Here is a 54,501-nt window from a genome sequence, read left to right on the forward strand (position 1 = left end):
GTCTGACGATCAACGGGCACGAAGCGACTCATCTATGGGCTCTCTCAGTGAACTGGCTGATTCATTAACGCCCAACGTGCCCGCCCGGATGACCAACCTCGGCGCAAACTCCGACAACCTCCTAGTCGACCGCGGTCTTATCGAGCCCGATGGGCATTACGCTCGTCCGCTCGTCAACGCATTTTCCCTCGACGCGCACCGTCGCGGCGGCCGGCAATTCAAGTTTTGGCGGCGCTTTGCCGTTAAAGCAAACGTTACCGTCCGGTCGCCCGGCGGCGCCGGACTGGTTGCGCACGCAACCGTGTCTGCAACACCGTAAGTAAGGTTTGTATCAGAGTGTGTGAGGCGGGACGTTTTTTTCAAAACGCACTTTACAATTCCGCGTGAATTTTAATCGGCAATCTGGCCCTTTTCGCGGAAGATCGGCTGTTATCGGGCATCTGGGCATTCGGGCGTCCCGGCTTCCGGCAAGGCAAAAAGGGTTGGGTTGGACGGCAGGGCACGGGTGGGCGCCGCACGAGGCGGCCTCGCTGTGTCGCGAAAGAAAGCAGCGCTTCGTCAGAACGCGCGCGTCGCACGCGACAGGGCAGCACTCGGTTCGCCAATAAAAAAGCAGGAGTCGAATATGTTGGGAAAGCGTTTCGACAGAACAATGATGGCCAGTCTGGCTGGCGTGTGGCTCGCGCTGGCGGTCAGCGGATGTGCGAATGTGGGACAGCAGGACGCGCAGACCGGCGCGGCGTCGGGTACATCGGCTGCGTCCGGCATGCCGGCAGCGGCCGCAGCGCCGGCTTCCGATGCGGTCGTAGGCACGTCGGTCAACATAGCCGCCGACGACGGCACACCGCTAATAAAGGCGCCGCCTCTGGTGTATCGCGTCAAGCGTGGCGACACGTTGGCGCGCATCGCGCAGCATCATCATTGCACTGTCAGGCAGTTGCAGGCGTGGAATGGCCTCAAGCCTTCCTCGCGGTTGAAGCACGGACAGGTGCTGCACGTCGCCTCGCCGGAGACGGTGCGAGCGGCAAACGCGGCGGCGGCCTCTGCGAAAGCTGCTGCGGCGTCCGCGCCCGCTGTTCCGCTCGCCGCGCAGCAGTTGTCGGCGGCAACCACCGCGCAGGCAACGGCGCAGTCCGCCACGCCATCACCCGCGCCCAGCGCCGCTGAGGCGCGCGAAGTCGCGCAGCAGACTTCCCGGCATGCGAACGGCGTGTCGCTGGCATGGCCTGCGGGTGGCCGCGTCGTCGAGGCTTTCCAGCCAGGCGAAACGCGCGGCATCGAAATCGGCGGCAAGGCGGGCGATCCGGTGCGGGCCGCGGCCGACGGCAAGGTGATGTACGCCGGCACGGGTCTGAATGGCTACGGCAGTCTGATCATCGTCCAGCACAACAAGGACTTTCTGACCGCGTACTCGCATAACCGCAAGCTGCTGGTGAAAATCGGCGACATCGTGCGGCAGGGGCAGCAGATTGCCGAGATGGGCGACGAAAACAACTCGCGCGTCTCCGTAGGCTTCGAGTTGCGCCGCGACGGCAAGCCGATCGATCCGATGCCGTATTTGCCGCAAGGCCGCGGCTAGGCATCAGCGGGCGATTTTTCGCCACCCGATTTTTCGTCACCTCTAAACAAGCAGCGATCCCGGTCAATCATTTGCCGCGAATTTTCCGGGATCGCTGCTTTGTCACATCCATGCGTCCGGGTCCAGTATTGGGCAGATCGGCTAACGGCTGCGCGCCTTCAATCGAACCACCGCAGCGCCGCCGCGACGATCGCTTCGGGCGCATCTTCCTGCAGCAGATGACCGGCCTTAGGTACTGCCTGAAAGCGCGCCTCGGGTATGACCGCCGCCAGTTGCCGGCCGCGTTCGAGCGGAATCCACTGGTCGTCTTCGCCCCACAGGATTTGCGTCGGGCAACGCATCTGCGAATAACGTGTTTCGACCGCGTCGGTGTAGCGCTGATCCATTTGGGCGATCTGGCGGTAGAACGCGGCTTGTCCCGTTGCGCCGAGCCACGGCGTCACATAAGGCGCGAGTTCCTCGTCCGGAATGTCGCGGGCGATGGCGCCGCGCACGTATGCCTTCACCACCGCTTCGTGGATATACGGCGGCAGCCCGGCGAAGGCCGCGCCGTGTTCGCGTACGTGCTGCACGAACGGCGAACCCCATGGTGCGACGGCGACCGGATCGATCAGCGTGAGGCTGCGATAGTCGCACCCGTCAATGAGATGCGCGCGCAAGGAAGTCGCGCCGCCGAAATCGTGCGCGATGACGTCCGGATTCGTCAGTTGCCAATGCGCGAGCAATTCCGCCAGCAGCACGTTTTGCACGCCGAGCGAGACGTCCTGAGCGTCGCGTTGCTCGGATTGGCCGTAGCCAAGCAGATCGTAGTAATACACGGTGCGAACTTGCGCGAGATGCGGGGCGATGCGATGCCACACATACGAAGAAAACGGTGTGCCATGAACCAGCACCAGCGGCGGGCCGTTGCCGGTCACGCGAAAGCGCACGGTTTGATCACGGAAGGTATAGCTTTCGGGAAGCGGCCAGTTTTGCATAGCGGTGAGCGTCGCGAGTAAGTCTGCTTACCTTAGCAGGGTGCGCCAAAGCGCGTTAACCGGCCTTTCGTAGCATCCTCAGAACGCCTCCCGCAAAAGCTCACCTTTGTTTTATTCAGCAAAGCCAGGCAAATTCAAAAGATTGTGACTCACGGCGTTGCCGGTTTGATCCGTGAGCGGCACAGACACAGCGAACTGTTACGAAACGAGCATAAATCACCTTGAAATAAGGTGTCGTTGTGTTGGCTGAATTCGGAAAGCCTGGTAATCGTCGAGGACGCGCCGATTCTGTATTCAACGAGATGACGCGTGATCGACCGAAATGCGCGCGCGGCAACGGTGAGCGAATTCGGGAGCCGAAAGCACAACCATCACTGGACGCCGTGCTGCCGCGTTCAACCACAGCGACGACGTCCGGCTAACGCCAACCAAGCCCAGGCGAAGTAACGCGCCGCCGGCTACTTCGTTTCAGTGCCGCGCAGCAGTTGCGAAACCTGGCCGTGGTGATGCAGGATCGCCGGGTCGGCTTGCAGGAGCGGCAAGTAGCGCGGCAGGAACGCGTTGTCGGGCTGGTCGGGAGAAAAGAGGCCAGAGACGGCTTCGGCTGCGGCGAGCCGATCGGCGGCGTCCGCTTCCTTGTCGTCGAGAATCTCGTCGACGTTGGCGATCACCGTGGAGAGCGGCGTGAGCCAGCGGAACCCCGAGCCGTTGATGAGCACCTGCAGGAAGGCCGCCGGGGTCACGGGACCGAATTCCTTTTCGTACGACGCGCGCTCGTGATCGAGAATCGACTTATGCAGCGCCAGTAGCGGTTTGCGAATTTCCGAGAGGAATTGAATGCGTTGCTGGTCGTTCATCTTGCCGCTCCTTCGGATAGTCATGCCGGATCAAGCCGGGCGATCGGGTCAAACCAGATCCATGCTAACAAAATCGCTCGAGGATGCACCAATAAGAATGATGTGCGTACGCAAAGCGCGTCAGATCAAGCCAATCCGGCAATGGTAACGCATTGATTTGAACCTCGGTTCACTTCCGGCAGGGGCGGCGGCCGCGTCCTTTTCGTCGCGCGGATACGCTGCGGACATGTGTGCCCTGACTGCGAACTTTTTTATCCGCGGCTACAATTTCCAGGTCTCTTCCAGCGCGCTCGCGCTGCGTATCATCGACCGCACGCATTGAACTGTAGCCGCATGGCGTATTAGCACGGCTTGTCGAATAAACACGGCAGGTCTTTGCGTTTTGGTTCGACGTCTCTGTCTAAACAGCCTGACAAACAATAAACCCCACCCGGAACAGCCCATGACAACGTTCAACATCAACGGCCAGACTCATACTGTCGACGCGCCGCCCGACATGCCCCTGTTGTGGGTGTTGCGCGACCTCGTCGGCCTGACCGGCACCAAGTTCGGTTGCGGCATCGCTCAATGCGGCGCGTGCACAGTGCATCTCGATGGCGTCGCGGTGCGCTCGTGCGTGCTGCCGGCGGCGGCTGTCGGCGATAAGAAAATCACCACCATCGAAGCGGTCGGCAGCACGCCGGCCGGGCAGAAGGTGCAGCAGGCATGGCGTCAGCTGGACGTCGTGCAATGCGGCTACTGTCAGTCGGGGCAGGTGATGTCGGCGGCCTCGCTGATCGCGAGCAACCCCAATCCGACCGATGCGGATATCGACGCCGCCATGGCCGGCAACATCTGCCGCTGTGGGACGTACAACCGCATCCGCGCGGCGATCAAGCAAGCCGCGAAGGGAGCCTGACATGTCCCAGGGATTGCTCGATGCACAGAACGGCGCGCAGCCGTCGAAGGGCGGCAGGGGCGGCGAGGGCGGTATCACACGCCGCACGTTCCTGAAGTTCAGCGTCACGGTAGGCGCGGCAACCGGCGGCGGCTTGCTGCTCGGCTTCAGCATGCCGGCCGCCAGTCAGGACCAGAAGGCGGGAAAATCGGTCATCGGCGGCGATGCTGACGAGGCGCCGCAGAACGGCGTGTTCGCGCCGAACGCCTTCATCCAGATCGACACGGCGGGCAAGGTCACGCTGGTAATTCCGAAGGTCGAAATGGGGCAAGGCGTCTACACGTCGATCCCGATGCTGATCGCCGAAGAGCTCGAAGTGCCGCTCGACTCGGTCACGCTCGACCACGCGCCCCCAAACGAAAAGCTCTTCATGGACCCGCTGATAGGCGGCCAGCTCACCGGCGGCTCGACGTCGATCCGCTATGCGTGGGAGCCGATGCGCCGTGCCGGTGCGGCCGCGCGCACCGTACTGATCAGCGCCGCCGCGCAGCAATGGCAAGTCGATCCGGCAAGCTGTCATGCGCAAGCCGGGCAGGTGATTCATGCAGCGAGCAATCGGAGCATCGGTTACGGACAGTTAGTGAACGCGGCGGCGAAGCTGCCCGCGCCGCAGAACGTGCCGTTGAAAAATCCGAAAGACTTCAAGCTGATCGGCACCGCGGTCAAGCGCCTCGATTCGCCGGAGAAAGTGGACGGCACCGCCATGTTCGGACTGGACGTGCGCGTGCCCGACATGGTCTACGCGGCCATCGCGAACTGCCCGGTGTTCGGCGGCACGCTCGCTAGCGTCGACGATACCAACGCGAAGAAGATTCCCGGCGTGCGCCAGGTCGTCAAAGTCGATAACGCGGTCGCCGTGATCGGCGATCACACGTGGGCCGCCAAACGCGGTTTGCAGGCGCTGGATATCAAATGGAACGAAGGCGCGGGCGCGCAGATCGGGATGAAGCAGATCGTCGACGATCTCGCCAATGCCGCGCAGCGAAACGGTGCGGTGGCGCGTAAAGACGGCGACGTGAACAACGCGTTTTCAAACGCGAAAACGCGCGTCGACGCCGTATATCAGCAGCCGTTCCTCGCGCACGCCACGATGGAGCCGATCAACTGCACGGTGCACGTGCGGCCCGACGGCTGCGATGTCTGGCTCGGCTCGCAGGTGCCGACGCGGGTAGTGGACGCCGCGGTTGCCGTCACCGGCTTGCCTGCTGACAAGATCGTCGTGCACAACCATCTGATCGGCGGCGGCTTCGGCCGGCGGCTCGAGTTCGACATGGTCACGCAGGCGGTCAAGATCGGCAAACAGGTGTCGACGCCAGTGAAGGTGCTGTGGACGCGCGAAGAAGACATCCAGCACGACATGTACCGGCCGTACTACTACGACAAGATCTCCGCCGGGCTCGACGCGAACGGCAAGCCGATCGCGTGGCAGCATCGGATTGTCGGCTCGTCGATCCTGGCGCGTTTCGCGCCGCCCGCGTTCAAGAATGGTATCGATCCCGATGCGGTGGAAGTCGCCTCGGACCTGCCGTACGACTTGCCGAATCAACTGGTCGACTATGTGCGCCAGGAGCCGCATGCCGTTCCCACCGCATTCTGGCGCGGCGTTGGACCGACGCGCAGCACCTTCGTGGTCGAGAGTTTCATCGACGAACTCGCTGCGCAGGCGAAAATCGATCCGGTCAAATACCGCCAGGATCTGCTGGGCAAAACGCCGCGCGCGCTGAACGTGCTCAATACCGCCACGCAGGCGGCGAACTGGGGCAGTGCGGTGCCGAAGGGCCTGGGGCGCGGTGTGTCGGTGATGCATGCGTTCGGCAGCTTCTTCTCGATCGTCGTCGACGTGGCGGTCGATCAGGGCGAGGTGGCCGTCAAGCGCGTCGTGTGCGCAGTCGATTGCGGGATGGTCGTGAATCCGAACACGATCGAAGCGCAGGTGCAAGGCGGCATCATCTTCGGCATCACGGCCGCGCTCTATAGCGAGATCACGATCAAGGACGGTCGCGTCGAGCAGAACAACTTCACCGACTACCGGATGCTGCGGATCGATCAAACGCCGCCTATCGAGGTGCATATCGTGAAGAGCAGCGAGGCGCCAGGCGGCATCGGCGAGCCGGGCACGGCGGCGCTCGCGCCCGCTCTGACAAACGCGATTTACGCGGCCACTGGCAAGCGGCTGCGGCAATTGCCGGTCGGCAGTCAACTACAACCCGCCTGACAGCTTTGCATGGGATCGGAGTAAGTGCTTTGCATGGGACTAGAGTAAGCGCTAAAGCGCCGACTCTAGTCGACAGCTAAAGCGCTAACTCCGATCGACAGGAGCGCAACATGAAAAACACACTCAAGGGTTTCGGCGCGGCGCTGTGCGTGGCATTGCCGTTCCTGACTCAAACCCCGGCGCAAGCGGCGGATCAGGCGCTGGTGCAGCGCGGCGCCTATCTGGCGAAGGTCGGCGATTGCGTCGCTTGCCATACGGCGCCGAAGGGCAAACCGTTCGCGGGCGGCCTGCCGATGACCACGCCGATGGGCCAGATCTACACCACCAACATCACGCCGGATCAGCAAACCGGCATCGGCAACTACACGGAAGAGGACTTTGCGAAAGCGATGCGCGAAGGCGTCGCGAAAGACGGCCACAACCTGTATCCGGCGATGCCGTATCCATCGTATGCGAAGGTCAACGACGACGACATGAAAGCGCTGTACGCATATTTCATGAGCGGCGTGGCACCGGTGCAGCAGGCGAACCGCGAGCCGGATATCAAATGGCCGTTGAATATGCGCTGGCCGTTGAAGTTCTGGAACATGGTGTTCCTGGAGAAGGGCGTTTATCAGGACAAGCCGGGCAAAGATGTTGCGTGGAATCGCGGCGCGTATCTGATTCAGGGTCTGGGACACTGCGGCTCGTGCCATACGCCGCGCGGTATCGCGTTCCAGGAGAAGGCGCTGGATGAAAGCGGCAACGCGTTCCTGACCGGCGGCGTGCTCGACGGCTGGTTCGCGGCGAACCTGACGGGCGAGCACAACGTCGGCCTGGGTCGCTGGAACGATCAGGATCTGCAGGCGTTCCTGAAGACCGGCGCCAATCGCCACGCATCGGCATTCGGTTCGATGACCAGCGTGATCAACAACAGCACGCAGGGCATGAACGACACCGACATCGCCGCGATGTCCACGTACCTGAAGTCGCTACCGCCGGCGGGCGGCAGTGGCGCGCCGCCTTATACGTATGACCCGCAAGCGACGAAGGTGTCGTTGAATCGTCCCGCGAACGATGCCGGCGCGCGCGTTTATACGGCGTATTGCATGCACTGCCATGGCGTCGATGGACGTGGCTTTGCGCCGATGCTCGCGCCGTTAGCCGGGAATCCGAACGTGCTGGAGAAGGATCCGTCCTCGCTGATCAACGTGACTCTGAACGGCACGGAGGATCTGGTGATCGGCGGCATTCCCGCGCCGTATCCGATGCCGAAGTACGCGCCGGTGCTCAACGATCAGCAGATCGCCGACGTTTTGACCTTCGTGCGCGCCGGTTGGAATAACGGTGGATCGGCGGTCACGGCGGGCGACGTGGCGAAGTTGCGGAAGTCGACGCAGGCGGCTCGATAGACACATCAGCCGTACAACGAAAAAAGCGGCAACCATGCAAGACGGTTGTCGCTTTTTTATGGACCCGCAGAAAGCATTAGCGGTGCTGCCCCACCTTCGCCCGCTTCTCCAGTACGCGCGCATACCACGTCAACGGGAAACACATCGCGAAGTAAATCATCGCGACCATGCCGTAGATCGGGAACGGGCGGAATGCAGCGTTCGTGATCATCGTGCCAGTCTTGGTCAATTCCGTGAAGCCGATGATCGACGCAAGCGCCGTGCTCTTCACCACCTGCACGAGGAAACCGACCGTCGGCGCGACGGCGATCTTCAGTGCCTGCGGCCAGATGATGTAGCGCAGTTGCTGGCTGAACGTCATGCCCAGACTCGCCCCTGCGGCCCACTGACCACGCGGCACAGCTTCCACGCAGCCGCGCCAGATATCGGCCAGATAGGCACTGGTATAAAGCGTCAGCGTGACGGCCGCCGCAACCCAGGGCGACACGTCGACACCGAGCAACGGCAGGCCGAAGAACGCCAGAAACAGCTGCATCAGCAACGGTGTGCCTTGAAACACTTCCACATACACCACAACGATCCGCCGCAGCCACGGCAACGGCGACACGCGCATCGCGAGCAAAATCAGCCCGACAATGCCGCCGCCGACAAAAGCGATCAGCGACAACAACACCGTCCAGCGAGCGGCGAGCAACAGATTGCGGGCGATGTCCCACAGCGTGAATTCGACCATGATCAACGCTCCGTCGGCAGAGTGCGGGCGGCGCGCCACATCAGGCGGGTGCGCCAGTTACGCGGCGCGCTGTCGCTGCTGCTGCCGCGAGCCGCACGGCCCGCGAAGAGGTTGCGGCCGAGCCGGTTCATGAGTTGCCGCAACACGATCGACAACACCAGATACGTCGCGGTGATGATCAGGTAGCTCTCGAACGAGCGGAAGTTGCGCGACTGGATGAAGTTAGCCGCATAGGTCAGATCGGGCACCGAGATCTGCGAGACCACGGCCGAGCCGAGCATCACGATCAGCACCTGGCTTAACAGCGCGGGAAACACGTTGGCGATCGCCTGCGGCAGCACGACGTAGCGGAACACTTGCCGCCCATGTAGGCCGAGCGCTTGCGCCGCCTGCACCTGGCCGCGCGGAATCGAATCGATACCGGCGCGCACGATCTCGATCGCGTACGCGCCGAGATTGACGGTCATCGCCAGAATCGCGGCCTGCACCTCGTCGATATGAATGCCGAGGCTCGGCAAGCCGAAGAAGATGAAAAACAACTGCACGATGAAGGGCGTATTACGGATCAACTCGACGTAAGTCGCGACCACCCAGCGCGCCCACTTCGGCCCGGCCACCGCGATGCTCGCGCCGCCAATGCCGACGAGGCCGCCAAGCACGGTGGACACGGCGGTCAGCCCCAGCGTGACGGCGACGCCGCGCGCGAGCAGCCCCGCATAGAGGCCGAAGCCGCTGAAATCGAACGCATAGGTCATGGCGTGGCGCTCATCGTGAGGTCAAACTCCGGCGCGGGCTGGCCTGCCAGTCCGCGCAAAAAAGGTTCAGAGGTCGGCCGGCAGCGGCGCACGCAGCCATTTCTGCGAAATCGCATTCATGGTGCCGTCCTTGCGGGCCTTGGCAATCGTTTCGTCGACTTTCTGCTTCAGACGCGGCTCGTTCTTGTTCAAACCGACGTGGTCCGGCGAGCTGAACAGCGAGAACTTCTGCTCGGGATCGTTCGCCGGATGACGCGCGAGAATGGTTGCGCCGACGTCGTTGCCGACGACCATCAACTGTACCTGACCAGAAAGAAACGCCGAAATTGCGCCGTTAGGATCGTCGAACCGTTTGATGGTCGCGCTGGGGGGCGCGATCTTGCTGACGCTCAAGTCTTCCAGCGTGCCGCGCGCGACCGAAATCGACTTGCCGGCGAGGTCGGCGGCGTTTTTCACGGGGAGCGTCTTCGGACCGAACACGGCGAGGTAGTACGGCGCGTAAGGCTGCGAGAAGTCGATCACCTTTTCGCGCTCCGGCGTCTGGCCCACTGAAAGCAGCATGTCAGCTTTGTGGTCGGCGAGGTAGGCCATTCGATTGTCGCCCGTTACCTGCACGAGTTCGACTTTCGCGTTGAGCGCCTTGCCGATCAGGTTGGCGACGTCGATGTCGTAGCCCATCGGCTTCATGTCCGGGCCGATCGAGCCGAACGGCGGGTAGTCCTCGAATACGCCGATGCGTACCGTGCCGGACTTGGCAATGCTGTCGAGCGCGTCGGCATGCGCGGCCGACGGAAAGGCGCACAGCGCACCGAGGCCGGTGAAGGCGAGCGTTGCAGCGAGGGTGGCGAAGACGCGGCGTGCGTTCGATTGGGCAACTTGGGGCTGATTCATGGTCTGTCCTCTGTCGAAAACTCGGTATTGGAATGGGTTGCTGCAAGCATCCTGGTGGCGTACTGCAGTGGCGTACCACAATGGCGCATCTCAGTGACAAGCTTCATCGACGCGTTTCAACGAGCCGCGCGCGCAGCGATCAGTTTGCATGCGTGCGGTGGCAATTCCGCGAACACCGGCATGCCGAGCGTCAGCCCTGGCGTTTCGCGCAGCGTGGTCGCGGCAGTCAGGGTGAAACCTGCGCAATCGATCGTGGCTTCGAGCGACGCTCCCACGTCGCGGATAAAAGTCACCGTGCCCGCGAGGCGGTTCTGCCCCGCGTCGCCGGACGCCGATTTGACGCACACGTCTTCCGGCCGGATCAGCAGACGGATATCGCTGTTGGACTCCGGCACGCGCGCCGGTTGCGCAACCGCAATGCGCCTTCCGCCCGGCAGACTGACTCCGCCCGCGCCATCGTACGTAACCGGCAGGATGTTGCCGAGCCCGATGAAGTCAGCGACGAATTCGCTGACCGGGTCGCGATAAATATCGAGCGGTCTGCCGACTTGCGCAATCCGGCCTTTTTCCATCACCACGATCTCATCGGCCATCGTCATCGCTTCGCGCTGGTCGTGCGTGACCATGATCGTCGTGATGCCGAGACGCTGTTGCAACAGGCGGATTTCGACCTGCATCGCTTCGCGCAGTTTGGCGTCGAGCGCGGAGAGCGGTTCGTCGAGCAGCAGCAGTTTCGGTTGCGATGCGATCGCGCGGGCAATCGCCACGCGTTGCCGCTGGCCGCCGGAGAGTTGCGTGACCGGCCGGTTCGCCATATGCGGCAACTGGATCAGTTCCAGCAATTCAGCGACACGGCGCGCTTGCGCGTCTTTCGCGGTCTTGCGCAGCTTGAGCGGATATGCGACGTTTTGCGCGACCGTCATATGCGGAAACAGTGCGAGCGACTGGAACACCATGCCGAAGTCGCGCCGGTTGGCGGGCCGATGCGTGATGTCGCTGCCGGCAAAGTTGATGCTGCCCGAACTCGGCGTTTCCAACCCGGCGATCATCCGCAAGAGCGTGGTCTTGCCGCAGCCGGACGGCCCGAGAAAGCACACCAGCTTGCCGTCGGGCACGCTCAGGTCGACGCTGTCGACGGCATAGGCCGCGTTGAAGCGCTTGGTCACGGCCTGCAAGGTCAGATGGGTCATCGAATGCTCCAGCAAAAAGGCATCAGCACAGCGCGAATCGAACGGATGGTCAAAGCGCCACCCCTTCATCGCCGATCAGCTTTTCGAGCAGCCAGATCAGCGCGAAGTCGATCGCGACGATGAATACCGCGAAACAGAACACGGTCGGATCGAGCGACGACACCGTGCGGCTGTAGAGCCACACCGGCAGCGTCATTGTGTCGATGCCGTACAGGAAGAAGGTCACCGTGAATTCGTTGAACGAGACGATGAACGCGAACAGCATGCCGGCGAGAATGCCGGGGCGCATGAGCGGCAGGATCACGTCGATCAGCGCGCGGCTCGGGCTTGCGCCCATCACGCAGGCTGCTTCCTCGAACTCCGGGCCGATCGAGGCCACCGATGCCGCGCAATTTTTCACGGTGAACGGCAGCGCCAGAATCACATGCGCGATGATCAGGCGGAATACGCCAAGTTCGACCGGCAGCACGTTGAACACCAGCAACAGCGACAAACCGAGCATCACCAGCGGATAGACGAGCGGCAACGCCACCAGTTGTTCGACCGCGGGTTTGCCGCGAAAACGGTAGCGGCTCAGTGCGTAGGCGGCGGGCACCGAGACGAGCGTGGCGATGACCATCGTCGAGAGCGCGACGATCAGGCTCGTGCTGAGCGCGGCGCCCATCGAGAGGGAGTCGCTCGCGTCCGGCGAGACGAAGCTGTGCCACGCCGCGCGGTACCAATGCAGGCCGTAGGCGTGCGGCGGGAATTCGAGCGTGTCGGCGGCGCTGAACGACATCGTGATCATCGTCAGGATCGGCAGCGCGGCGAGAAACAGCACGACGGCGGCGAGCAGCGCGGTGGCCTTGCCGAGCTGACCGGGCATGGTGGTCGGCAAACGCGGCAGGCGCGGCAGGCGCGGTGAACGCGGTGTACCTGTCAGGCGCGGAGTCTGGATCGGCGTGCTCATGCGTGAGGCTCCTCGGCGAGACGTTGTGTACGGCGCACGAGGCGCTGCGACAGCGCCATCACGGTGAGCGTCGCGATCATCAATACGACGCCCGATGCCGAAGCGGCGGGCCAGTTCAGCAGGGGCGCGACCTGGTCGTGGACCAGCACGGCGAGCATCGGCACACGGCGTCCGCCGAGCAGCAGGGGCACGGCGAATGCGCTGGCGTTGTAGGCGAACACGAGCAGGGCGCCGGACACGAGACCCGGCATGGCGAGCGGCAGCAACACGTGACGCAGCGTTTGCCAACGCGTCGCGCCGAGCGTGGCCGCGGCTTCTTCATAGGAGCTCGAGACCGCGCGCATCGCGCTCGACAACGGCAGCACGGCCAGCGGAAACGCAGTCTGAATCAAACCGAGCAACACGCCGTGTTCGCGATACAGCCACATCACCGGGCGTTCGACGAGACCGCTGCCGAGCAACGCATGATTGAGCAGGCCGGCCGGCCCGAGAATGATCAGCCAGCCATAACCTTGCAGCAGCAGATTGACGAGCAAGGGCAGCAGCACGCCCGCCAGCAACAGCCGCCGCGCGAGCCGCGACTTGGTGCGCGCCATCGCCAACGCGACCGGAATGGCCAGGAGCACGGCGCAGATCATGCTTTGGAACGCGAGCTTCAACGTGAGCCACAACGACTTCAGGAAATAGCCGTCGAGGAGATCGGCGTAGTTCTGCAGCGTGAAGCCGTGCCATTCGTTGCCCTGGGTGCCGAAGCTCATACGCAACACGACGAGCGCTGCTGCACCGAGTATGGCGAGAAACAGCAGGATCGGCGTGAGCAGAAGCCAGGGGCGCGCTTTCGCGAGCGCCGTGGACGCCTGCTCGTGCGGTGCGCCGGATGCGGCGCCGGGCGAACCGGAAGCCGCGCCCGACGCATCACCCGACACCGCGTCCGACGCCGCGTCAGACACCGCTGAGGCACGCCGCGAAAAGCGCGCGAGCATCGCGCTCATGCCGAGAAAATCTCGGTGTAGCGCTTGATCCACGCCGGCTGCACGACGGCGAGCGCCTTGTCGTCATGCAGGATCGCTTTCTCGGCGATCTGCTGCGGGCTCGGCACGAACGCACGGCTCTCAGCGGGAATCACGGCTTTCGAATTGACCGGGCCGTTCAGCACGTCGGCCGCCATGCGGCCTTGCACGCCGGCGTCGAGCGAATGGTTGATGAACGCGTGGATCAGATCGCTGTCGGCGGGATGCGATTTCGGGATCACCGTGAACATCAGTTGCGTGGCGAAGCCTTCCTTCATGCCGTAGGTCACGCCCATTTTGTACTCGGGCTTGCGGATCTGGTCGGGGAAAAAGGCCGGCGAATAGATGCCGCCGATATCGAGCGAACCGGTGCGGAACAGATCGGCCACCTGATTCGGGTTCTCGCCGAGCGTCATCACGTGGTCTTTCAACTGCATCAGCTTCCTGAAGCCCGGCTCGATGTTCTGCTGCGAGCCGCCGTTCATTTTCGCGGCGATGATCGCGAGGTCCACCGCTTCGGCCCATTCGGGCGGCGGCAGGAACATGCGTCCGGCGTACTTCGGATCCCACAATGCTTCGTACGAAGACGGCGCTGTCTTGACCGTCGACGTGTTGTAGATCAACCCATCCGACCACAGCAGATAACCCACGCCGAAGCCGTTCGCGCCCGTGCGGTATTGCGACGCGACGTCCTTCAGATTCGGCAGCTTGTCGAGATCGGGCTTTATCAGCAGGCCCGCGTCGCCGAGACCCGCCGCGCCGACGCCGGCCAGCGTGATGACGTCGTACGTGGGACGATCGCCCGCGGCCTTGACCTTGGCGACCATGCCGGAGGTGCCGTCGGCGCGGTCGGCGATGACCTTTGCGCCGGTCTTCGCCGTGAACGTGGCGGCGATGTTGCGCAAGGCGGCGGCGCCGGTGTCGTCCGACCAGGTCAGCAAGCGCAGTGTCTTGCCGGAGAAGTTGTGCTCCTGTGCTCGCAGATTGATGAACGGCATCGGCAAGGTGGACGCCGCGAGTGCCGCGCCGATCGTCTTGATGGCCTGCCTTCTACCCCGTTTGATCTCTTGCATGGCGGTCTCCTGTGTTGAACGCCTGTTGCCTGGTGATATTCGCTCTGACCGCTGCCGCTGCATCGTCCTGCTGCATCGCCCATTTGCGCTGCCTGTCTTACCCAACCGCACGCGATACCGGATGCGTTGCGTGTGGATGCACTCTAGGTTTGCCAAAATCCCCCAACAAACGAAATATGCGCATGGAGCGCATGACGGAATCTCATGGGCCGGCGTTCGTGCGACGCTAGCGGCGGCTTTGCTGCGATCCGTGGGAACGCCAATCCAGTGGCGTATCGGGGTTAACGTCCATGATTTTTTGCGCGGGCGAGCTGGGGGGAGGTATGAGGAAAGCTCGGTTCTGGTGCGGTGCCCGCCAGGGTGTGCCCTGAGTCGGTGCAAGCGGTGGCGTTTAAGCTGGAATTGACGGCCGGGTCATGAGCGAAATGCATGCACGTTCGCTCACGCGCACCTCGTGCTGGCAATTCTGATCGCGTATCCTGTGGGCTCAAAGGGCGTAACGGCACGCAACGCCGCACACCCGCGCAATGATTTTTGCTGATCCCCGACTGGACTCATTCCGATGCGACGTCTCCCGCCGCTCAACGCGCTGCAGATTTTCGAAACCGTCGCACGGCATCGCAGCTTCACGCGCGCCGCTGATCACCTATGCCTGACGCAAGGCGCGGTCAGCCGGCAAATCATCGCGCTCGAGGACTATTACAAGTTCCCGCTCTTCAAACGCCATGCAAAAGGTCTGACGCTGACCGCCGAAGGCGAATTGCTGCTGCCGGCCGTGAAGGAGAGCTTCGCGCGTATCGAGGAGATATCGCTGCGCCTCACGCGCCAACGCACTGACCTCGCGCTGAAAGTGCCGACCTGCGTGATGCGCTGGATGTTGCCGAAGATCATGCGCTTTCAAGCCGAGTATCCCGAGCTGCACGTTCAGATCACCACGACCTGGCAGCACGACGTCGACTTCCAGCTCGAGCCGTTCGATGCGGCGATCATTTATGGCTCGTCACCGGGCGTGGACGTGCAGGCGGTGCCCTTGTTCGAGGAGCGTCTGACGCCGGTGTGCGCGCCGGATCTGCTGAAAGACAAACCACTGGACGAGGTGGCGGATCTGGCGCGCCACACGCTGCTGCATCCGACGCGCGACCATCGCGACTGGAAGATGTGGCTCGCCAAGGTAACCGAGGTGGATGCCGCGAATACACAAGGTATCGACCCCGGGCACGGCCCGAGTTTCGACACGCTCGACATGGCGACCAACGCCGCCTTGCAGGGCTTCGGTGTCGCCATCAGCGATCTTGCTTTGATCGACGAAGACGTCGCGGCCAAGCGCCTCGTGCGGCCGTTCGATACGGTGCTCAAGACCGGCTGGCGCTATTACTTCGTGTATCCGGATTCAGTCGCGCATCAGCAGAAGCTGAATCTGTTTCGCGACTGGATCGCTGAGCATTGGGAAGAGTAGGAGGAGCCCGTTGTTTGAGGAGCGCGCGGGCCCGAAGCCTATCGTCAGGGCGCGAAGGACAGAAACAGATACGCCGCGAACAACGACAGATGCACGGCGCCTTGCAGGATAGTCGTGCGCCCGGAACTCAGCGTCAGGGTGCCGACGACCAACGTGAGCATCAGCAGCACGGTTTCCTTGCCGTCGATACCGAGTATGAGCGGCTGAGCGGTCCACAAAAACACCGCGGCGACCGTTGGAATGGTCAGCCCGATACTGGCCAGCGCCGAACCGAGCGCGAGGTTCATGCTGTTTTGCAAGCGATCGGCCCGCGCCGCGCGCACGGCGGCGAGCCCTTCCGGCAGCAGCACCAGCGCGGCAATGATAATGCCGACCACCGCCGGCGGCGCACCCGCGTTCTTCACCGCGGTTTCGACCACTGGCGAGAGCACTTTCGCGAGCAACACGACGGCGACCAGGCACACTACCAGCAAGCCGCCGGCTGCCAGCGCGACACCGGTACTTGGCGGGGCGGCATGGACGTCCTCGTCTGGGACGTCGGCAAGAAAGTAGTCGCGATGCCGCACGGTCTGGACGAACACGAACACCCCATACAGCACCAGCGACGACACCCCGGCGAACGCCAGTTGCGACGACGACAAAACCGGGCCGACGCTGGTCGTCGTGTAGTTCGGCATGACCATGGTCAACACGGACAACGAGGCGAGTACCGCCAGCGCGGCCGCAGCGCCACGACTCTGAAAGTCCTGCTCGCGATGCCGGATGCCGCCCACCAGAAGGCAAATGCCCACGATCCCATTGCAGACGATCATCACCGCGGCGAATACGGTGTCGCGCGCGAGGCCGGCTTTTTCCGGCCCGGACGTCAACATGACCGAAACGATCAGCGCGACTTCGATCACCGTCACGGCCACCGCCAGCACCAGGGTGCCGAACGGCTCGCCGACGCGATGTGCGACCACTTCCGCATGGTGCACCGCCGTGAACACGGCTGCGCACAGCGCTACTCCGATGAGCGCGAGCAGCAGCCCATTGCCCGGCAGGGCATACGAGACGCCCAGCACGATCCAGGCGACGAAGGGCGCGGCAATGGTCCAGCGGGGCAAAACTGTCGCGGGCGTGGTCATTGAGGGCTTCCTTTCGTGGCGTGTTCTTGTTGCTTGTGTTGGACTGGCGCTTGGACTGGTGCGACGCGTGCGGACGGGCGCCGGCGAGACTAGGGGGAGCGAGCGCGAATGCTAAACCATCCTGTCAACAACGCGCCCTAACGCATTAAATTATAAAGGATAGTTCACAGCGGATGAGACTTTGTCAGTCCGCGCTACGGATTGTGCCGACGCAATGATGAAGGCGGCAAGGCAACCGGCTGCTGTTGTGCATCTGAAAGATTGAGCCACGCAGGATTGCCCGGAAAATGCGGCGCGGTTTCGATGCATGAAACACCATCGGTCCACAACTGCCGGGTTAGCGGCTTCAGGGAAAGAAACCGGCTGTTTTGGTCCGGACGCGCCGCCTTGTGACGAAGCGTTGCGCCCGGATATAGCCCCACGGCTGGCTGACGCGATTTATTTACTGTCCGACCGGACGGATCGACAGTGCGTTCTTGACCGACGTCACGCCCGGCACGGCTTGCGCGGCCTGGGTTGCCATGTCGGATTGCGGCTGCTCGGGCACCGTGCCGGCCAGCGTCACTGCGCCGCCACGTGCACGCACGGTGATGTTGGCCACGTTCAGGCCCTTGGTCTTCGACAGTGCGTTGCGCACTTTGCGTCCCAACGCACGGTCGGCTTTCTTGACCGATTTCGCGCTAGGCGCCGAGGAAGCCGCCATCGGCGCCGTGGTAGCCGCGGCATCGCTGCTTTGCGCATACGCGCTGACGGATGCCAGAACGATCAGCGCGCCGCCGACCATCTTGATTGCCTGGAATGCTTTCATTCAACTCTCTCCTATTGTCATGAATACGACGGCCCCTGGATGAGGCCGGTGTACTGCTCCAGCGGGTACTTCGGGATCAAATCTGAATGGAACGTTGCTGCGGGCCGTGCGATTTCTTGCAATCTGTAAGCTGATCAGGCGCGCCTAAACGCACGCATGCCGGCAAAGGCTGTGTTGCAGACCGGAAACACACGATACTCCAATTAGTGCCATGGTGAATGCGCCGCCGCCCGGAAATGAGGTTTTGATACAACGAATGGGCCGATGAATGCAGGCCGATGGCGCTTTACCGCTTGATGCGACACGGGTAGCACGCCCGTTGGCGTGTCTGCTGCGCGCGTAGGTCGCGCGTTAATCGAAACCACACGCGAACCCTGCGTGGACCCTGAGCTTTGCGCTTAACGACCATTCGAACCGCATGCCGAATCAGCCGCTGCCCATCCTCCCATTACTTCGTGACGATTTGCCGCTCGATGCGGTCGCGCTGGCGCGTTTCATGGTCGGCAAATACCTCGTGCACGATCTCCCCGAAGGCCGTCTCAGCGGCCGGATTGTCGAAACTGAGGCGTATCCGGTCGGCGATTCGACCAGTCACGCGTTTCTAGGCCGCCGTGCGTATAACGGCTCGATGTTTCTCGCCCCCGGCCACGCATACGTCCGGCTCACGTACGGGCTCTCGTACATGCTGAATATGTCCGCGGAAGCGGAAGAGGTCGGCGCCGGCATTCTGCTTCGCGCCATCGAGCCCCTGGAAGGCTTGCCGCTGATGGAAGCGCGGCGGCCTGGCGTGCCGCTGCGCGATCTCGCGCGCGGTCCCGGCCGGCTCACCATGGCCTTAGGCATCGGTCAGTCGTTCGACGGTCGCGATCTCTGCACCGGGCGCGACCTGTGGATCGGCGTGATAGAGACGGGGGATGTGCCGATTGGGGTGACGACGCGCATCGGCTTGTCGCGCGAGATGCATCGGCCGCTGCGGTTTTTCGAACCCGGCAGCGCGTTCGTCAGCGGGCCGCGAAAACTGTTGTTGCCGCCGCATTCTTGCGTTTTGAACAATTATTTATCTCGCAATTAAGGGTTTTCCCTCGATGATCGGGTGACTAGACTGAAACCACTCGCTTCTCACAGGGTGTGGCAAGCGAAGCAAAAAACCAGGTCTGGAGGTAAGTCATCATGAAATCGCTCATCAAGGCAATCGCCATCGCAGCCGTTCTCGCCGCCCCGGTCGCTTCGTTCGCTCAATCGAGCGACCAGCCCGTGACTCGCGCGGAAGTCCGCAGTCAATTGATCCAGCTGGAACAAGCCGGCTACAACCCGGCGGCGAGCAACGACACGAACTATCCGGCTGACATTCAAGCCGCCGAGCGCCATCTGCAGGCGCAAAACCCGGCCGTCGCGCAGACGCAGGAACCGGTCGCGGATACCAGTGGTTACGGTGGCGCGGTAAGCGGTTCGTCACAATCGGGTGGCGTCGTACAGCCGATGTCCGGCCCGAAGTCGGTTTATTTCGGTAACTAAATTCTTCGGCGGGAGCCGGCCGGTCTGGCCGGCTGGTGAACGAAGCGCAGCGTGCGTGGATCAACTGAGCCGCTGAGCCACAGCGGCGCGCTTTGTCGCGGTCCACAATTCAAGAACCTCCGCTGCCGCAAGGTAGCTTCGCCCAACCTTTTTCAAGGATTGGGCTTTTTTTGCGCCTTGTTTCGGCAGCGTGCTATGCGCGACGTACGATAGACGTGCAATAGACATGCGAAAAGCGGCGAACCTCAGGGCCGTTCGCCGTGGATATAGAACTCGAGTTGCTGAATCGTGAATTGCTGCTCGGCGATGATGTTCTTCACCAGGTCGCCGATCGATATCATGCCCACCAGCCGGTCGTTTTCGATCACCGGCAAGTGGCGCATGCGCCGTTCGGTCATCAGGGCCATGCAGTCGTCGGTGGTCTGGTCGGGACGAACGAAGCGCACGGCTTTGGTCATGATGTCGCGCACCGGTGTACCCTTCGACGAACGGTCCATCAGCACGACTTTGCGCGCATAGTCGCGCTCCGTAATGATCCCGGCGATGCTGTCGCCGTCCGTCACGACCAGTGCCCCGATGCCTTTTTCAGCCATCAGCTTGATTGCCTCGTAGACGGAATCGTCGGCCTTGACCGTGTAGACGGTGGTGTTGTTCGGTTTCGTTTTAAGAAGCTGTGCAACGCTTGTCATGGAGCGGCTCCGTTTCGCAGTGCAGCACGCCGATGCGGCGCGCTGTCGTGAGGGACAGGCCATTCCAGTATAGCCCGACGCGGGGCCGAAGTACTTCGGGAATACCTGTGGCGCGCGGCACGTTTGGCCTGGTTTAGCCTCGCAAGCGGCGCGTTACCGCAGCGGTTCCTTGCGCGGCGCGTGGACTTCCGGGTGCGTTGCGCCGATTAGCGGTAAACTCCCAGTCCATACCTTATCCCCGGTTTGATCGGGTTCATGTCAGCACCACTGTCCAACGCCATGCTCACGTCTCACGATCCGTCGCAAGCAGCAGACGGCGCATTCAACGGCGAGTGCGTCGTCCTCGACGCCACCGCCACGCTCCCCACGCGCTACGGCACGTTCACCTCCTACGTGTTTCGCGTGGCCGAAAGCGGCGCCGAACATCTCGCGCTCGTGATGGGCGATGTCGCAAACCAGTCGTCCGTGTTGACGCGCCTGCACTCCGAGTGCCTGACAGGCGACGTGCTCGGCTCGTATCGCTGCGATTGCGGCGAGCAGCTCGATCTGGCGCTGCGCTATATCGCGGCCGAAGGCTGCGGCGTGCTGCTCTATCTGCGCGGCCACGAAGGGCGCGGCATTGGCCTGTCGAACAAGATTCGCGCGTATGCGCTGCAGGAGCAGGGCCGTGACACCGTCGAGGCCAATCTCGATCTCGGCTTGCCCGACGACTCGCGCGAATACGATTCGGCGGCGGGCATTCTGCGCACGCTCAAGGTCACCTCGGTGCGCCTGATGAGCAACAATCCGGAGAAATTCGACACGCTGTCGAAGCACGGCATTCCGGTATGCGAGCGGGTCGCGCTGGCGATTCCGATGCGCGAGGAAAACGAGCGCTATATCCGCACCAAACAGTTGAAGTTTGGGCACTACTTCGACGAGAACGAGTAATTGATGCACGTGAGCCGGCCGCCGTTTGCAAACGGCGGCCGGTGCTGGAGCGTCGATTTCGTCGATCTAATGCGCCGGTGGGCTGGCGGCCTTCGCGGTGTCTGCGGCGTATCTACGACGCATCGAACCGAGCTTGGCCAAGCCAAGTTGCGGCGAATCAGAACAAGCCGAAGTCGTCGTTGCTGTTGGGAATCGCGTTGAGCACGTTTCGAAGCGCTCGCCAGCCTATCAGCCCCACAAGACTTGCCGAGAGTGCCGCCATCCAGTAGCGGGCGTTCGTGGTCGCGCGCTTTCGCGGGATTCGATGCGCAGCGAATTTCCGCGATTCCATCGATGCGCGCAGCAAAGGGCAGGTATGCATGTCGTTCCTCCTATCGTGAGTGCCAGTCAGCGTGCCGCCGCGGTTGCGGTTGCGGTTGCAGTTGACGTTGCAGCGACGCGCGCCAGGATCGCTGCAAACACATCCGCCAGCGCGGTTGAGCCGAAGCGCCGCTCGCTGATCTCCGTTTCGACGTCGATGCGGCCCGCGTTGTGCGCGTCGTACAGATCCGTGACGAGACGCGCGTGGTTCTGGCCGAGTCCCGCGGCCTGGAGCATGGCGGCCCATTCGCTGCGCGGCACTTCATGGGCCGTAATCTGGCGGTGCGCCAATTCACCGAGCGTATCTGCGACGTCTAACGCGCTGACGCGCGCTTCACCTTCGATACTGACCACTCGTGGCGACACCTTCGCGGGTCTGTCATCGAGCAATAGTTCGGCGGCCAGCAGGCCGACATCCTGTGCGGCGACCGTTGGAAACAGCTTGCTCAATGGATGATGCAGACTCGGCAGCACGCCCCTCGCGAGCGCGATAGGTAATATGCGAGCCCAGTTGTGCATATGTTCCGCGGCGCGCAGAAACGTCAACTGCGAGGCAACGGGCGCGAGCTGGGTTTCGAGGTAGTGAAACAGCGTCGTGATGCCCGTGCCGCTCGCGTGTTCAGCGCCGTAGTCGGAGAGCGCGAGCACGCGTTGCGGCGGGTTGGCGCGTAAGGCGTCCGCGCTCACGTCGATCATGCGCCGCATCGTGGTTACAGGATCGGCATCGGCGTGCGGCACCGGGCACAGTATCTGTACCGCGTACGCACCGTCGATAGCGCGTGCAACCGAGGCTGGGTCAAGCAGATCGGCGACGGCGATTTCACAGCCGATTTCCGCTAACACTTCGCCCTGTTTGTTGTTTCGGACCACCGCGCGCACTTCACGGCCCGCCCGGCGCAATGCCGCGGCGCTCACTCTGCCTACATTGCCTGCTGCTCCAAAGATCACAAACACGTTGAGCTCCTTCCGGGGTCGGTATGTCGCCATCTTAGGGAGGCGGGGATGGAGAAACGCGCGGGCACGGATCGTTGTGCGCAGATTCGGATGATTGTTTTCCTTTGTGGCGGCGCAGCATGCAAGTTGAGGCGGGGCGAGGCCAAGCAAAGCCACGAAAAACGCAGCACAATGCACACACGTTGGCCGCCATCCACGAGGGGAAGTAATGAATGCCGTGACACCGATACCGCAGCCGCACAGTGGTTCCCGCATCGCATTGCGCTCCAGCAAGGGACTCAGCTGGCAGGGCTTTGGCGCGGAGTTCGTCAACGTGTCAGCTGGGCTGCACCGGATCCCGGCGCTCAAGCATCATCGCGTGGGCGTGCATGTCGGCGCGCCGGTCAAGGCGCGTTGCATGTGCAACGAGCGGCGCTACTCGCGGATTCAGGCACATGGCGATGCCGATGTGATTCCCGCGGGCGTCGACGGACAGTGGGCCGATGAATCCGCCTGCACGATTTTCAGTGTGTGGATCGGCGAAGACTTCGCGCAGCGGACCGTCGAACAGTTGGAGTTGAAGACGAGCGACGCGCAGCTGCGGCCGCAGTTCCAGATGCGCGATCCGCGCTTTCAGCATCTGGCCTGGGCGCTACGGGCCGAACTCGAAGCGGAGGATGCGTCCGATCCGCTTTACGCTGAGAGCCTGTGTACGGCGATGGTGGTGCGGCTGATCGGCAGTGCGCCGGTGCTCGACAAACTCGAAAATAAACGCCGCACGCTTGCACCGAAGACCGCCGCTCGCGTGATCGAGTTTATCGAGGCGAATCTGGATCAGCGCCTCACGCTTGACGAACTGGCGGCGCACGCCGAGCTGAGCGTGCCGCATTTCAAGGTGCTGTTTCGCGAAACGCTCGGTGTGCCGGTGCATCAGTATGTGGTGCAGCGGCGAGTGGAGCGGGCGAGAGCGCTATTGCTTCAAGGCAGGCTGAGCGCGAGTCAGATCGCGCTAGAGACGGGCTTTGCGCATCAGAGTCATATGGCGCATTGGATGGGGCGGTTGTTGGGGGTGACACCGCGGGAGCTGGTCAAGTCAAGCGCGAATCCAGGCAGCATTATCGAACTCGAACCCTTCAATGCCCGTCGCATCGCAACACTGCGATAAACCTTCAAACCGCACCGCAGCATACCCAGTTTGGAGTTCCCGCTCTATTGCCCTCACTCGATTTGTATAGCTAAATACGCGGACTTCGCAACCGGAGGCCGTCACATGTCGAAATCGAAGGGTTCTCGCATCGTCGCTTGGGCGATCGCTGCTGCTGTTGCCAATGCTCCGCTCGCCGTGCTTCTGACACTCGCCGCACCAGCCGGCATCGATCGAGCGGTCGCCGCGACGTCGAACGCCGGCACCGACGATTACGCGGCAACCCGCTATCCGATCATCCTCGTACACGGCCTCACAGGCACCGACAAATACCTCGGCGTGCTCGACTACTGGTACGGCATTCAATCCGACCTCCAGCAGCATGGCGCAACCGTGTATGTGGCGAACCTGTCGGGCTTTCAAAGCGACGACGGTCCGAACGGCCGTGGCGAACAGTTGCTCGCTTACGTGAAGCAGGTTCTGGCTGCAACCGGCGCGCAGAAGGTGAACCTGATCGGCCACAGCCAGGGCGGTTTGACCTCGCGCTATGTCGCGGCGGTAGCGCCGGAACTCGTCGCTTCGGTCACCACGATCGGCACGCCGCATCGCGGCTCGGAGTTTGCCGACTTCGTGCAGGAGGCGTTGCAAAAAGACCCAACCGGTCTTTCGACACCGATCATCGGCGCCTTTGCGAATATATTCGGCATCCTGACGAGTAGTAGTAACAATACAAACCAGAATGCAGTAGCCGCGCTGCAAACGCTGACGACAGCGAACGCCGCGGCATACAACACGCGCTATCCAAGCGCGGGTCTCGGTGCGCCTGGTTCGTGTCAAACTGGCGCGGCGACTGAAACCGTCAACGGCAACACACATCTGTTGTACTCGTGGGCGGGCAGCGCGATTCAGCCGACCTCGGTGTTCGGCATTCCAGGCGCCACCGACACCAGTGTTGCACCGATCGATGCTGCCGACGTCCTCGATCCCTCGACACTCGTTTTGTACGGCACTGGGGCGATCATGCTGAGCCGCCAGTCGGGCCAGAACGACGGCCTCGTCTCGGTATGCAGCGCCCTCTACGGCAAGGTGCTCGGCACCAGCTACAAGTGGAACCATCTCGACGAAATCAACCAGTTGCTCGGCGTGCGCGGCGCGAATGCAGCGGATCCAGTGGCCGTGATCCGCACGCAGGCGAACCGGTTGAAGACGCAGGGCGTGTGAACGGATGTGGCGATTGGATCGGCAGCGGGGCAGTGCGCGGAGTCAGTGGTTGGCTTTCGTAGTAGTGGGCGCGGTGTCGGCAGGCGCGGCGTTGTGGCTGAACCGCTCGCCGTCCGCGCATGACGCGTCAGCGGTGCACGCAGAGAGCGCAGTGAGTTCTGCGCAACCCGCGCTCGCTTTGGGTAAGGACATGGCAGCCGGCACGTCCATGTCCGGCGCATTGCCCGCATCGCTCGACGGTTCTTCGCCGCCGGCTCTGCCGACCGATGGCCACGGCCACCTCGCGCGCACGCGTGCGGTCCGCGATTTCTTCGATTACTTCCTGACGACGCAAAACGAAATCTCCACCGCGACGCTCGACGCCTTGGTGCGTCGCCAGATCGCCGCGCAACTCGATGGCACGCCAGCCGCCGACGAAGCGGTAACCGTCTGGCAGCGCTATAACGCGTATCTCACGGCGCTCGCACAATTGCCGGAAAACTCTGCGACTCAAAGCCAAAGCCAAAGCCAGAGCGGCGCAAAGCTGGACTTCGACGCGCTGCAACTCTCGCTGGACCAGCGCGATGCGTTAAGCGTCCGGCTAATGGGCGAATGGAACGAGCCGTTCTTCGGCGCCGAATCGCTGCAGCAACACACGGATGTGGCGCGCCTGCGCATCGCGTCGGATAGCTCGTTGAGCGACGCGCAAAAAGCGGCGCGTCTCGCTGCGCTAGACGCAGCACTGCCGCCGGAAACACGCGCGGCCCACGAGCGCGCACGCCAGCAGCAGGCTGCACTCGACGCGATCAGTCAAGCGCAAAAGCAGGGCGGTTCGCTCGATACGATGCGTGCGCAGATCACACAGACTCTCGGGCCTGAAGCGGCGCAACGCGTCGTGCAAATGCAGCAAGCCGACGACGCCTGGCAAGCCCGCTATGCGGACTACTCGAGCCAGCGCGCGCAGATCGACAAACAGGATTTGCCGCCTCAGCAACGCGAGGCGCAGATCGCGCAGTTGCGCCAGCAGTTCTTCAGCAACCCGAGCGACGCCATGCGCGCGGCGTCGCTCGATCGCGGTAGCGGTTCAGCAAACTGAAACCACTATCGCAACGTGGCGCGACCTCTCGGCTCAGTTCAACCCGGCGCCGCGCCCGTCAACTGCGAATACACGTCATGCGACAGTTGCAACAGCACCTTTCGATCGATTCCACCTGACACCGCATAGCCAAAGTCGCCGTCCACCCAATAGAACACATTCACCGGCCCGTCCTGATACAGCTTGAACGCAGTGGTATTCGAGTTCGCCTGACGATGCGAAATGCACAGCGTCACTCGTTCGCCGTTTGGCCCGCGATACATGAACTGCGCGGTCGGCCCATCGGCTCCCGGCAACAGGCGCCCGCCCGACAGGGCGAAACCACTCTTCGAGAGCATCGGCGGATGCACGTTGGTGCCAAGCCGGTTGGACAGCCACTGCACGAAATCCTGTTCGTGATCCGCAGTCATTTCGGCTGGACGGTCGATGGCGGGCATATAGACCACATGCGCCACCGCGGCTTGCCGTGCAAACATTTCCGAACTGTCCGCACTGACAGGGCGCGTGTCCGACTGACCGGCGACCGGCGCCATGACGTCCCGCCCCATATGCGTGCCCACGCCGATGCCCACGCCCAGCACCAGCGCCGCTGCCATCCCGGCGAACTGCGGCCAGTTGGCGGCAATGCGCCAGCGGCGCCCACTGGCCGAAGGCGTCTGCAGACGCTTGGGCACGGGCTCGCTCAGCACGCGGTCATAGCGTTCATGGAACATGTTGTTCAGCGAGAAATAATCGCTGACGCGTGTGGCCAAGTCGGGGTTCTGTTCGAGCGCGCGCTCCACCTCGACGCGTCGTTCGTCCGATAGCGTGCCGTCCACATAGGCGTGCAGGTCTTGTTCGCCGATCGGCGTGTGTTGGTCGCTCATCGCACCACCTGTAGTTTTGCACCGGGCTGCGTGCCCGCCATCAATGCACGAAGCCGCTCGCGTCCGCGCGAAAGGCGCGACATCACCGTGCCGATCGGAATGTTCAGCGCTAGGGCCACATCGGCGTAGCTCATTTCCTCGAGGCCGACCAGCAGTACCACTTCGCGCTGCTCCATGGGCAGGCGCTGCAACGCGTAGTCGAGATCGCGCATTTCCAGCGATCGGGTCTGATCGGACGGCACGGCAAATTCGCTTTCGTGGACGCTGTCGTCGTCGACCGCCACGTGGACGGCGCGCGCTGAAGCCTTGCGCGCCTGATTGGCGAACACGTTGTGCATGATTGTGAACAGCCACGCACGCAGGTCGGTGCCGGGCTGGAACATGCCGGTGCGGCCGAGCGCGCGTTCGAGCGTGTCCTGCACCAGATCGTCGGCGAGATCGCGATTGTTGATCAGCGCTCGCGCATAGCGCCGCAAGCGTGGCACATGCTCCATCAACTCGTCACGGACATCCATTTTTCATCCCAATCGTGGGGCTTCTCGTGGGGCGCCGGGTGGGCGGCCGTCGATTGAACCACCACGCGCATTCGAGATGCAAACACGCGTGGGCGCATTTTATTCCGTTGTTTTTTGTAGTGTTGCGAAATCTTGGAGAGTGCTTACCGCGTAGTCATCACGTCGGCGGCGCGCATCAGGCCGTGGGTACGGGCGTCGCCGGCGACCACGAAGCGCTGCCACTGCGCCGTCCAGGTCAGCAGCCGGATCTCGCCGATGCGGCGAGCGGCCCACTGCGGCTGGGCCGGCGCCAGCAGTGCCAGGGTGGAAATCAGCACGATGGGCCGGTTGTCTGCGTTCAGATAGACGAATTCGCTGACGCGTTGGAACGGGCCAAGCGATAGGACCCTTTGATCCACGAGTCGCAAGCCGATCGCAGTGAGGCTGGGCGCGGACACGTCGGTTCGCGTCGGCGACGCAGCGGAATACTGTGCGGCGGCGGTTTCTGCCAACGCCATCACAGCGGCATTGTTGAGCGCCTGCCGGGACACCTGGGTGGCGGCGACCCAGCCGCTCGCGGCCGCCAGCGTCAGAACGAGCGCCGCGAGCGCATTCACCACCTTGCGCGGACGCCTCGCGGCCTTCAGCCGGCCGAGTGTGCCGCGCCATCCTTCCGCACGGTTCGAAACGGGTTCGTCCGTTGTCTGGAAGGCCTGTTGCATCCGCGCGTTCAGCCTGCCGTAGAACGCCACCCGGCGCGCCTCCGCCGGATCCTTGCCCAGATAGTCCTGCAGAAACGCGGCGCGTTCCGGCGTCAGCGTGCCATCGGCATAGGCCTGAATGTCGGCTTCGGAAAGCGGCGAGTTGGAGGGGGCGTCGGTTGAGGTCATGGTGTCGGCGATCGTCGGATTTCAGCTATCGAATGGCGAACACGTGCAGGATGGCGTTTATTCCATGCTCTTCCCGCGCTTTTTTCCATGTGGTCGCCACGCCGTCATGACACAACTGAACGACGAGTAAACCCATTCTCACGCTGTTTTCTTCCGCGTTCGAGATATGTTTTTTCTGAAGTGAAAACGCAGGAATAAAAACCCGCAGAACGTGGTTCTCCCTCATGCAAACCCGCACAAAACTCTCTGGAGTTCATCATGAAGAAGATCGCTTTTGCCGCATTGTCCATCGTCGTTCTTGCCGCTTCGTCGAGTGCATTTGCAGAAGGCAAGACACGTGCTCAGGTGTACCAGGAATTGATCGAAGCCCAACAGAATGGCCTTGACTACGTCACCGATGCGTCGTATCCGGATGTGAGTCCAGTCTTCGCACAGCAGGTCCAGCACCACAAGGAAGCACTCGCCGCACAGGCGGCCGCCGCGGGCCACGTCGCGAGCGGCAACGCGGCGGCGGCTGGCGCCAATTGAAGGGATCGATATCCGGCGCGCGTCGAGAACGGACGCGCCGGATATCGAACGGAATAGATCGCAGAATTGGGTGTTTGCCGATGAGTGCATCTTTCCGAGCGTCAAGGAGTCGTCGTGACAAAACCATCCGTTCCCAACTCTGAACCCCTATGCGTGCCATGCCGGCTCGCCGCGATCGGCGCGGTCGTTGCAGTCCTTGCCGGCGGCTTTGCCTATACGGCGGGCTGGCTGACACCCGCGCGGCTCACTGCGCCACGTTTCATCAATACGTTCGAAGCGGTGGCCGGCCAGCCGCATCCCGGCTACCGCCGCAACCATGCAAAGGGCCTGTGCGTGGAGGGCTATTTCGACAGTAACGGCGACGGCGCGGTGCTGTCGCGCGCCGCGGTGTTCGCCGCCGGCCGCACGCCGGTCACGGGCCGTTTTGCGGTGCCGGGTGGTAACCCGTCCGCGCCCGACACGAACTCGCCGGTGCGCAGCATGGCTTTGCTGTTCCAGTTGCAGAACGGCGAGCAGTGGCGTACGGGAATGAATTCGACACCTGTATTCGCGGTTCATACGCCCGAGCAGTTCTATCAGCAACTGGTTGCGGCGAAACCCGATGCCGCGACTGGCAAGCCGGACCCCGCCAATCTGAAGGCGTTTTACGACACGAATCCGGAAACCAAACCGTTTCAGGCGTGGGTGAAAGCGCATCCGCCTTCATCGAGTCTGGCCAATGCCACGTACTACAGCATCAATGCATTCCGGTTTACCGACGGTGCGGGTAGTACTCGCGCCGTGCGTTGGGCGATGGTGCCTGAAACGCCGTATGCGCCGATCTCCGATGCGCAAAAAGCCGAGAAAAATTTCTTCGAGGCCGACCTCGATCAGCGTCTGCGAAGCGGACCACTGCGCTGGCATTTGATCCTGACGGTCGCGCAGCCCGGCGATCCCGTCGACGACGCGACGATGCAATGGCCCGACGATCGTCAGCATATCGATGCCGGCACGCTGGTGATCGATCGTTCGACGTCGCAGGAAGACGGTACGTGCCGCGACGTCAATTTCGATCCGACCGTCTTGCCGGCAGGCATCCGGCCTTCGAACGATCCGTTGCTCGCGGCGCGCTCGGCTGCTTACGCGCTGTCGTACAAACGTCGCACGCTCGAAGAAACGCTGCATCCCGCGATCCACCAAACGCAGACAAACAGAGGCCAGTCATGAAGCAGACGCACACCCATTTCAGTCCGCTCGCGCGCGCCCTGCATTGGGCGATGGCGCCGCTGGTCGTCGCGATGCTGTTCGTCGGGGTGGGGATGGTTGCGACGGTGTCGCATGCGCATAACACGTTGATCGCGATTCACAAGCCGCTCGGCATTGCGCTGCTGCTATTGGTGATACTGCGCGCGAGCGTGCGTATCCGGCGCGGCAGTCCGCCGTTGCCGGCGGACATGCCAGCACCGCAGCGCATCGCCGCCGGGCTGTCGCATCTCGTGCTCTATGCGCTGATGGCGGCGATGCCGTTGATCGGCTGGGCGATGTTATCCGCAGCGGGATATCCGGTCACGCTATATGGTCCGCTGCATTTGCCGCCGATCGCGCCGCATAACGTCGAACTGTTCGCGGTACTGCGCGCACTGCATACATGGCTCGCATTTGCACTGTTCGCCACGGTGCTATTGCATCTCGCGGCGGCGCTGTTTCATGGTTTGATCCGCCGCGATGAGGTGTTTTCGAGTATGGCGCGCGGCGGGCGTTAACTCTTCACACGTTCCGAACGCGGATCATAGGGCGCCTTCAGATGCACGGTTGCCGGCAGCAGATCGCCGGCGACATCGATCATGTATTGACCACCGTTCAGATACGCCGCATCGGCGACGCCGTCCGGATTGTTGATATAGCCCATCGCGACCGGACAGCCGAGCGTGTGCCCGTAAGCCGCTGAGGTCACGAAACCCACCGGCTTGCCATCGCGCAGAATGGCTTCGCCACCCCACAGCATGCGATCGGCAGCGCCGTCGGCGGTGAGCACCACCATACGGCGGCGCAGCGGTTGGGCGCGCAATTTCAGCAACGCATCGCGGCCGCGGAACGGGATGTCCTTGTCGAGCTTGCACGCGAACGACAGGCCCGCTTCGAACGGATTCGTATCCGGCGTAAGTTCACGGCCCCACGCGCGATAGCCTTTCTCGATGCGCAAAGAGTCGATCGCATAGTAGCCCCCATTGACGAGACCAAACGCCTTGCCCGCAGCGTGCAGCGTTTCGTAGACGCCTACCGCGAATTCCACCGGCACGTACAACTCCCAACCGAGTTCACCGACGTAGGTGAGACGCGTTGCGCGCACCGTCGCGTAGCCGAGATCGACCTCGCGGCTTTGGCCGAACGCAAACGCCTCATTGCTCCAGTCCGCCTTCGAAACGCTTTGCAGCAAGTCGCGTGAACGCGGGCCCATTACGGCGAGCACGGCGTATTGGCCGGTGACGTCGACCAGCGTGCAGTGTTTGTCGTGCGGAATCGCTTTTTCGATGGTGTCGAAATCGCGCGTGGTTTGCGCGGTGCCAGTCACGAGCAGGTATTGATCGTCGGCGAGGCGCGTCAGCGTGAAGTCCGATTCGTAAGTGCCGCGCTCGTTGAGCATGCCCGTATATACCGTGGTGCCTGGCGGCACGGCTACGTCGTTAGCGACGATGCCTTGCAGCACGCTTTCCGCATCGCGTCCTTTGATGAGAAATTTGGAGAACGACGTCATGTCGAATAGCGCGACGCCTTCACGACACGCGCGATGTTCGGCGCCGCTCCACGGCAGCCAGTTTTGCTGGCCGAACGCGTAATCGATCCGTGCTTCGGCTGGCGTCGGCGCGAAAAAGTTGGCCCGTTCCCAGCCCATCTTGCTGCCGAAAGAGGCGCCGTCGTCACGCAGCAGCGAATAGAGCGGCGAGCGGCGAAACGGCCGCGCGCTGTCGAGTTCGCGATTCGGCCACGGCATCGCGTAGTGCAGGCCAAGCGTTTCCTTGACGCGGTCGTGCAGCCACGTGTCGTTGCCGTTAAAGCGCGCGAAGCGGCGGATGTCGACCGGCCACAGGTCCATTGTGGGTTCGCCTGCGACGATCCATTCGGCGAGCGCCATGCCCGCACCGCCAGCCGATGCGATCCCCATCGAATTGAAACCTGCGCCGACGAAAAAGCGCCGCAACTCCGGCGCTTCGCCGAGCATGAAGTTGTTGTCCGGCGTGAACGATTCCGGGCCGTTGTAAAACTGCTTCACCTGCGCTGTTTCGAGCGCGGGAACGCGCTGCAGCGCATTTTCCATCAGGATTTCGAACTGATCCCAGTCGTCAGGCAGCAGTTGGAATTCGAAATTATCCGGGATGCCGTTCATGCCCCACGGCTTCGCGTTCGGCTCGAAGCCGCCCATCACGAGGCCGCCGACTTCCTCCTTGAAATAGATGAAGCCGTCCGGATCGCGCATCACCGGCAGGTCCGGATGTACGCCGGCGATGCGTTCGGTGACGATGTAGTAGTGCTCGGCCGAGTGCAGCGGCACGGTCACGCCGCACAGGCGGCCGACCGCCTTGGCCCACTGGCCCGCGCAATTCACGACGATATCCGCGCCGATCGTGCCTTCTTCGCCGTCCTTGTTGCGCCACGCGAGGCCGCTGACTTCGCGTGCGCCGGTCGTGCCGTTTGCGCGGTCTTCGAGCGCAGTGCGCGTATGAATCGCCGTGACGCGGGTGTTCTCGACGATGCGCGCGCCGCGCGTGCGTGCGCCGCGGGCAAGGGCCTGGGTCAGATCGGTAGGATTCGCTTTGCCGTCGCCGGGCAGCCAGACGGCGCCGAGCAGGTCGTCGGTGCGCATCACCGGCCATAGTTCGCCGGCTTCCCGCGGGCTGATCACGTCGCACGCTACGCCGTAAGCGCGCGCGACGGCGGCGGTGCGCTTGAGTTGCGTCATCCGCTCGGCCGTGCGGGCCACCGAGAGCGAGCCGCATTGTTTCCAGCCAGTCGCAAGGCCGGTGTCGGCTTCGAGTTCGGCGTAGAGCGCGGTCGAGTAGCGGATCAGCTTGGTCATGCTTTCCTGCGCGCGCAGTTGGCCGACGAGGCCGGCCGCGTGCCAGGTCGTGCCGCACGACAGTTGACCCTGTTCGAGCAGAACCAGATCGGTCCAACCCAGTTTGGTGAGGTGATAGGCGACCGAGCAACCGATGATGCCACCGCCAATGATGAGGACGCGGGCGTGGGCTGGGATGGATGTTGACATATGTGGAAATGAGTTGAATTAATGCGCATAGATTGCAACAAAATTTGGCAAAAAGCAACGATCGATTTGGCTGATCTGGGATCAAAGGAGGTCGCGGATGCGTCGGCAACAGATGGTCGCGCTACCTTTTTATAACCAAGTAGGTTAATATCGATTAGAGGCAAGAGTGGAAAAAAATACGCCTCACTGCAAATTGGCAGATGTCCAGGGTCTGGCGCGCGTAGGGAAGATCCGAATCACGAAATCGGCCGTGATTGGGGCTGCGGCACTCGGCTTCGGGCCTGCCGCAATTGTCGAAACGTTGATGTCGCTTGATCGGCGCGATTTCAGAAAAAGCATGACCACGTACGCGGATCATCGGGTCTGGCAGGACGTTTACTGCGCCGCGACTGAAGCAGGCATGGTCTATTTGAAATTGACGGTGGTCGATGACGTCCTCGTCGTGTCATTCAAGGAGTTGTGAGCATGAAATGCCCGAACTGCGGAGCGGCCGAACTGGTGCGCGATACGCGCAATATGCGCTATGTCTACAAGGGGGAGACAGCCATCTTCGAGGCCGTCACTGGCGACTATTGCCCGGCATGCGAAGAGGCGGTGCTCGACATGGACGAGGCGACCCGCACGGGTCAAATGATGCTGGCCTTCAATAAAGAGGTGAATGCATCGCAAGTGGATCCTGCATTCATTGCCGCGGTACGCAAGAAGCTTGATCTGGACCAGCGCGAGGCAGCGGAAATTTTCGGCGGCGGGGTGAACGCTTTTTCGCGGTACGAGAATGGCAAGACCAAGCCGCCGCTCGCGCTCATCAAACTGTTGAAGGTGCTGGATCGGCATCCGGAGTTGCTGGCGGAAGTGAGGGCCGGCTGAGCTTTAGTGTGGTGTATGTGGATTTGTATTGGAATGCGTTGGGGTTTCTTGGCGAACCATGAGGTGTTTGCTAGACTGGGCGCCGTCATCCCGGTCTCCATCCTATGTTCTCCACCCAACGCCAAGCCGAAATTCTGCGACTCGTCCGCGAGCAGCGCACCTGCACGATCACCGATCTCGCCGGCCGCTTCGAGGTTTCCGACGAGACCATCCGCCGCAATATCAAGCCGCTGATCGCCGATGGCCTGCTCATCAAGGTCCACGGCGGCATCATGCTGCCTGAGCGTCTCGACGAGCCGCCGTTCCAGCGGCGCATGGTGGCAAGCCGCGAGGGCAAGCAGGCGATTGGCGCGCGCATCGGCGAACTCGTGCGGGACGGCGACTCGCTGATTCTCGAGGGCGGCACGACCTGCCTGCATATCGCTCAGGCGCTCGCCGCGCGGTCGCGGCTCACGGTGGTGACCAATTCCATTGAAGTGGCGCGCGTGCTGGCGCCGCGCAACGGCAATCGGGTGTTCATCGCAGGGGGCGAACTGCGCGCTGACGACTCCGCCGCTTTCGGCGACAGCGTGCTGACTTTCCTGCGCCAGTTCCACGTGCGCTACGCGATCGTCTCCGTCACCGCAATCGACATGCATGGCCGTTTCATGGACGCGCTGCCCGCCGACGTGGCGTTTTCGCTCGCGGCCTTTGCGCAGGCCGAGCGCCGCGTGGTCGCGGCGGATCACGCGAAATTCGGTCATAGCGCGCTGGTACACGCTTTCGGCCCGGATGCGGTCGATCTGCTGGTGACCGACGAGGCGCCGGCTCCCGCGCTAGCTCAGGTGTTTGCTGCGGCGGGGCTGGAAGTTAGTGTCGGGGCGTCCATCAGTTCCGCGCTCTAAGCCAAGCCATCCGTCCCTTACGCCGCCTTCAAAGCCGCCTCCACAGCCCATTGCGTCCAACGCGTAAAATGGCGGGTTACCACGGGCGATCTATGCGGAACCGAAACTGCAAGGGCAGTCGCCATCCGTCGCCTGCCGCGCCGATTCTGCGTCCGCGCGCAGTCGCCCCGCCGGCTTGAAAAGGAATGGACCCTGATGTCGTCAGTTTTCTTCGATCGGGAACGGATTACGGAATGGCTGGGTGACCACACCGTCGCCAAGGCGCGTTCGGTCGGCGCCGTCACGAACGTGAAATGGGACGGCGCGACGCTCAGCGGCTACGTGCAAGGCACACGCGTGCTGCCATACCACACGCGAGTGCGGTTTCGCACCGATGGCGGCAGACCGTGGGCGCAGAGCGACTGCAGTTGCCCGGTCGGCCGCAACTGCAAGCACGTCGCCGCGCTGCTGCTCGCCGAGCTCGAATATCACGACGAGATGGACCACATCACCCAAGTCGACATCGACTCGGATGACCACCCGTCCGCCCGCTACCCGCAGCCGGCGTCCGGGACGACACTACAGGCGCCGTCCGGCGTGCGCCCCGAACTGGTCAGCTGGCTGGAGCGTTTTCGTGCGCGCGCCGAGGCCGCCGATGCGGTTTCCCATAAGGCTGGCGCGGCGCGCACTCAAACGCTGGCCTATCTTCTGAACTGGTCCAAATTCCACATGCGCCATGAGGTCGTGCTGTACCGGGCGCGCTGCAATCCGGACGGCACGATTGTCGAAGTCGACGAGCCTTGGGGCAATGTGGAAGCCGCCTTGCTCAAGCAACCCAGGTTCGTCTCCGACGAAGACCTGTCGATCCTGCGCGGCCTGTGGCTCGGCCGTTCCCGCGAGGACTTCGGCCAGTTCATTCTGCGCGGCACGAGCGGCGCAGAGATGCTGCAAAAACTGATCGCCACGGGGCGTCTGTTCTTCGAGTTCAGGCCGGCGCCAGGTCACGAGGGGCCGACTCCGCTGTCGCGCGGCGCCGACCGGCCCGGGCGGATTGAATGGGAGCCGCTGGCGGACGAACGCCTGCGGCCCGTGCTGTGCACCGAGCCGCGCGCCACCATGGTGCTGCCCACCGAGCCGGTCTGGTACGTGGACGGGGTTGCCAATGAAGCGGGCATCGTCGAGTCGTCGTTGCCGTTTCAGCAGTTGCCCGATTACCTCGCCATGCCGCCGATCTCGCTCGCCGAAGCGCCGCTCGTCGCCTCGGTGCTGCGCGAGATCGCACCCGACTTGCCGCTGCCTCCCACGCACGACGCTTCCTCGATCCGCGTGATCGACGTAGATCCCATGCCGGTGCTCACGCTCAATAGCCACGCGCTGCCGTCTACGGCCAAGGCGGGTCAGCGCAAGTCCGAGGCCGTTGAACTGGCCGGCGTCAGCTTCGATTACGACGGCGTCAGCATCAATGTCGACAGTAGCGTCACGCTCGTGCCGATGCCGGGCGGCGACGTCATCCATATCCGCCGGCGCTACGAAGCCGAAAAGAAGCGCTTGCTCGAACTGCGCAAGACCGGGCTGCAGAAAGTCCCGACGAGCCGCCTGTACGCATCGCGGCTGTTGCCCGATACGATGCTCGGCCTGCCCGATGCCGAATCCTGGACCGCCTTCGTCAACGACGCCGTCCCTGACCTCGTGAGCAAAGGCTGGCGCGTGACGATGGCGCCGGAGTTCCGCTACAACATTATCGAGATCGACGCGATCGACGGCACCGCGCAGCAGGCGGGCGACGGCTGGTTCGATCTGGAGATGGGCATCCGCATCGGCGAGCGCAATGTGCGGCTCGAGCCGCTGCTCGCCGATCTGTTCCGGCGCGACCGGCGCTGGCTCGGCGGCAAGCTCGAAGCAATCGCCGACGACGAGCCGATCGAGCTGAAGACCGAAGAAAACAAGCGCCTGCGTCTGCGCGCCGACCGGTTGAAGCCGGTGGTGCGCGTGCTGGTCGACCTGTTCGACGCACTGGGCAGCACGTTAGCGGACGGTGCGCCGCTGCGCGTGCCTTCCGTCGATGCCGGCCGGCTCGAAGCATTGAACAGCACGGGCCGCTGGCAATTCCAGGGCGACGATTCGATTCGCCAACTGGCGCGTCGTCTGCAGGCCGGCCCGGGCTTGCACGAGGTGCCGGTGCCGCGTGGCCTGAAGGCGGAGCTGCGCGCGTATCAGCAGCAGGGCCTGAACTGGATGCAGTTTCTGCGCGAACACGATCTGGCCGGCGTGCTTGCCGACGACATGGGGCTCGGCAAGACCGTGCAGACGCTCGCGCACATCCTCGCGGAGAAAGAAGCCGGGCGGCTCGACCGTCCCGCGCTGATCGTCGTGCCGACCACGCTCGTGCACAACTGGCGCGAGGAAGCGCGCCGCTTCGCGCCCGAACTGAAAGTGCTGGTGCTGAACGGCCCGCAGCGCAAGGAGCGTTTCCAGCAGATCGGCGAGCATGAACTGATTCTCACGACTTACGCGCTGCTGTGGCGCGATCAGAAGGTGCTCGCCGAGCATGACTATCACCTGCTGATTCTCGACGAGGCGCAGTACGTGAAGAACGCCACCACCAAAGCCGCGCAGGCGATCCGCGGATTGCGCGCGCGGCATCGACTGTGTTTAACGGGGACGCCGCTGGAAAATCACCTCGGCGAACTGTGGTCGCAGTTCGACTTTCTGTTGCCGGGCTTTCTCGGCAGCCAGAAAGATTTCACCAAACGCTGGCGCAATCCCATCGAGAAAAACGGTGACGGCGTGCGCCGCGCGCTGCTGGCGCGTCGCATCCGGCCGTTCATGCTGCGCCGCCGGAAGGACGAGGTCGCAAAGGAGTTGCCGGCCAAGACCACCATTCTGTGTTCAGTCGATCTGGAGGGCGCGCAGCGCGATCTCTACGAAACGGTGCGTACGGCGATGCAGGAGAGGGTGCGTGCGGCGGTCAGTGCGCAGGGTCTCGCGCGCAGCCACATTATTGTGCTCGATGCTTTGCTGAAGCTGCGCCAGGTCTGCTGCGATCCGCGTCTCGTGCGGAAAATTCACGTCGACGGGAAGCCAGGCGAACCTGGCGAGAAGCGCGGCAAAGTGGAGAAAGCCGAAAAAGCCGAAAAAGCCGAAAAAGCCGAGAAGGGCGCACGCGTCACGCGCTCGGCCAAGCTCGATTTGCTACTGTCGATGCTGCCCGAATTGATCGAGGAAGGACGGCGTGTGCTGCTGTTCTCGCAGTTCACCGGCATGTTGTCGCTGATTTCCGAAGCGCTCGAGGAAGCCGCGATTCCCTATGTGATCCTGACCGGCGACACCGTGGACCGCATCACGCCGGTCGAGCGTTTCCAGCAAGGCGAGGTGCCACTATTCCTGATCAGCCTGAAGGCTGGCGGCGTGGGCCTGAACCTGACCGCTGCCGATACGGTGATTCACTACGACCCCTGGTGGAACCCCGCCGCCGAGAATCAGGCGACCGACCGCGCACATCGGCTGGGGCAGGACAAGCCCGTATTCGTCTACAAGCTGATTGCCGCGGGCAGCATAGAAGAAAAGATCGTGGAGTTGCAGGAGCAGAAGGCGGGACTCGCCGACAGCATTCTCTCCGAAGACGCCGCCGGCGCCACCAAGTTCTCGGACGACGATCTCGACGCGCTCTTCGCGCCGATGCCGGAGATTGAAGGCGGGCGGTGAGTTTTTTGGGCCGGCGCTTATACGCCAAAGCGCCCCGCCAATGAGCCAAAGATTGAATGTCAATCAACCGATCTAACAATCTTTAAACGATTTATTTTGAGACTGTTCCTATACTGACTCGGAAATTGTCAAATCGCCGTTACCCAAATGCGGGGCACGGCCACCTATGACAAAAGGCAGACGGGGCCAATCATCGTGCGAGCGAGACCAACCAACCCGAATAACGACCCATGAAGGTCGATTCCAATAACAGGCAGAACCTGAGAGACGCTGTAGAAAATCCCATAGAACGGCTCGCAATGCCCGAGCCGGGCCGGATAGCTGTTTAATCGCATCCGGGAAAAAACAGGGCCGTTTTCGATTATGATGATCTGCCCCCTCGGTAATCAGCGCGTCAAAGCCAAAATACGCGCCAATTTTGAGACAAGACGGCAGCAGAGCTGAACAGGGTGCAAGGCAAGGGACCGTTAATCGAAAAAGAGTGCAGCGGAAGATGAAAACCGGAAGCTGGATCGTCGGTGCCAGCGCCGTCATGCTGGCCATCTTTGGGCTCACCGGCCATCCATTACGAAGGACGATGTCGCGTTGTGGGGTTTTATGAGAATTGCAGTCCTGGATGACGACTCGGCGCAAGCCGACCTTGTTTGCCAAACGCTGTCGGCGGCGGGCCACGTCTGTCACGCTTACGGGGCGGGCCGCGAACTAGTGCGGCAGTTGCGGCGCCAGACCTTCGACCTTCTCGTGCTCGACTGGAACGTACCCGACATGTCGGGCGAAGAGGTGCTGCGCTGGGTGCGCGAAAGCCTCTCCGAGCGCTTGCCGGTTCTGTTCATGACGAGCCGCGGCCGCGAAACCGATATCACCTCGATCCTCAACACCGGCGCGGACGATTACGTCGTCAAGCCAGTTTCCGGGGCGGTCCTGCTGGCCCGCGTCGGCTCGTTGCTGCGCCGGGCGTATCACCTGAAGCCGCCCGCGGCGAAAGAAGTTTTCGGCGAATTCGAATTCGATCTGGGCGCGAAGCACGTGGTCGTGCGCGGCGCGACCGTCGCCGTGACGCAGAAGGAGTTCGAGCTCGCGCTGCTGCTGTTCCAGCACCTGAGCCGGCCGTTGTCGCGCGCGCACATTCTCGATGTGATCTGGAAGCAGGCGACGGACATTCCATCGCGCACGATGGACACGCACGTGTCGATGCTGCGCAGCAAGCTCGGCTTGCGCCCGGAGCACGGCTATCGTCTGACGCCAATCTACGGCTATGGGTACCGGCTCGAGAGGATCGAATCCGGCACGCCGCCCGTGGTGGCCGAAGAACGCCCCGAAGCGGGGGACGCGTGACGGTTTCTTTCGATGCGGTAGCGCCCGGTTGCGCAGGTTCACCGGGCCGCCGCGCCGGCGCGGTGCTGGCCGTGGCCGGCCTGATCGCGATGACGTGCTTCGCGCCGGTATCGGCGGATGCGCAATCGTCCCGCGCGCCGAAGCCACGCACCAGAGCGACTGCGCCAGCCTATGTGTCCTACGTGACCCACGACGGCGACACGTTGTACGAAATCGCCGGCCGCTATCTGCGCGACTCCGGCGATTGGGCCATGTTGAGCCGCCTGAATCATGTGCCCGCGCCACGCCGCATGCCGGCCGGGATCACACTGCGTCTGCCGGCCGACAGGCTCAGACAGGATCCCGAGTCGGCGGGCGTGCTGGCGACGAGCGGTCCGGCCGAGCGCGCTTTCGGCGAGGGCCCTTACACGCCGCTCTCGGCGGGCACGACGCTCGGCGAGGGCGATCGTATCCGCACCGGCCACAACGGTTTTGTCACGCTGGAGTTGCCGGACGGCTCGCACGTCACCGTGTTGCAGGACGGCATGCTCGCCATCGACAAGCTGCGACGCACCGTGCTGACTGGCGCGGGCGATCGCGTGCTCGATTTGCAGCATGGCGAAGTCGACAGCCAGGTCACGCATGCCACCAAAAAGGATGACCGCTTCCAGATCCGCTCGCCATCGGTTGTAGCGGGCGTGCGCGGTACGCGCTTCAAGGTTGCCTACGACGGCGACGCGCGAATCACGGCGGTGGAAGTGCTGGACGGCGCGGTCGGCGTCGACCCGGCCGCCGTCGGCGGTGAGGCGTCTGCGCCGCCACCCGGCGTGCCGCTGCAGGCGTCCGCGCAACTCGTCAAGGCACGTTTTGGCAGTGTCACGCGGGCAGGCAGCGCGATTGGCGCTCCGGTGGAATTGCTGGCCGCGCCGTCGCTCACCGAACCGGCCAAAGTGCAGGACGAGAAAACGGTCGCTTTCGACCTCGTACCCGCCGAGCGCGCAGTGGCCTATCGCGTGCAGATTGCGCGCGATGCCGATCAGCTGGACCTGATCCGCGATCTGCGCGTGAGTGCGCCGCATGCGGACTTTGGCGATCTGGCCGACGGCACGTATTTCGTACGTATCGCTGCGATCGACGCGAACGGGCTCGAAGGCCTGCCTCAGGTGTACGGTTTCGAGCGGCGTCAACTGGGTCTTGCTGCGTCGGCGGGACCGCGTGCCGGCAGCCGCGACTACGAGTTCCGCTGGTTCGTCAGCCGCTCCGCAGTCGAGACGCGCTTTCGCTTCGTGCTGGCAACGACCGCCGATCTGCAGCATCCGCTCGTCGATCGGACCGATTTGACGGGTGGCCAGATCGTGGTGAGCGACCTGCCGGGCGGCGTTTACTATTGGACAGTCGTCGCCGAGCAATTCGAAAACGGCCGCTTCTATGAGAAGAGCAGCGCGGTTCGCTCGTTTACGCTTGCCCGCTGACGCTGGTAGATTCACGGGGCGGAGCCACCGACCAGCCCGCTCCCTAGCTCTCAACCACGCCACGCTTTGCCGAACCCACACACGACGCGCCTGAGCCTCGACCCGCGCGCCCGCCTCGGACGGCGCGCCGGCCGCCGCTTCCTGCTCGAATGGGTGGGTATCGGCTGCCTGGGCATTGTGGTGATTCTGCTCAGTTCGCTCGGCCGTCTGACCGCCAGCGTCGACAACCTGGTTTACGACCGCTTTCTGAGCCTGCGCGCGCAACCGTTGCTGCGCGACATCGTGGTGCTCGAAATCGACAACGCCAGCATCGCGCAGCTTGGCCGCTGGCCGTGGCCGCGCAGCGTCCACGCGAGGCTGCTGGAGCAGCTTGCGAAGGCGAAGCCCGCCGCGGTGATCTACGACGTGCTCTTCACCGAAGCCAATCCGGAAGACACCCAGCTCGCGCGCGCGATCGCCCTGAGTCCTACTTATCTGCCAATGCTGCTGACTCCGCCGGACAGCGCCGAGCGGCGCGTCGCGGTCGAACCGGTGGCGCCGCTCGCGCATGCCGCGGCCGGTCTTGGACATATCAACCTTGAAGTCGACAGCGACGGCATCGTGCGCAGCGTCGCGCGGTTCGAGGGCGACGCGGACTCGCGCTGGCCGCAATTGATGGTGCCGGTCGCACAGGCCGTCGAGCGTGGCGCGCTGCAATTGAACGAGCCGCCTCGCAGGCCGTCGTCCGGCGAGGCGGCGACCCAATCCAGTGACTCTAGTGACAATAGTGAAGACCGCTTCCTGATCCCCTTCGGTCTGAATGCGCAGAATTACGCGAAGCTGAGTTTCGCCAGTGTGCTTGCGGGCGATGTTCCCGCGGACAAGCTGCGCGGGCGCATCGTGTTGATCGGCGTGACCGCGTCCGGCTTGTACGACCGCTTTGCTACGCCAGTGTCCGGCGAGCTGGGGCCGCTGCCCGGCGTCTACATCCACGCGAACGCGCTCGACACGCTGCTGACCGGTCGCGAGCTCGAGCCCGCGGAGCCATGGGTGCTGTTCGCCGTGTCGCTGTTGCCACTCGCCGGGCTGCTCGCCGGCTTTCTGGTGTTGTCGCCGCGCCGCTCTTTACTGCTGACCGTCGCGTTGGGCGTGCTCGCCACGGCCGGCAGCGCGGTCTTGCTGTACGGCGCGCGGCTATGGATGTCGCCGGTGCCGGCGATCTTCGGGTTGATCGTGGTGTATCCGATCTGGAACTGGCGGCGCCTCGAAATGACGATGGCTTATCTGCGCGAAGAGCTGCAGCGCCTCGCCGACGAGCCTCACCTCCTGCCGGAAACGCCCCAGCGCCGCCGCGAGTTCGGCGGCGACGTGCTGGAGCAGCATATGGCGCTGATGGCGCAGGCCGCGCAGCGCGTGCAGGACATGAAGCGCTTTGTATGGGACAGCCTCGACAGCATGCCCGAACCGATCCTGGTGAGCGACGTGCAGGGTATCGTGCTGATCGCGAACCACGCCGCCAAGGCGCATTTCGCGCGCCTGGGTGCGCCGCTGCCGGAAGGCCGGCCGATGCGAGAGGTGCTAGGCGGGCTGACGCTGGTCAAGACCATCGACAGCGGCGCAGCGTCGGACGCCGAAAACAATCTGCTTGCGCATGCCCAGTGGCCGGCGCTGCTCGATCCCGCGCGCCGCGAGTTCGCTGCGCTGATGGCGCAAGGCGTCGAGGTGCGCGACGCCCATGAGCGCGACCATCTGCTGCGCTATGCGAACTGCACGAACGAGCAAGGTGAGACGACCGGCTGGATCGCGGGTCTCGTCGACGTGTCGGCCTTGCATGCGGCCGAGCGCCAACGGGAGGACGCGTTGCGGCTGCTATCGCACGATATGCGCTCGCCGCAGGCTTCGATTCTGGCGCTGGTGGAGATCGAGCGGGCGCGCAGCGAGCCGGTGCTCGCGCGTCGCCTGCTGGAGCGCATCGAGCGCTATGCGCAGCGTGCACTGACGCTCGCCGACGATTTCGTGCAACTCGCGCGCGCCGAATCGCAAGCCTATGTGCTCGAACCGGTGAGCATGACCGAGCTGATGATCGACGCCAGCGACGAGGTCTGGCCTCAGGCCCACGCCAAACGCATCACGCTGCAAACCGATACGAATGGCGAGGAGGACGAGGGTCATTGGATCTGCGCCGACCGTTCGCTGATGACGCGCGCGCTCGTCAACATTCTGAACAATGCGGTCAAGTACAGTCCGCCGGACACGCGGATCACGTGCAGCCTGAAGAGCCTCGGCACCTCGGGCGGCCTCGCGCAGACGGCCGCGCCCGGCGCGGTAAAACGCGTGTCGTGTACGATTCGCGACGAAGGCTACGGTATTCCCAAGGAGCAGCAGGCGGGTCTGTTCGAGCGCTTCCGGCGCTTTCACGAGACGGAGCGGCCGGAAGTGGGCGGTGCCGGATTAGGCATGGCGTTCGTCAAAACCGTCGTGACGCGTCATGGCGGCGATGTCGATGTGGTCAGCGCGCCTGGCAAGGGAACAGCTTTCACGATTTCCCTGCCGGCACTCGATGACGCGCAGTCCGATTCCGCCGCAACGGTGCGCTCGTGACCTATGAACCCTCACCTTATCGAAGCGAGAAGCTGGTGAAAGCGATATTGATCTGTGCCGCGCTGGCCGCGGCGAGTCTGACCGGATGCGCGGGTTTGAACGCCGACGTGCACACGGCGAACCCTTCGGCCGCGCTGCAGGGCGAGCGCACTTATACGATTGCGCGTATGCCGTCGCAGGATGCCAGCGCGGATCATCCGCAATTTGAAACCGTGCTGCGCGATGAGCTGGCGAAGAACGGCTTCATCGATACGCCGGACAAACCCGCGCACTATTTACTGTCGATTGCGTATGACACGCGGCCGGCCACTGTTGGCGTGGCCGCGAAGGATTGCGCGCCGGGTGCGTGCGAACGCTCGCCCGAAGCGCCATTTTCGCTGTTCGGTGGACGCGCTTATCAGCACGCGTTGACGCTGCGGTTTTTCGAGCAGTCGAGCGGACAGGAAGTCTACAAGGTGAGCGCGGCCAGCAGCGATCGCGATGCCGATCCCTTGCACGCCATGCCGGTGCTCGTGAAAAGCGCGCTGGCTAAATTTCCGTTCGATGCACCGCCCGACTGGCGCGTGAAGCTGCGCGCCGAGAAGACGGGCGGCGTGCCGGAGGTGGTTTCGCTTAAACCTGTTCCGCCGGTTCAACCGTAAAACACCCGTCTTATTCCGGCGCTTTGCCGTTTTCCGGCCAGCGGTTTTCGAACACGCACTCGGCGAGCGGCATACGGCTTGCCCAGTGCTCGGTTTCCAGCATCGGCTCGGTGTAGAACTGATCGACGTGGCCGAGACACAGGATCGCCACGGGCCGCGCGCCCTCGGGCATATGCAGCAACTGGCGGATCGCGTCGACGTCGAATAGCGACACCCAGCCCATTCCCAGGCCTTCCGCGCGCGCGGCCAGCCACATGTTCTGGATCGCGCACGCTACCGATGCTAGGTCCATGTCCGGCAAGGTGCGGCGTCCGAAGATGTGCCGCTCGCGGCCGTCCATCAGCGCCATCACCAGCAGTTCGCCGCACTCCAGCATGCCTTCCACTTTCAGCTTCATGAACTCTTCGCGACGCTTGCCGAGCGCATCGGCGGTGGCGAGGCGTTCGCTTTCGACGGTCGCGTGCAAAGCCATGCGCAAAGCCGGGTCGGTGATGCGCGCGATGCGCCACGGCTGCATGAAGCCGACGCTCGGCGCGTGATGCGCCGCGTCGAGCAGGCGTTGCAGCACGGCAGGGTCGACCGGGTCGCGCACGAAGTGGCGCATGTCGCGCCGTTCGTAAATCGCGCGGTAGACGGCTGCGCGCTCGGAATCGTTAAAAGGCTTCGCCATGGAACAGGGCGGCCGTGAAGGCCGGGTTGGAGGGCCAATAAGCATGCATATAGGTTGCCACGATCGACCCGGCGCGGAACACGGCCTCGCCGGGGGCATCGCTATTTGGCCGGGTGGCTGAACGCAGCGGCGTGAGCGGCGTCGTCAGCTTCGAATAATGGAAAGTGTGACCGGTCATTGGACCGTGCAGACCGTCGATCTGTTGCATGCCGAGCGCGGTGAAGCGCGTTTGCATTGTGGCATGACCGGGCAGCAGGCCGAGCATTGGCGTGCTGGCGCCGTGCGTGTCGGTGAGCTGGTCGAGCAGGTAGAGCATGCCGCCGCATTCGGCGACGATCGGTTTGCCCGCTGCCGCGTGCGCGTGAATCGTTGCGGCACTGCGCGTGTTGCCTGCCAGCAATGGCGCGTGCAGTTCGGGATAGCCGCCTGGCAGGTACAGGGCGTCGGCGTGTTCCGGCAGGGCTTCATCGGCGAGCGGTGAGAAATAGTCGACGTGCGCGCCGAGCGTTTCTAACAGCGTGACGTTGGCCGGATAGATGAACGAGAACGCGGCATCGCGCGCAATGGCGATGCGCTTGCCGTCCAGAAGACGCGGCAGTGCTTCTGGCTCGGGCGCGCCGAATTCTACCGGCGGCGGCAATTCAGCCAGCGCGGTTTGCGCGAGCGCATCGGCGGCGCGATCCAGACGCGTGTCCAGATCGTCGATCTCCGCGGCCTGGTGCAAGCCGAGATGGCGATCGGGCAACTCGATTTCGTCGTCGCCGGTGATGTGCCCACACCAACGCAGGTTCGGCGGCAACGCCTCTTCGAGCATCTGCGCGTGTCTTGGCGAGCCGACGCGATTGGCGAGCACACCGTAGAACGGCACCTGCGGCCTGAATTGCGCGAGGCCGAAGGCGACCGCGCCGAAGGTCTGCGCCATCGCTTTCGCTGAAATCACTGCGAGCACCGGCACGCCGAACGTGGTTGCCAGATCGGCGCTGCTCGGCGTGCCGTCGAACAGACCCATCACGCCTTCGATCAGGATCAGATCCGCTTCAGCCGCCGCTTGCGCGAGCAGGTTCCGGCAGGCTGACTCGCCCACCATCCACAGATCGAGCGACAGGACCGGCGCGCCGCTGGCACGCGCCAGAATCATCGGGTCGAGAAAGTCGGGGCCCGTTTTGAATACGCGCACGCGTCGCCCCAGCCGCCGATGGTAACGCGCGAGACCCGCGGTAATCGTGGTCTTGCCTTGACCCGACGCGGGCGCGCTAATGAACAGGGCGGGGCACGCCCCAGAGGTCCCTTTAGGGGGCGTGGACATCGCTCAGAACTCCACGCCGCGCTGCGCTTTCACGCCTTGCTCGCGATACGGGTGCTTGACGATGCGCATTTCGGTGACGAGGTCGGCGGCTTCGATCAGCGCGTCGGGCGCGTGGCGGCCGGTCACCACCACGTGCAGCATCTCCGCGCGCGCTTTCAGCACCGACAGCACTTCGTCGAGCGGCAGGTATTCGTACTTGAGCACCGTGTTCAGTTCGTCGAGGATCACCATCTGATAGTCGCCGCTCTCGATCATGCGGCGCGCTTCGTCCCAGCCTTTGCGCGCGGTAGCGATGTCGGCGTCGCGATTCTGGGTGTTCCAGGTGTAGCCGTCGCCCATTGTGACGAAGTCGCAATTGGCGATTGCACCGAGGAAGTCGCGCTCTGAGGTATGCAGCGCGCCTTTGATGAATTGCACGACGCCGAGGCGCATGCCGTGCCCAAGCACGCGCACGGCCATGCCGAACGCGGCGGTGGTCTTGCCTTTACCGGTGCCGGTGTTGACGATCAGCAGGCCTTTTTCGACGGTGGCGCTGGCCTGCTTTTTCTCGTGGCCTTCGCGCCGGCGCTCGGTCATGCGTTGATGCGATTCGGGATCGGTCTTAACCATTTTTTAAAAGGTCCGTCTGGTATGGGTTTTAGGCCTGTAAGCCTTTAAAATCAAGCGTATTGGCTATTTTTCACTGAGTCATAGTGTGCTATTCATAACCATATACGGCTATTTAGGTGCTTATATTAATGGGCGGTGCTTAATTCGGTGCTAAACTTTTCTCCATAAGCACTGGGAGAGCACGAAATGGGGACTATCACACCGCGCACCACGCAGAGCGGCGTAGTGTACACCGCGCAAATCCGCATAAAGCGGGGCGGAAAGGTCGTGCACAGCGAGTCGAGAACGTTCGAAAGAAAGGCGATCGCGCAGAAGTGGATGAACTCGCGCGAGGCAGAGCTTCAGCGGCCGGGAGCCCTGAACACCGGGCCCGATCCATTGTTGTCGGTCGTCATTACCAAGTATCTCACCGAGTCTGTGGGATCGATGGGGAAGACAAAGCGCCGGGTGCTTGAGATGGTGGCCGCATCGAAGATCGGCAAGCTAAAGTGCAGCGAAGTGACGAGCATTGCGCTTGTGGATTGGGCTAACACGCTGAAGGGCGGCCCGGCCACGCGTCTGACCTATGTCGCGCACATATCGCCGGTGTTCAAGGTTGCCAATGCGGCATGGGGCTACCCTCTGGAAAAGCAGCAAATTGAAGATGCGAAGGTCGTGCTGAAGAAGCTGGGGATAACCGCAAAATCCGCCGAGCGCACGCGCCGGCCGACGATGGAGGAGCTCCGCAAGATCCTCGAGTATTTTCAAGTGGTGCAGCAGCGGCAGCCCGATGGCATCCCCATGGTGACGCTGATTGTGTTTTCGATTTTCAGCGGCCGGCGCCAAGGCGAGACATGTCGGATTCTGTGGCGGGATGTGGAAGCTGGCCGCGTGCTTGTGCGGCAGATGAAAGACCCGGAGAAGAAGTTGACGAACAACGTCTACTGCGACCTGACGCCCGAAGCCCAGCGGATCATCGACGCCCAGCCGCGCACGGACGAACGTGTCTTCCCCTACAACGCACCGTCTGTTTCGACGATCTTTTCACGCGCATGCAAGGTGATCGGCATCGAGGATCTGACGTTCCATGATCTGCGCCATGAGGCGGCCTCGCGCCTGTTTGAGATGGGGTTGACGATCCCGCACGTCGCCGCGGTGACCGGGCATGCTACGTGGCAGAGCCTTCAGCGGTACAGCCACGTGCGGCAGACTGGGGACAGGTATAAGGATTGGAAGTGGCTGGATGTCGTCACGCAGGCTGCGTAGAGCTGGAGAGGTTGGCGTGCTCGCGCATTGCAACAGCACGTCGCGAATCCAGATAGGCCGCCAGGTCCTCGATATGGACGAACATAGCGGCTTTCTGTGACCGGTCGGCAGTGACGACCGGGAAGCCTAGGTCATTGGCGCGCGCGCGCCGATTGAAGATGTCAGCGGAAAGGTGGGGGAAGAAATTCGCGCGCACCACTTCCGCCGCAAGCAGCGGGGCATTGAACTGCGACTCGAGTCGTTTGAGGGTGGACATTATTCTTGCCCCACTTTTGCAGTTTCGCCGGCGTTCGCGGCGTTGTTAAATTCGTGTTCCGCACGCCAAGCCGCTGCCTGACGGCGATCAATCTCGCGCTGGCAATCGGCAAGCCATGCCGCGCCCTCATCGGTACCGAGCCAGAGCCACAGATGCTCGATGACTTCGTAGTCTGCGATGGAGAGGTCCGGCGCACGTTTCAGACCCCCGCACGAGAATGGGGATGTGTTGAGATGATCCGCCGGCGCGAGCATGATTTCGATCGCCCGATAGCCACCATTGACTCCGATCGAGCGGGTATTGTGAATCGCCCACGCCGCGGAGAAACGTCGATAGGCGCCAGCACCGTCTTTCAGGCGGTCGCCGAGATGGATCACCGAGGCCCCGATATTGCAGCCGAGGTAGCAGGCCCATGATGCGGCGACTGAGCACTCGCGCTCGCCTATCTCGGGCAACCGGGCGTTGATGATGATTCGCGCGAGTTTGGCCGTGTGACTGGGCTCGTCGACTTCACGAAACTCGACTTCGCTCTGTTGCAGCTCGAGCCACTTCTCACAGAAAACCTGCTCGCCCATGTGGCCATTGCGCGGGCCGGTGATGGGGCGATGCAAGAGCCATTGTGGATCGAGCGGGAGTTGACCTTTGTTCATGTCTCGCTCGGCTCGGGTATGGTCAGTGGATCGCAGGTATGCGTGGGGACGTCGTCGATCGTTGGCTCGCCACGGATGGGCGTCAGACAGTAGTCTTCGATTCCGCCAACGCTGTAGTTAAGCTCTGGAATTGAGATCGACTCTTCCAGCCACCAGAAAGGCAAACCGTCTTGCTGATACAAGCGAACGACTCTCACCACACGCCCAAGGATGGCCCTGACTGCGGCATCTTTACCGGGAGCGGAGGGTGGTCGTACGCGAGTTACGATTGCTCGGTCATTGAGTTTGCAGTTCACTGTTTACCTGCCTATGAATATGCGTATATGGCTATAGTAATGCAAATGAATACCCTGCGCAAAGCGCTTTCAGCCCTGCCGAACCCAGTCAATCAACGGCGTGTTGTAGCCGAGCATGAGAGGGTGTTTAGGGTCGCCGCTTGACGTGAACCCAAACGTCATTACCGGCTTACCGCTCAGAAGAAAGCGCGCTTTGATCCAGTCGAAATTGCTCTGGAGTCGACGATCCAGCTTCTTTCTGTCTCCCCAGCAAGGAACAAGGATATCTGCGTCATCAATGATGCTTTTCAGGTGCATCGGGTTATCCGGGCCATATGGATCGGCCGCCAATCTCAGTCCCTTAACGTCGGTAGAACGGTACGCGAACACATTGCCAACGATGAGCCGCCGTCCGCCGTTGACCTTCGTGAAGCCGATCCATTTTCGGACGGTTGCATCGTTGATCGTGGCGTCTGCGGTAGACGGGTTGACGCCGAAATAGGCGAACGTAGGGCCGTCCATGGCGACTTCGCGCTCTAGCCTGTAACGGTAGGTGCCGCAAGTGCTGAAAACTGCGCTGCTGCTCACATTGACGTCAAAGAGGTCATCCATGGCAGCGCTCCGCTACCGCAAGGTCATCGGCATAGTCTGCGGCCGGCGCGGCGAATTCAGCGTCGACGACGTCGGTTTCATCCATCACCGCGATCGTGACCGCGACGAATTTAGAGAGTAGGTCTTTTGCTTTCGTCGCGTCGATTCCGTGCATGGCATCCCTAAGACCGACGCCGCGGGCAAGATGGAGGAGAACGTCGCCCTCCGGAATTTTGGCCGGCGTTTTCTCGGGCGCGGCCATGATCAGCGCGCGGAGCGCTTTCGCCGTGGTCACTTCCTCGTTGTGAATTTGTTGTGTCTCGCGATCGGCGCCCCAATCGCCGTTCTGCGCATGGCACTGACGGAGGCAATCTGCGTTGTTTTGAATCATTCGTGCGGCGCGCGCGATCAGCGCATGGGCAGTTCGTGTGTGCATATCAGTCCTCAACCCTTACTCTGATGACGCGCCGATGAGATAGCGTTCTTCGCCTTGCGGAACGCCGTTGCCTCGCGAATGTAGGCAGCATTGCCAAAGTGCTCGCGGTAAGCCGCAGCGCCGGCGAGCGTTGCGGCTTGATAGCCGTCTTCGCCTTTAACAACGATGCAGGACGCGAGGCCGGCCACGACAAGCGTGTCACGCCCGGACTTGCTCGGGACGTCGCCGTCCCACAAAGGACCGTTTTCGACCAGTGCGACGAGGGTGTCGATCGCAGCGCCACCAAGTTGTGAAAGGATGCTCATGATTGGCCTTGTACTGCAGCGGGGAATTCGGGAAGAGGGGAATGTTTCGGCTTTGCTGCCTGCTTCGCGCGGATCTTTGCGACGGTTTCCGGGACGCTGATGCGCGCGAGCTCAGTTTCGCCTGCCGCGTGCATGTCCAGACCGCTCGCGAGACACAGCGCCGCCAGGGTCACCATTACGCCGCCGATCTCCTGATGCAGCTCGCCATCCGGCCGACCGAAGGTGTAGTCGACGAGTTGGTGCGCTTCGCTTCGCGTCATTCCGTTGGCCTGCACTGCCTCGGTCGCTTCTTCGAAAAACCGGTGATTTCGTTCAATGCCGTCGGTCGCAATCTCGGCGCCGAAGCATTGCAGCATCCATGGCCGCACGCGCGCTTGAAATGGTGCCGCTGTACGCAGAGCAGTGTTCTCCGCATTGAGTTCGATGACGCGCTGATTCAACCGCGCCATCTGCTCGTCAAACGGCTGTGTCGCGCTCTCGAGTCTGGACTCAGCGAGCCGCGCACGTTCGATTGCGCGCTCTGCATCGCCGCCGGCGGAAACAGCCAGTGCCTCCATGTGGCCCACGCGCATGAGCAGGCCGTCGACCAGTTGGAGTTCTGTCGAGTGAATAGCTTCGTGGCAGCCGGATTCATCGTGCTCTTTCGCGTAGTAAGCAGCGATCGACGCGCGGATCTGGCCGAGCTTTTCTACCGCTTCCAAGCCCGCGACCAAGCGGGGATGCAATTCGATTACGTCTTGGTCCGGATCGACGATGTTGTTGTGGAGGATCGTGTGCAACCCGCCAACTACACGAAACAGGCTCCCGGGCGCGGGCTCGACGATTGCCTCCAGTCGATCGTAGAACGCCCTCAGGTGCTCCCGGTCGTCCGGGTCAAAGAACGTCGGGTCGTCAGCATCGGTTTCCGGTGTCGATGGGTAATACCCGCTGCCACAGACGTTCTCAATGACGCCGGCCACGGCGAGCGCCGCGTCAAGGTCTTTCTCTGTTGCTTTCGCCATCTTCATTTCGGGGATCCTCTCCGAAGGCTGTTGCTCCGGGCATGAATAAAAAGGGGCGCCGTGCCGGCCGCCTTACCGGGGGTTATGGTTTTCTCAAGCGAGAACGGCTATCGCGATGCAAGCCCAAATGGCTTTGCAGAGAACGTGGAGAATCTGGTCGGTGTCGAACCCGATCGCGCCGCGGCACTTCGTGTCGTCAATGACCGCGTGGCAGAGAAGTTCGAGTGCGCCGAGCCACCAGATTCCAGTGATCAACCAAACAACGCCGGCTTGAATCAGGACGTGAGCACCGAGCGCCTGATACCACGGCACGCCCGGCTGCGGATTGAACCGGTTCTTCGCGCGGGAGAGGAAATCACCCTGAAGCGGATAGTCGGCGACGACATGGCCGATTAGCAGCGCTGCGAATAGTTGCAATGTGGAACCGATGGCGTAGTGGTCGGCCGGATGGGAAAGCCAGAACGCGAAGATCGCGACGGCCACGACCGGCGCGGACATGCTGAGATAGAAAGGGCGCATCAGGCCTTCACCTTTTGAGATTCGAGAATGGAGTACTGCCACGCGTCGACGGCCTCTGGCGCACGACCGTTCTCAGCCTTGAAGCGATCGCGCCACGCACGGAAGCGCTGGCTCTCCTCGCTATCGGCGCGAATGTCGTTGATCGTTTTCGGGGCTTCGCTGCGGGTCGTAACAGCGTCGAGTAGTGCGCGGAGGTCGCGCTTATCGACTGCAGTTCGATGCTCCTTCGGCGGTACATACGAAGATTCGTGTACTGGATGGAGGGCGTCGTGCAGGTGCTTTATGGCGTCGTTTATCATGCTGCACCTCGACCTTGCATATACCCGGGCGGGTATTCGTTGTCGTATTTGGCGCGCTCTTCGACCGTCCAGTGATGCCCAGCGCCATAAACACGCGCCTCGGAAATCGGGACCCATTCATACCGCTGCTTACCGCCCGTGCAGTCGAATCCGATACGTTCGCCTCGCGAGTTCGTCGCGTACCTGAACACCCGAATGTGTTCCACGCCGCGGATGATCTTGCGATCGCCTACCTTCGCCTTTGGCCGGCGCGGGCCGATTGTTATCGTGATTCTCATGTCGGCATCCCTTTGCGGTCGAGAATGCCTTGGGCTCGCTCACGGAAATCAGTTTCGTGACCGTTCGCGTAGTAGATGGCCGCATCCAGCATTTCTTCTGCGAGCGATTCGGCTGTCAGTTCGCACGGTTGATCGGAGCGCGGTTGCTCAACGCTGGCGTTTGGCTGGGAGGTGGTGGGCAGCGTCGCGCGCACTTCGGCCTCGACAGCGCGCGCGAACTGCATATAGCCCCATTGCTTCAGGAAGCCGGCGTAGCCGCCCGGCATGCCGTTCCATAGTTCGGAGATGCGCTCAGGAGTTAGGCGCGCGGGGTCTTTGGGGACAACCGTCTCGGCGAGGGTTTCTTGCGCGGGCGCGGCTGCGATCTGCTCCCGAAGAATCTCACCGGTGCGCTTTAGCATCGCATCTGCTATAGCACTTGAATCGGGTATGGCTGTCTCGTTCATGGGGCTCACTCGCCTCGAATCGGGTTAAAGGATCACGACGCGCTGGTTCACGTCAGCGCGCTTGTTCGCGGCCTGCGCCGATCGGTGACGGCTCGCAATCTCATTCGGCACTCGGCCAAACTGCGCCGTGACCTGGACAACCACTGCGGCGTAGCCCCTGTCTTTCAACTGCTGCCGCATCTCGTCGGTGAAAATCTCTTTCGGCATTGCGCTACTCCTGTTATGTGTCAAGCCTCATAATATGCATATACGGCTATTCACGCAAACGCTTTAGCGCATGAAGGAGAGTGCGCGAGCCCTCGCAAGAGCTTCGGTGAACACCGGCCGCGATTCCGCGCCTATGTCCTGCAGCTTCATGAACGTCGGATTGAACGAGCGGCACTGGTGCGGATGATCGCCATAGCGCGCAAAGAGGGTAGGCGGCAGACCAACCTGGCATTGCAGATAGAGGTCAAATTCGTCGAAGAAGCCAAGCGCAAGTGCATCGCGATCGTCGTGCAGATGCCGGGCTTGCGGATGGAATTCCGTGGCGGGTATCAGGTGAAGCTGTTGCAGCCCCGGATGGAGCAGACCTACACCGCCGACTATGCGACAGCCGGGGAAGGCCATATGGCATTTTCCATCGGCTTCGAGGGCGTAGTATTCAGCCCTGACGGCCGTGTTGACACGCGTGAGCAGATCAGTCGCACCTTCGCGCTCGCACTCGTCCACGATCTGGCCGATGATGCCGTGAAGCCGTTCGTCGAATGAGGCGCACTCGACCGCAGGCATATTTGCGATGTCGCTCATTGCGCCCTCACTTCAACGGGCACCGCTATGGCGAGCATTGGCTTGCCGCCCTTGGCTACCCAATCTGACGCTTCCTTGAGGGCTTCTGCCTCCGTCGCGTAATGCTCGGCAATGCCATGTTGAGCGTGGTCGCTCACGGCATAGAGATTCACGTACCGGGTTTCTACTGGCACGACCATGACAAGGTTGTATTCGTAACCGTCATCAGTAGTGCCGTCGGCGCGGTAGACGTTAATCACATTGTTTGGGCCGGTGAGCACGACGAGTGGAAAGACGGCCCGCTCGCAGAATGCGATGAACTCCGCAGGCTGGCCGTTAGCCATCGCGATAGTGACGCCATCGCGCGCAGCATCGAGATTGAACGGAAGATGTTTGATCAGGCTCGCCGGCGTCGGAGAGCCTTCTTTGAGAGCGTTGTCCATTGTGACCTTGGCGGGAACTGGCGCTTACGCCGCCTTGGGGTGCTCGACGTAGAACGAGCGAATCGGGAATTTCTCAGCCGGCTTGATGGTGGGCTTGCCCTTAGGTTGCGGAACCGATGGAAGGGC

Annotated in this window: 59 protein-coding genes (1 of these 59 only partly in view); 25 read left to right on the forward strand and 34 right to left on the reverse strand. The window is 62.6% G+C overall.

Annotated elements, in window-relative coordinates:
• Positions 1-319: hypothetical protein (locus GNZ13_RS35135; RefSeq protein ID WP_216675150.1), on the forward strand; the 319-nt coding region annotated here is incomplete at its 5' end.
• 306 nt (positions 320-625) lie between these two features.
• Entirely contained in the window at positions 626-1,579 is a 954-nt protein-coding gene (locus GNZ13_RS35140) for a peptidoglycan DD-metalloendopeptidase family protein (RefSeq protein ID WP_172173110.1), read from the forward strand.
• A gap of 158 nt (positions 1,580-1,737) precedes the next feature.
• Here GNZ13_RS35140 and GNZ13_RS35145 read toward each other — a convergent pair whose 3' ends face one another.
• Together GNZ13_RS35145 and GNZ13_RS35150 are read right to left on the reverse strand one after the other, a co-directional pair.
• Positions 1,738-2,556, reverse strand: coding sequence for an alpha/beta fold hydrolase (locus GNZ13_RS35145; RefSeq protein ID WP_172173112.1), 819 nt, complete (start codon positions 2,554-2,556; stop codon positions 1,738-1,740).
• 458 nt (positions 2,557-3,014) lie between these two features.
• A complete protein-coding gene (locus GNZ13_RS35150; protein ID WP_172173114.1) occupies positions 3,015-3,413 on the reverse strand; it encodes a hypothetical protein in 399 nt (132 codons plus the stop codon).
• 442 nt (positions 3,414-3,855) lie between these two features.
• Here GNZ13_RS35150 and GNZ13_RS35155 point away from each other — a divergent pair, with 442 nt between their 5' ends.
• The 3 genes from GNZ13_RS35155 to GNZ13_RS35165 all read left to right on the forward strand — a co-directional run bounded on the left by GNZ13_RS35155 (position 3,856) and on the right by GNZ13_RS35165 (position 7,956).
• Positions 3,856-4,311: a (2Fe-2S)-binding protein gene (locus GNZ13_RS35155; protein WP_054036421.1), complete on the forward strand. Its 456-nt coding sequence runs from the start codon at positions 3,856-3,858 to the stop codon at positions 4,309-4,311.
• Position 4,312: 1 nt separating this feature from the next.
• On the forward strand, positions 4,313-6,565 hold the full coding sequence (locus tag GNZ13_RS35160) for a xanthine dehydrogenase family protein molybdopterin-binding subunit (protein ID WP_172173116.1): 2,253 nt from the start codon (positions 4,313-4,315) through the stop codon (positions 6,563-6,565).
• A gap of 110 nt (positions 6,566-6,675) precedes the next feature.
• Entirely contained in the window at positions 6,676-7,956 is a 1,281-nt protein-coding gene (locus GNZ13_RS35165; RefSeq protein WP_172173118.1) for a c-type cytochrome, read from the forward strand.
• 76 nt (positions 7,957-8,032) lie between these two features.
• On the opposite strand, the gene GNZ13_RS35170 is transcribed toward GNZ13_RS35165, so the two are convergent.
• From GNZ13_RS35170 to GNZ13_RS35200, 7 genes are all read right to left on the reverse strand, one after another.
• Positions 8,033-8,689 (reverse strand): amino acid ABC transporter permease, encoded by a 657-nt coding sequence (locus tag GNZ13_RS35170; protein WP_172173120.1) that lies wholly within the window; start codon positions 8,687-8,689, stop codon positions 8,033-8,035.
• A gap of 2 nt (positions 8,690-8,691) precedes the next feature.
• Complete coding sequence (locus GNZ13_RS35175; protein WP_172173122.1) at positions 8,692-9,444, reverse strand: amino acid ABC transporter permease; 753 nt, start codon at positions 9,442-9,444, stop codon at positions 8,692-8,694.
• 66 nt (positions 9,445-9,510) lie between these two features.
• The gene (locus GNZ13_RS35180; protein ID WP_172173124.1) at positions 9,511-10,335 is read right to left on the reverse strand and encodes a transporter substrate-binding domain-containing protein; all 825 of its coding nucleotides are present in this window, start codon (positions 10,333-10,335) and stop codon (positions 9,511-9,513) included.
• 116 nt (positions 10,336-10,451) lie between these two features.
• Positions 10,452-11,525, reverse strand: coding sequence for an ABC transporter ATP-binding protein (locus GNZ13_RS35185; protein ID WP_172173126.1), 1,074 nt, complete (start codon positions 11,523-11,525; stop codon positions 10,452-10,454).
• 49 nt (positions 11,526-11,574) lie between these two features.
• A complete protein-coding gene (locus GNZ13_RS35190; protein WP_172173128.1) occupies positions 11,575-12,474 on the reverse strand; it encodes an ABC transporter permease in 900 nt (299 codons plus the stop codon).
• Complete coding sequence (locus GNZ13_RS35195; protein WP_172173130.1) at positions 12,471-13,466, reverse strand: ABC transporter permease; 996 nt, start codon at positions 13,464-13,466, stop codon at positions 12,471-12,473. The genes GNZ13_RS35190 and GNZ13_RS35195 overlap by 4 nt, the downstream gene beginning before the upstream one ends.
• On the reverse strand, positions 13,463-14,557 hold the full coding sequence (locus GNZ13_RS35200) for an ABC transporter substrate-binding protein (protein ID WP_172173132.1): 1,095 nt from the start codon (positions 14,555-14,557) through the stop codon (positions 13,463-13,465). Before GNZ13_RS35200 ends, GNZ13_RS35195 begins: the two co-directional genes overlap by 4 nt.
• A 562-nt stretch (positions 14,558-15,119) precedes the next feature.
• Between GNZ13_RS35200 and GNZ13_RS35205 the strand changes: the two genes are divergently transcribed.
• Positions 15,120-16,013, forward strand: a complete 894-nt coding sequence (locus GNZ13_RS35205) for a LysR substrate-binding domain-containing protein (RefSeq protein ID WP_172173134.1) — start codon at positions 15,120-15,122, stop codon at positions 16,011-16,013.
• A 44-nt stretch (positions 16,014-16,057) separates the two neighbouring features.
• Here GNZ13_RS35205 and GNZ13_RS35210 read toward each other — a convergent pair whose 3' ends face one another.
• Complete coding sequence (locus tag GNZ13_RS35210) at positions 16,058-17,140, reverse strand: calcium:proton antiporter (RefSeq protein WP_172173136.1); 1,083 nt, start codon at positions 17,138-17,140, stop codon at positions 16,058-16,060.
• Between the two features lie 442 nt (positions 17,141-17,582).
• Entirely contained in the window at positions 17,583-17,948 is a 366-nt protein-coding gene (locus GNZ13_RS35215; protein ID WP_172173138.1) for a BON domain-containing protein, read from the reverse strand.
• 418 nt (positions 17,949-18,366) lie between these two features.
• Between GNZ13_RS35215 and GNZ13_RS35220 the strand changes: the two genes are divergently transcribed.
• Both GNZ13_RS35220 and GNZ13_RS35225 read left to right on the forward strand, forming a co-directional pair.
• A complete protein-coding gene (locus tag GNZ13_RS35220; protein WP_172173139.1) occupies positions 18,367-19,020 on the forward strand; it encodes a DNA-3-methyladenine glycosylase in 654 nt (217 codons plus the stop codon).
• A 98-nt stretch (positions 19,021-19,118) separates the two neighbouring features.
• Positions 19,119-19,463 (forward strand): DUF4148 domain-containing protein, encoded by a 345-nt coding sequence (locus GNZ13_RS35225; RefSeq protein WP_172173140.1) that lies wholly within the window; start codon positions 19,119-19,121, stop codon positions 19,461-19,463.
• 245 nt (positions 19,464-19,708) lie between these two features.
• Here the strand turns inward: GNZ13_RS35225 and GNZ13_RS35230 are convergent, their stop codons facing one another.
• Positions 19,709-20,152, reverse strand: a complete 444-nt coding sequence (locus GNZ13_RS35230; protein WP_172173141.1) for a CBS domain-containing protein — start codon at positions 20,150-20,152, stop codon at positions 19,709-19,711.
• Positions 20,153-20,431: 279 nt separating this feature from the next.
• On the opposite strand from GNZ13_RS35230, the gene ribA reads away from it, so the two are divergent.
• The gene (ribA, locus tag GNZ13_RS35235) at positions 20,432-21,082 is read left to right on the forward strand and encodes a GTP cyclohydrolase II (RefSeq protein WP_172173317.1); all 651 of its coding nucleotides are present in this window, start codon (positions 20,432-20,434) and stop codon (positions 21,080-21,082) included.
• Positions 21,083-21,239: 157 nt separating this feature from the next.
• Here ribA and GNZ13_RS35240 read toward each other — a convergent pair whose 3' ends face one another.
• Positions 21,240-21,443, reverse strand: a complete 204-nt coding sequence (locus tag GNZ13_RS35240; protein WP_172173142.1) for a hypothetical protein — start codon at positions 21,441-21,443, stop codon at positions 21,240-21,242.
• A 26-nt stretch (positions 21,444-21,469) separates the two neighbouring features.
• On the reverse strand, positions 21,470-22,396 hold the full coding sequence (locus GNZ13_RS35245; protein ID WP_172173144.1) for an NmrA family NAD(P)-binding protein: 927 nt from the start codon (positions 22,394-22,396) through the stop codon (positions 21,470-21,472).
• Between the two features lie 208 nt (positions 22,397-22,604).
• Between GNZ13_RS35245 and GNZ13_RS35250 the strand changes: the two genes are divergently transcribed.
• The 3 genes from GNZ13_RS35250 to GNZ13_RS35260 all read left to right on the forward strand — a co-directional run bounded on the left by GNZ13_RS35250 (position 22,605) and on the right by GNZ13_RS35260 (position 25,815).
• On the forward strand, positions 22,605-23,540 hold the full coding sequence (locus GNZ13_RS35250; RefSeq protein ID WP_172173146.1) for an AraC family transcriptional regulator: 936 nt from the start codon (positions 22,605-22,607) through the stop codon (positions 23,538-23,540).
• Positions 23,541-23,645: 105 nt separating this feature from the next.
• The gene (locus tag GNZ13_RS35255) at positions 23,646-24,740 is read left to right on the forward strand and encodes a triacylglycerol lipase (protein ID WP_172173148.1); all 1,095 of its coding nucleotides are present in this window, start codon (positions 23,646-23,648) and stop codon (positions 24,738-24,740) included.
• A 4-nt stretch (positions 24,741-24,744) separates the two neighbouring features.
• A complete protein-coding gene (locus tag GNZ13_RS35260) occupies positions 24,745-25,815 on the forward strand; it encodes a lipase secretion chaperone (protein WP_172173151.1) in 1,071 nt (356 codons plus the stop codon).
• A gap of 38 nt (positions 25,816-25,853) precedes the next feature.
• On the opposite strand, the gene GNZ13_RS35265 is transcribed toward GNZ13_RS35260, so the two are convergent.
• The 3 genes from GNZ13_RS35265 to GNZ13_RS35275 all read right to left on the reverse strand — a co-directional run bounded on the left by GNZ13_RS35265 (position 25,854) and on the right by GNZ13_RS35275 (position 28,065).
• The gene (locus GNZ13_RS35265) at positions 25,854-26,681 is read right to left on the reverse strand and encodes an anti-sigma factor family protein (RefSeq protein WP_172173154.1); all 828 of its coding nucleotides are present in this window, start codon (positions 26,679-26,681) and stop codon (positions 25,854-25,856) included.
• Entirely contained in the window at positions 26,678-27,196 is a 519-nt protein-coding gene (locus GNZ13_RS35270; protein ID WP_054036380.1) for a sigma-70 family RNA polymerase sigma factor, read from the reverse strand. The genes GNZ13_RS35265 and GNZ13_RS35270 overlap by 4 nt, the downstream gene beginning before the upstream one ends.
• A 143-nt stretch (positions 27,197-27,339) precedes the next feature.
• On the reverse strand, positions 27,340-28,065 hold the full coding sequence (locus GNZ13_RS35275; protein ID WP_172173157.1) for an anti-sigma factor family protein: 726 nt from the start codon (positions 28,063-28,065) through the stop codon (positions 27,340-27,342).
• A 258-nt stretch (positions 28,066-28,323) separates the two neighbouring features.
• On the opposite strand from GNZ13_RS35275, the gene GNZ13_RS35280 reads away from it, so the two are divergent.
• The 3 genes from GNZ13_RS35280 to GNZ13_RS35290 all read left to right on the forward strand — a co-directional run bounded on the left by GNZ13_RS35280 (position 28,324) and on the right by GNZ13_RS35290 (position 30,335).
• The gene (locus tag GNZ13_RS35280) at positions 28,324-28,593 is read left to right on the forward strand and encodes a DUF4148 domain-containing protein (RefSeq protein ID WP_172173160.1); all 270 of its coding nucleotides are present in this window, start codon (positions 28,324-28,326) and stop codon (positions 28,591-28,593) included.
• Positions 28,594-28,707: 114 nt separating this feature from the next.
• A complete protein-coding gene (locus GNZ13_RS35285) occupies positions 28,708-29,799 on the forward strand; it encodes a catalase family peroxidase (protein WP_172173163.1) in 1,092 nt (363 codons plus the stop codon).
• Positions 29,796-30,335, forward strand: a complete 540-nt coding sequence (locus GNZ13_RS35290; RefSeq protein WP_172173166.1) for a cytochrome b — start codon at positions 29,796-29,798, stop codon at positions 30,333-30,335. The genes GNZ13_RS35285 and GNZ13_RS35290 overlap by 4 nt, the downstream gene beginning before the upstream one ends.
• Here the strand turns inward: GNZ13_RS35290 and GNZ13_RS35295 are convergent.
• Positions 30,332-32,836, reverse strand: a complete 2,505-nt coding sequence (locus GNZ13_RS35295; RefSeq protein ID WP_172173169.1) for a GcvT family protein — start codon at positions 32,834-32,836, stop codon at positions 30,332-30,334. The two genes, GNZ13_RS35290 and GNZ13_RS35295, sit on opposite strands and share 4 nt — an antisense overlap.
• A gap of 166 nt (positions 32,837-33,002) precedes the next feature.
• Here GNZ13_RS35295 and GNZ13_RS35300 point away from each other — a divergent pair, with 166 nt between their 5' ends.
• The 8 genes from GNZ13_RS35300 to GNZ13_RS35335 all read left to right on the forward strand — a co-directional run bounded on the left by GNZ13_RS35300 (position 33,003) and on the right by GNZ13_RS35335 (position 44,278).
• A complete protein-coding gene (locus GNZ13_RS35300) occupies positions 33,003-33,299 on the forward strand; it encodes a type II toxin-antitoxin system MqsR family toxin (RefSeq protein WP_172173172.1) in 297 nt (98 codons plus the stop codon).
• Between the two features lie 2 nt (positions 33,300-33,301).
• Positions 33,302-33,703 (forward strand): type II toxin-antitoxin system MqsA family antitoxin, encoded by a 402-nt coding sequence (locus GNZ13_RS35305; protein WP_172173175.1) that lies wholly within the window; start codon positions 33,302-33,304, stop codon positions 33,701-33,703.
• Between the two features lie 104 nt (positions 33,704-33,807).
• The gene (locus GNZ13_RS35310; protein ID WP_172173178.1) at positions 33,808-34,587 is read left to right on the forward strand and encodes a DeoR/GlpR family DNA-binding transcription regulator; all 780 of its coding nucleotides are present in this window, start codon (positions 33,808-33,810) and stop codon (positions 34,585-34,587) included.
• A gap of 195 nt (positions 34,588-34,782) precedes the next feature.
• Positions 34,783-38,271 carry a DEAD/DEAH box helicase gene (locus GNZ13_RS35315; protein ID WP_172173181.1) on the forward strand — a complete coding sequence of 1,163 codons (3,489 nt, stop codon included), beginning with the start codon at positions 34,783-34,785 and terminating at the stop codon, positions 38,269-38,271.
• A gap of 597 nt (positions 38,272-38,868) precedes the next feature.
• On the forward strand, positions 38,869-39,606 hold the full coding sequence (locus tag GNZ13_RS35320) for a response regulator transcription factor (protein WP_172173184.1): 738 nt from the start codon (positions 38,869-38,871) through the stop codon (positions 39,604-39,606).
• Complete coding sequence (locus tag GNZ13_RS35325) at positions 39,603-41,057, forward strand: FecR family protein (RefSeq protein WP_328807343.1); 1,455 nt, start codon at positions 39,603-39,605, stop codon at positions 41,055-41,057. The genes GNZ13_RS35320 and GNZ13_RS35325 overlap by 4 nt, the downstream gene beginning before the upstream one ends.
• Before the next feature lie 66 nt (positions 41,058-41,123).
• Positions 41,124-43,637 (forward strand): CHASE2 domain-containing protein, encoded by a 2,514-nt coding sequence (locus GNZ13_RS35330; protein ID WP_172173187.1) that lies wholly within the window; start codon positions 41,124-41,126, stop codon positions 43,635-43,637.
• Complete coding sequence (locus tag GNZ13_RS35335) at positions 43,634-44,278, forward strand: DUF4136 domain-containing protein (RefSeq protein WP_172173190.1); 645 nt, start codon at positions 43,634-43,636, stop codon at positions 44,276-44,278. The genes GNZ13_RS35330 and GNZ13_RS35335 overlap by 4 nt, the downstream gene beginning before the upstream one ends.
• A 10-nt stretch (positions 44,279-44,288) precedes the next feature.
• Here the strand turns inward: GNZ13_RS35335 and bluB are convergent, their stop codons facing one another.
• The 3 genes from bluB to cobO are packed head-to-tail and all read right to left on the reverse strand — an operon-like array spanning position 44,289 to position 46,863.
• Entirely contained in the window at positions 44,289-44,948 is a 660-nt protein-coding gene (gene bluB, locus GNZ13_RS35340; protein ID WP_172173193.1) for a 5,6-dimethylbenzimidazole synthase, read from the reverse strand.
• Positions 44,932-46,254, reverse strand: a complete 1,323-nt coding sequence (locus GNZ13_RS35345; RefSeq protein WP_172173196.1) for a cobyrinate a,c-diamide synthase — start codon at positions 46,252-46,254, stop codon at positions 44,932-44,934. Before GNZ13_RS35345 ends, bluB begins: the two co-directional genes overlap by 17 nt.
• A gap of 3 nt (positions 46,255-46,257) precedes the next feature.
• Positions 46,258-46,863 carry a cob(I)yrinic acid a,c-diamide adenosyltransferase gene (gene cobO / locus GNZ13_RS35350; RefSeq protein WP_172173199.1) on the reverse strand — a complete coding sequence of 202 codons (606 nt, stop codon included), beginning with the start codon at positions 46,861-46,863 and terminating at the stop codon, positions 46,258-46,260.
• A 318-nt stretch (positions 46,864-47,181) separates the two neighbouring features.
• Between cobO and GNZ13_RS35355 the strand changes: the two genes are divergently transcribed.
• On the forward strand, positions 47,182-48,108 hold the full coding sequence (locus GNZ13_RS35355) for a site-specific integrase (protein WP_236002324.1): 927 nt from the start codon (positions 47,182-47,184) through the stop codon (positions 48,106-48,108).
• Here the strand turns inward: GNZ13_RS35355 and GNZ13_RS35360 are convergent.
• The 11 genes from GNZ13_RS35360 to GNZ13_RS35410 form a co-directional block, all read right to left on the reverse strand.
• Positions 48,092-48,364 carry a pyocin activator PrtN family protein gene (locus GNZ13_RS35360; RefSeq protein ID WP_172173205.1) on the reverse strand — a complete coding sequence of 91 codons (273 nt, stop codon included), beginning with the start codon at positions 48,362-48,364 and terminating at the stop codon, positions 48,092-48,094. The genes GNZ13_RS35355 and GNZ13_RS35360 overlap by 17 nt on opposite strands.
• Positions 48,364-49,014, reverse strand: coding sequence for a hypothetical protein (locus GNZ13_RS35365; RefSeq protein WP_172173208.1), 651 nt, complete (start codon positions 49,012-49,014; stop codon positions 48,364-48,366). The genes GNZ13_RS35360 and GNZ13_RS35365 overlap by 1 nt, the downstream gene beginning before the upstream one ends.
• Before the next feature lie 365 nt (positions 49,015-49,379).
• A complete protein-coding gene (locus tag GNZ13_RS35370; protein WP_172173211.1) occupies positions 49,380-49,901 on the reverse strand; it encodes a DUF1643 domain-containing protein in 522 nt (173 codons plus the stop codon).
• A complete protein-coding gene (locus GNZ13_RS35375; protein WP_172173214.1) occupies positions 49,894-50,271 on the reverse strand; it encodes a hypothetical protein in 378 nt (125 codons plus the stop codon). The genes GNZ13_RS35370 and GNZ13_RS35375 overlap by 8 nt, the downstream gene beginning before the upstream one ends.
• A 53-nt stretch (positions 50,272-50,324) precedes the next feature.
• Positions 50,325-50,621, reverse strand: coding sequence for a hypothetical protein (locus tag GNZ13_RS35380; RefSeq protein WP_172173217.1), 297 nt, complete (start codon positions 50,619-50,621; stop codon positions 50,325-50,327).
• Complete coding sequence (locus GNZ13_RS52960; RefSeq protein ID WP_236002325.1) at positions 50,618-51,628, reverse strand: hypothetical protein; 1,011 nt, start codon at positions 51,626-51,628, stop codon at positions 50,618-50,620. The genes GNZ13_RS35380 and GNZ13_RS52960 overlap by 4 nt, the downstream gene beginning before the upstream one ends.
• A gap of 87 nt (positions 51,629-51,715) precedes the next feature.
• Entirely contained in the window at positions 51,716-52,105 is a 390-nt protein-coding gene (locus GNZ13_RS35390) for a DUF3307 domain-containing protein (RefSeq protein WP_216675152.1), read from the reverse strand.
• A gap of 35 nt (positions 52,106-52,140) precedes the next feature.
• Positions 52,141-52,440 carry a hypothetical protein gene (locus GNZ13_RS35395; protein ID WP_172173220.1) on the reverse strand — a complete coding sequence of 100 codons (300 nt, stop codon included), beginning with the start codon at positions 52,438-52,440 and terminating at the stop codon, positions 52,141-52,143.
• Complete coding sequence (locus GNZ13_RS35400) at positions 52,437-52,718, reverse strand: hypothetical protein (protein ID WP_172173223.1); 282 nt, start codon at positions 52,716-52,718, stop codon at positions 52,437-52,439. Before GNZ13_RS35400 ends, GNZ13_RS35395 begins: the two co-directional genes overlap by 4 nt.
• The gene (locus GNZ13_RS35405; protein WP_172173226.1) at positions 52,715-53,119 is read right to left on the reverse strand and encodes a hypothetical protein; all 405 of its coding nucleotides are present in this window, start codon (positions 53,117-53,119) and stop codon (positions 52,715-52,717) included. The genes GNZ13_RS35400 and GNZ13_RS35405 overlap by 4 nt, the downstream gene beginning before the upstream one ends.
• A 69-nt stretch (positions 53,120-53,188) precedes the next feature.
• Complete coding sequence (locus GNZ13_RS35410; RefSeq protein WP_172173229.1) at positions 53,189-53,371, reverse strand: hypothetical protein; 183 nt, start codon at positions 53,369-53,371, stop codon at positions 53,189-53,191.
• Positions 53,372-53,548: 177 nt separating this feature from the next.
• Here GNZ13_RS35410 and GNZ13_RS51715 point away from each other — a divergent pair, with 177 nt between their 5' ends.
• Positions 53,549-53,914: a hypothetical protein gene (locus GNZ13_RS51715; protein ID WP_216675153.1), complete on the forward strand. Its 366-nt coding sequence runs from the start codon at positions 53,549-53,551 to the stop codon at positions 53,912-53,914.
• A 35-nt stretch (positions 53,915-53,949) separates the two neighbouring features.
• On the opposite strand, the gene GNZ13_RS35420 is transcribed toward GNZ13_RS51715, so the two are convergent.
• Both GNZ13_RS35420 and GNZ13_RS35425 read right to left on the reverse strand, forming a co-directional pair.
• On the reverse strand, positions 53,950-54,375 hold the full coding sequence (locus tag GNZ13_RS35420; protein ID WP_172173235.1) for a hypothetical protein: 426 nt from the start codon (positions 54,373-54,375) through the stop codon (positions 53,950-53,952).
• Between the two features lie 100 nt (positions 54,376-54,475).
• Positions 54,476-54,501 carry the end of a hypothetical protein gene (locus GNZ13_RS35425; RefSeq protein ID WP_172173238.1) on the reverse strand. The gene runs 286 nt beyond the window's last position, so only the last 26 of its 312 coding nucleotides appear in the window; the start codon falls outside the window, past its right edge; the stop codon is at positions 54,476-54,478.

This window comes from Paraburkholderia elongata, assembly GCF_013177735.1.
GTDB classification, from domain to species: Bacteria; Pseudomonadota; Gammaproteobacteria; order Burkholderiales; family Burkholderiaceae; genus Paraburkholderia; species Paraburkholderia elongata.

Bases quoted from the DNA above. Each gene is read 5' to 3' on its own strand.
- GNZ13_RS35270 (WP_054036380.1), bottom strand. From the start codon at position 27,196: ATGGATGTCCGTGACGAGTTGATGGAGCATGTGCCACGCTTGCGGCGC.
- GNZ13_RS35320 (WP_172173184.1), top strand. From the start codon at position 38,869: ATGAGAATTGCAGTCCTGGATGACGACTCGGCGCAAGCCGACCTTGTT.
- GNZ13_RS35260 (WP_172173151.1), top strand. From the start codon at position 24,745: ATGTGGCGATTGGATCGGCAGCGGGGCAGTGCGCGGAGTCAGTGGTTG.
- GNZ13_RS35255 (WP_172173148.1), top strand. From the start codon at position 23,646: ATGTCGAAATCGAAGGGTTCTCGCATCGTCGCTTGGGCGATCGCTGCT.
- GNZ13_RS35160 (WP_172173116.1), top strand. From the start codon at position 4,313: ATGTCCCAGGGATTGCTCGATGCACAGAACGGCGCGCAGCCGTCGAAG.
- GNZ13_RS35210 (WP_172173136.1), bottom strand. From the start codon at position 17,140: ATGACCACGCCCGCGACAGTTTTGCCCCGCTGGACCATTGCCGCGCCC.
- GNZ13_RS35295 (WP_172173169.1), bottom strand. From the start codon at position 32,836: ATGTCAACATCCATCCCAGCCCACGCCCGCGTCCTCATCATTGGCGGT.
- GNZ13_RS35190 (WP_172173128.1), bottom strand. From the start codon at position 12,474: ATGAGCACGCCGATCCAGACTCCGCGCCTGACAGGTACACCGCGTTCA.
- GNZ13_RS35410 (WP_172173229.1), bottom strand. From the start codon at position 53,371: ATGCCGAAAGAGATTTTCACCGACGAGATGCGGCAGCAGTTGAAAGAC.
- GNZ13_RS35310 (WP_172173178.1), top strand. From the start codon at position 33,808: ATGTTCTCCACCCAACGCCAAGCCGAAATTCTGCGACTCGTCCGCGAG.
- GNZ13_RS35200 (WP_172173132.1), bottom strand. From the start codon at position 14,557: ATGCAAGAGATCAAACGGGGTAGAAGGCAGGCCATCAAGACGATCGGC.
- GNZ13_RS35370 (WP_172173211.1), bottom strand. From the start codon at position 49,901: ATGGATGACCTCTTTGACGTCAATGTGAGCAGCAGCGCAGTTTTCAGC.
- GNZ13_RS35345 (WP_172173196.1), bottom strand. From the start codon at position 46,254: ATGTCCACGCCCCCTAAAGGGACCTCTGGGGCGTGCCCCGCCCTGTTC.
- GNZ13_RS35360 (WP_172173205.1), bottom strand. From the start codon at position 48,364: ATGTCCACCCTCAAACGACTCGAGTCGCAGTTCAATGCCCCGCTGCTT.
- GNZ13_RS35145 (WP_172173112.1), bottom strand. From the start codon at position 2,556: ATGCAAAACTGGCCGCTTCCCGAAAGCTATACCTTCCGTGATCAAACC.
- ribA (WP_172173317.1), top strand. From the start codon at position 20,432: ATGCTCACGTCTCACGATCCGTCGCAAGCAGCAGACGGCGCATTCAAC.
- GNZ13_RS35215 (WP_172173138.1), bottom strand. From the start codon at position 17,948: ATGAAAGCATTCCAGGCAATCAAGATGGTCGGCGGCGCGCTGATCGTT.
- bluB (WP_172173193.1), bottom strand. From the start codon at position 44,948: ATGGCGAAGCCTTTTAACGATTCCGAGCGCGCAGCCGTCTACCGCGCG.
- GNZ13_RS35355 (WP_236002324.1), top strand. From the start codon at position 47,182: ATGAACTCGCGCGAGGCAGAGCTTCAGCGGCCGGGAGCCCTGAACACC.
- GNZ13_RS35225 (WP_172173140.1), top strand. From the start codon at position 19,119: ATGAAATCGCTCATCAAGGCAATCGCCATCGCAGCCGTTCTCGCCGCC.
- GNZ13_RS35150 (WP_172173114.1), bottom strand. From the start codon at position 3,413: ATGAACGACCAGCAACGCATTCAATTCCTCTCGGAAATTCGCAAACCG.
- GNZ13_RS35170 (WP_172173120.1), bottom strand. From the start codon at position 8,689: ATGGTCGAATTCACGCTGTGGGACATCGCCCGCAATCTGTTGCTCGCC.
- GNZ13_RS35290 (WP_172173166.1), top strand. From the start codon at position 29,796: ATGAAGCAGACGCACACCCATTTCAGTCCGCTCGCGCGCGCCCTGCAT.
- GNZ13_RS35315 (WP_172173181.1), top strand. From the start codon at position 34,783: ATGTCGTCAGTTTTCTTCGATCGGGAACGGATTACGGAATGGCTGGGT.
- GNZ13_RS35220 (WP_172173139.1), top strand. From the start codon at position 18,367: ATGCCGAATCAGCCGCTGCCCATCCTCCCATTACTTCGTGACGATTTG.
- GNZ13_RS35395 (WP_172173220.1), bottom strand. From the start codon at position 52,440: ATGATAAACGACGCCATAAAGCACCTGCACGACGCCCTCCATCCAGTA.
- GNZ13_RS35180 (WP_172173124.1), bottom strand. From the start codon at position 10,335: ATGAATCAGCCCCAAGTTGCCCAATCGAACGCACGCCGCGTCTTCGCC.
- GNZ13_RS35275 (WP_172173157.1), bottom strand. From the start codon at position 28,065: ATGACCTCAACCGACGCCCCCTCCAACTCGCCGCTTTCCGAAGCCGAC.
- GNZ13_RS35420 (WP_172173235.1), bottom strand. From the start codon at position 54,375: ATGGACAACGCTCTCAAAGAAGGCTCTCCGACGCCGGCGAGCCTGATC.
- GNZ13_RS35240 (WP_172173142.1), bottom strand. From the start codon at position 21,443: ATGCATACCTGCCCTTTGCTGCGCGCATCGATGGAATCGCGGAAATTC.
- GNZ13_RS35140 (WP_172173110.1), top strand. From the start codon at position 626: ATGTTGGGAAAGCGTTTCGACAGAACAATGATGGCCAGTCTGGCTGGC.
- GNZ13_RS35305 (WP_172173175.1), top strand. From the start codon at position 33,302: ATGAAATGCCCGAACTGCGGAGCGGCCGAACTGGTGCGCGATACGCGC.
- GNZ13_RS35375 (WP_172173214.1), bottom strand. From the start codon at position 50,271: ATGATTCAAAACAACGCAGATTGCCTCCGTCAGTGCCATGCGCAGAAC.
- GNZ13_RS35155 (WP_054036421.1), top strand. From the start codon at position 3,856: ATGACAACGTTCAACATCAACGGCCAGACTCATACTGTCGACGCGCCG.
- GNZ13_RS35405 (WP_172173226.1), bottom strand. From the start codon at position 53,119: ATGCTAAAGCGCACCGGTGAGATTCTTCGGGAGCAGATCGCAGCCGCG.
- GNZ13_RS35365 (WP_172173208.1), bottom strand. From the start codon at position 49,014: ATGAACAAAGGTCAACTCCCGCTCGATCCACAATGGCTCTTGCATCGC.
- GNZ13_RS35165 (WP_172173118.1), top strand. From the start codon at position 6,676: ATGAAAAACACACTCAAGGGTTTCGGCGCGGCGCTGTGCGTGGCATTG.
- GNZ13_RS35230 (WP_172173141.1), bottom strand. From the start codon at position 20,152: ATGACAAGCGTTGCACAGCTTCTTAAAACGAAACCGAACAACACCACC.
- GNZ13_RS35185 (WP_172173126.1), bottom strand. From the start codon at position 11,525: ATGACCCATCTGACCTTGCAGGCCGTGACCAAGCGCTTCAACGCGGCC.
- GNZ13_RS35280 (WP_172173160.1), top strand. From the start codon at position 28,324: ATGAAGAAGATCGCTTTTGCCGCATTGTCCATCGTCGTTCTTGCCGCT.
- GNZ13_RS35175 (WP_172173122.1), bottom strand. From the start codon at position 9,444: ATGACCTATGCGTTCGATTTCAGCGGCTTCGGCCTCTATGCGGGGCTG.
- GNZ13_RS52960 (WP_236002325.1), bottom strand. From the start codon at position 51,628: ATGAAGATGGCGAAAGCAACAGAGAAAGACCTTGACGCGGCGCTCGCC.
- GNZ13_RS35400 (WP_172173223.1), bottom strand. From the start codon at position 52,718: ATGAGAATCACGATAACAATCGGCCCGCGCCGGCCAAAGGCGAAGGTA.
- GNZ13_RS35380 (WP_172173217.1), bottom strand. From the start codon at position 50,621: ATGAGCATCCTTTCACAACTTGGTGGCGCTGCGATCGACACCCTCGTC.
- GNZ13_RS35250 (WP_172173146.1), top strand. From the start codon at position 22,605: ATGAATGCCGTGACACCGATACCGCAGCCGCACAGTGGTTCCCGCATC.
- GNZ13_RS35205 (WP_172173134.1), top strand. From the start codon at position 15,120: ATGCGACGTCTCCCGCCGCTCAACGCGCTGCAGATTTTCGAAACCGTC.
- cobO (WP_172173199.1), bottom strand. From the start codon at position 46,863: ATGGTTAAGACCGATCCCGAATCGCATCAACGCATGACCGAGCGCCGG.
- GNZ13_RS35265 (WP_172173154.1), bottom strand. From the start codon at position 26,681: ATGAGCGACCAACACACGCCGATCGGCGAACAAGACCTGCACGCCTAT.
- GNZ13_RS35195 (WP_172173130.1), bottom strand. From the start codon at position 13,466: ATGAGCGCGATGCTCGCGCGCTTTTCGCGGCGTGCCTCAGCGGTGTCT.